Source organism: Mycobacterium sp. (assembly GCF_025965855.1).
In the GTDB taxonomy this organism is placed as follows: domain Bacteria; phylum Actinomycetota; class Actinomycetes; order Mycobacteriales; family Mycobacteriaceae; genus Mycobacterium.
The window spans coordinates 1-45,572 of record NZ_JAOPWB010000113.1 but is presented as its reverse complement, the minus strand read 5'-3'; the positions used below and the strand labels follow the sequence as shown (position 1 = coordinate 45,572).

40 protein-coding genes and 3 pseudogenes are annotated in these 45,572 nt (G+C 69.2%); 32 read left to right on the top strand and 11 right to left on the bottom strand.

All coding sequences use genetic code 11. The features are described 5' to 3' along the window. The 4 genes and pseudogenes from JWP83_RS08750 to truA all read left to right on the top strand — a co-directional run. A pseudogene (locus tag JWP83_RS08750) lies at positions 1-216 on the top strand (30S ribosomal protein S4); the annotation flags it as partial. A gap of 133 nt (positions 217-349) precedes the next feature. After that, positions 350-1,393 (top strand): annotated as a pseudogene (locus tag JWP83_RS08745) (DNA-directed RNA polymerase subunit alpha). 32 nt (positions 1,394-1,425) lie between these two features. Continuing rightward, a complete protein-coding gene (rplQ, locus tag JWP83_RS08740; protein WP_297728724.1) occupies positions 1,426-2,082 on the top strand; it encodes a 50S ribosomal protein L17 in 657 nt (218 codons plus the stop codon). Next, a complete protein-coding gene (gene truA, locus JWP83_RS08735; RefSeq protein WP_297728741.1) occupies positions 2,069-2,923 on the top strand; it encodes a tRNA pseudouridine(38-40) synthase TruA in 855 nt (284 codons plus the stop codon). Before rplQ ends, truA begins: the two co-directional genes overlap by 14 nt. On the opposite strand, the gene JWP83_RS08730 is transcribed toward truA, so the two are convergent. Together JWP83_RS08730 and JWP83_RS08725 are read right to left on the bottom strand one after the other, a co-directional pair. Beyond that, positions 2,920-3,555, bottom strand: coding sequence for a cutinase family protein (locus tag JWP83_RS08730; protein WP_297728721.1), 636 nt, complete (start codon positions 3,553-3,555; stop codon positions 2,920-2,922). The genes truA and JWP83_RS08730 overlap by 4 nt on opposite strands. A 42-nt stretch (positions 3,556-3,597) precedes the next feature. Next, positions 3,598-4,434 carry a cutinase family protein gene (locus tag JWP83_RS08725; protein WP_297728718.1) on the bottom strand — a complete coding sequence of 279 codons (837 nt, stop codon included), beginning with the start codon at positions 4,432-4,434 and terminating at the stop codon, positions 3,598-3,600. A gap of 127 nt (positions 4,435-4,561) precedes the next feature. Here JWP83_RS08725 and eccB point away from each other — a divergent pair, with 127 nt between their 5' ends. Further along, on the top strand, positions 4,562-5,953 hold the full coding sequence (gene eccB / locus JWP83_RS08720; protein WP_297728738.1) for a type VII secretion protein EccB: 1,392 nt from the start codon (positions 4,562-4,564) through the stop codon (positions 5,951-5,953). Here the strand turns inward: eccB and mycP are convergent. After that, complete coding sequence (gene mycP, locus JWP83_RS08715) at positions 5,918-7,219, bottom strand: type VII secretion-associated serine protease mycosin (protein ID WP_297728715.1); 1,302 nt, start codon at positions 7,217-7,219, stop codon at positions 5,918-5,920. The genes eccB and mycP overlap by 36 nt on opposite strands. Further along, on the bottom strand, positions 7,216-8,574 hold the full coding sequence (gene eccD, locus JWP83_RS08710) for a type VII secretion integral membrane protein EccD (RefSeq protein WP_297728711.1): 1,359 nt from the start codon (positions 8,572-8,574) through the stop codon (positions 7,216-7,218). The genes mycP and eccD overlap by 4 nt, the downstream gene beginning before the upstream one ends. A 130-nt stretch (positions 8,575-8,704) precedes the next feature. Here eccD and eccCb point away from each other — a divergent pair, with 130 nt between their 5' ends. The 9 genes from eccCb to JWP83_RS08665 all read left to right on the top strand — a co-directional run bounded on the left by eccCb (position 8,705) and on the right by JWP83_RS08665 (position 18,538). After that, the gene (eccCb, locus tag JWP83_RS08705) at positions 8,705-12,310 is read left to right on the top strand and encodes a type VII secretion protein EccCb (RefSeq protein ID WP_297728708.1); all 3,606 of its coding nucleotides are present in this window, start codon (positions 8,705-8,707) and stop codon (positions 12,308-12,310) included. Beyond that, the gene (locus JWP83_RS08700) at positions 12,307-13,584 is read left to right on the top strand and encodes a type VII secretion-associated protein (RefSeq protein ID WP_297728706.1); all 1,278 of its coding nucleotides are present in this window, start codon (positions 12,307-12,309) and stop codon (positions 13,582-13,584) included. Before eccCb ends, JWP83_RS08700 begins: the two co-directional genes overlap by 4 nt. Before the next feature lie 50 nt (positions 13,585-13,634). Then, positions 13,635-13,946, top strand: a complete 312-nt coding sequence (locus JWP83_RS08695; protein WP_297728703.1) for a WXG100 family type VII secretion target — start codon at positions 13,635-13,637, stop codon at positions 13,944-13,946. A gap of 8 nt (positions 13,947-13,954) precedes the next feature. Then, the gene (locus JWP83_RS08690) at positions 13,955-14,257 is read left to right on the top strand and encodes a WXG100 family type VII secretion target (RefSeq protein WP_297728700.1); all 303 of its coding nucleotides are present in this window, start codon (positions 13,955-13,957) and stop codon (positions 14,255-14,257) included. Between the two features lie 219 nt (positions 14,258-14,476). After that, positions 14,477-14,920: a 50S ribosomal protein L13 gene (gene rplM / locus JWP83_RS08685; RefSeq protein WP_297728697.1), complete on the top strand. Its 444-nt coding sequence runs from the start codon at positions 14,477-14,479 to the stop codon at positions 14,918-14,920. 11 nt (positions 14,921-14,931) lie between these two features. Beyond that, positions 14,932-15,411, top strand: coding sequence for a 30S ribosomal protein S9 (gene rpsI, locus JWP83_RS08680; RefSeq protein ID WP_297728735.1), 480 nt, complete (start codon positions 14,932-14,934; stop codon positions 15,409-15,411). Between the two features lie 138 nt (positions 15,412-15,549). Beyond that, positions 15,550-16,887, top strand: a complete 1,338-nt coding sequence (gene glmM, locus JWP83_RS08675; RefSeq protein ID WP_297728694.1) for a phosphoglucosamine mutase — start codon at positions 15,550-15,552, stop codon at positions 16,885-16,887. A 47-nt stretch (positions 16,888-16,934) separates the two neighbouring features. Further along, entirely contained in the window at positions 16,935-17,222 is a 288-nt protein-coding gene (locus JWP83_RS08670) for a hypothetical protein (RefSeq protein ID WP_297728690.1), read from the top strand. 2 nt (positions 17,223-17,224) lie between these two features. Further along, positions 17,225-18,538 carry a hypothetical protein gene (locus tag JWP83_RS08665; protein ID WP_297728687.1) on the top strand — a complete coding sequence of 438 codons (1,314 nt, stop codon included), beginning with the start codon at positions 17,225-17,227 and terminating at the stop codon, positions 18,536-18,538. Positions 18,539-18,542: 4 nt separating this feature from the next. Here the strand turns inward: JWP83_RS08665 and JWP83_RS08660 are convergent, their stop codons facing one another. Together JWP83_RS08660 and JWP83_RS08655 are read right to left on the bottom strand one after the other, a co-directional pair. Next, positions 18,543-19,586, bottom strand: coding sequence for an LLM class F420-dependent oxidoreductase (locus tag JWP83_RS08660; RefSeq protein WP_297728685.1), 1,044 nt, complete (start codon positions 19,584-19,586; stop codon positions 18,543-18,545). Between the two features lie 52 nt (positions 19,587-19,638). Next, the gene (locus JWP83_RS08655; protein ID WP_297728744.1) at positions 19,639-19,926 is read right to left on the bottom strand and encodes a hypothetical protein; all 288 of its coding nucleotides are present in this window, start codon (positions 19,924-19,926) and stop codon (positions 19,639-19,641) included. Here JWP83_RS08655 and JWP83_RS08650 point away from each other — a divergent pair. Continuing rightward, on the top strand, positions 19,820-20,200 hold the full coding sequence (locus JWP83_RS08650) for a DUF4189 domain-containing protein (protein ID WP_367185604.1): 381 nt from the start codon (positions 19,820-19,822) through the stop codon (positions 20,198-20,200). The genes JWP83_RS08655 and JWP83_RS08650 overlap by 107 nt on opposite strands. A 33-nt stretch (positions 20,201-20,233) precedes the next feature. On the opposite strand, the gene JWP83_RS08645 is transcribed toward JWP83_RS08650, so the two are convergent. Together JWP83_RS08645 and JWP83_RS08640 are read right to left on the bottom strand one after the other, a co-directional pair. Continuing rightward, positions 20,234-21,073 (bottom strand): hypothetical protein, encoded by an 840-nt coding sequence (locus JWP83_RS08645; protein ID WP_297728682.1) that lies wholly within the window; start codon positions 21,071-21,073, stop codon positions 20,234-20,236. Between the two features lie 21 nt (positions 21,074-21,094). Further along, the gene (locus JWP83_RS08640) at positions 21,095-21,301 is read right to left on the bottom strand and encodes an Rv1535 family protein (RefSeq protein WP_297728679.1); all 207 of its coding nucleotides are present in this window, start codon (positions 21,299-21,301) and stop codon (positions 21,095-21,097) included. A 587-nt stretch (positions 21,302-21,888) separates the two neighbouring features. On the opposite strand from JWP83_RS08640, the gene glmS reads away from it, so the two are divergent. From glmS to JWP83_RS08615, 5 genes are all read left to right on the top strand, one after another. Beyond that, positions 21,889-23,766 (top strand): glutamine--fructose-6-phosphate transaminase (isomerizing), encoded by a 1,878-nt coding sequence (glmS, locus tag JWP83_RS08635; protein WP_297728676.1) that lies wholly within the window; start codon positions 21,889-21,891, stop codon positions 23,764-23,766. A 13-nt stretch (positions 23,767-23,779) separates the two neighbouring features. Beyond that, on the top strand, positions 23,780-24,493 hold the full coding sequence (locus JWP83_RS08630; RefSeq protein WP_297728673.1) for a rhomboid-like protein: 714 nt from the start codon (positions 23,780-23,782) through the stop codon (positions 24,491-24,493). Positions 24,494-24,556: 63 nt separating this feature from the next. Then, positions 24,557-27,145, top strand: coding sequence for a carboxylate--amine ligase/circularly permuted type 2 ATP-grasp protein (locus JWP83_RS08625; protein WP_297728670.1), 2,589 nt, complete (start codon positions 24,557-24,559; stop codon positions 27,143-27,145). Between the two features lies 1 nt (position 27,146). Next, complete coding sequence (locus JWP83_RS08620; protein ID WP_297728667.1) at positions 27,147-28,928, top strand: N-acetylglutaminylglutamine amidotransferase; 1,782 nt, start codon at positions 27,147-27,149, stop codon at positions 28,926-28,928. 4 nt (positions 28,929-28,932) lie between these two features. Next, positions 28,933-30,804, top strand: coding sequence for an alpha/beta fold hydrolase (locus JWP83_RS08615; RefSeq protein WP_297728664.1), 1,872 nt, complete (start codon positions 28,933-28,935; stop codon positions 30,802-30,804). 6 nt (positions 30,805-30,810) lie between these two features. On the opposite strand, the gene JWP83_RS08610 is transcribed toward JWP83_RS08615, so the two are convergent. Next, positions 30,811-31,731 (bottom strand): class I SAM-dependent methyltransferase, encoded by a 921-nt coding sequence (locus JWP83_RS08610; RefSeq protein ID WP_297728662.1) that lies wholly within the window; start codon positions 31,729-31,731, stop codon positions 30,811-30,813. A gap of 73 nt (positions 31,732-31,804) precedes the next feature. Here JWP83_RS08610 and JWP83_RS08605 point away from each other — a divergent pair, with 73 nt between their 5' ends. The 11 genes from JWP83_RS08605 to JWP83_RS08555 all read left to right on the top strand — a co-directional run bounded on the left by JWP83_RS08605 (position 31,805) and on the right by JWP83_RS08555 (position 42,884). After that, a complete protein-coding gene (locus JWP83_RS08605; protein ID WP_297728727.1) occupies positions 31,805-33,220 on the top strand; it encodes an NAD(P)H-hydrate dehydratase in 1,416 nt (471 codons plus the stop codon). A 22-nt stretch (positions 33,221-33,242) separates the two neighbouring features. After that, on the top strand, positions 33,243-34,628 hold the full coding sequence (locus JWP83_RS08600) for a glutamate decarboxylase (protein WP_297728659.1): 1,386 nt from the start codon (positions 33,243-33,245) through the stop codon (positions 34,626-34,628). A 102-nt stretch (positions 34,629-34,730) separates the two neighbouring features. Then, complete coding sequence (gene alr / locus JWP83_RS08595) at positions 34,731-35,897, top strand: alanine racemase (RefSeq protein WP_297728610.1); 1,167 nt, start codon at positions 34,731-34,733, stop codon at positions 35,895-35,897. A gap of 52 nt (positions 35,898-35,949) precedes the next feature. Beyond that, positions 35,950-37,002 (top strand): alpha/beta hydrolase, encoded by a 1,053-nt coding sequence (locus JWP83_RS08590; protein WP_297728607.1) that lies wholly within the window; start codon positions 35,950-35,952, stop codon positions 37,000-37,002. Further along, on the top strand, positions 36,995-37,456 hold the full coding sequence (gene tsaE / locus JWP83_RS08585) for a tRNA (adenosine(37)-N6)-threonylcarbamoyltransferase complex ATPase subunit type 1 TsaE (RefSeq protein ID WP_297728605.1): 462 nt from the start codon (positions 36,995-36,997) through the stop codon (positions 37,454-37,456). Before JWP83_RS08590 ends, tsaE begins: the two co-directional genes overlap by 8 nt. Before the next feature lie 71 nt (positions 37,457-37,527). Beyond that, complete coding sequence (tsaB, locus tag JWP83_RS08580) at positions 37,528-38,157, top strand: tRNA (adenosine(37)-N6)-threonylcarbamoyltransferase complex dimerization subunit type 1 TsaB (protein WP_297728602.1); 630 nt, start codon at positions 37,528-37,530, stop codon at positions 38,155-38,157. After that, the gene (gene rimI / locus JWP83_RS08575; protein WP_297728599.1) at positions 38,154-38,621 is read left to right on the top strand and encodes a ribosomal protein S18-alanine N-acetyltransferase; all 468 of its coding nucleotides are present in this window, start codon (positions 38,154-38,156) and stop codon (positions 38,619-38,621) included. Before tsaB ends, rimI begins: the two co-directional genes overlap by 4 nt. Before the next feature lie 6 nt (positions 38,622-38,627). Beyond that, positions 38,628-39,653 carry a tRNA (adenosine(37)-N6)-threonylcarbamoyltransferase complex transferase subunit TsaD gene (gene tsaD / locus JWP83_RS08570; protein ID WP_297728596.1) on the top strand — a complete coding sequence of 342 codons (1,026 nt, stop codon included), beginning with the start codon at positions 38,628-38,630 and terminating at the stop codon, positions 39,651-39,653. A 252-nt stretch (positions 39,654-39,905) separates the two neighbouring features. Beyond that, on the top strand, positions 39,906-40,208 hold the full coding sequence (gene groES, locus JWP83_RS08565; RefSeq protein WP_297728593.1) for a co-chaperone GroES: 303 nt from the start codon (positions 39,906-39,908) through the stop codon (positions 40,206-40,208). 89 nt (positions 40,209-40,297) lie between these two features. Next, a complete protein-coding gene (gene groL / locus JWP83_RS08560; protein WP_297728591.1) occupies positions 40,298-41,920 on the top strand; it encodes a chaperonin GroEL in 1,623 nt (540 codons plus the stop codon). 394 nt (positions 41,921-42,314) lie between these two features. Further along, positions 42,315-42,884 carry a thioredoxin domain-containing protein gene (locus tag JWP83_RS08555; protein WP_297728589.1) on the top strand — a complete coding sequence of 190 codons (570 nt, stop codon included), beginning with the start codon at positions 42,315-42,317 and terminating at the stop codon, positions 42,882-42,884. A gap of 349 nt (positions 42,885-43,233) precedes the next feature. Here the strand turns inward: JWP83_RS08555 and JWP83_RS08550 are convergent, their stop codons facing one another. Together JWP83_RS08550 and JWP83_RS08545 are read right to left on the bottom strand one after the other, a co-directional pair. Then, the gene (locus JWP83_RS08550) at positions 43,234-43,965 is read right to left on the bottom strand and encodes a superoxide dismutase family protein (protein ID WP_297728586.1); all 732 of its coding nucleotides are present in this window, start codon (positions 43,963-43,965) and stop codon (positions 43,234-43,236) included. Between the two features lie 622 nt (positions 43,966-44,587). Beyond that, positions 44,588-44,896 carry a WhiB family transcriptional regulator gene (locus tag JWP83_RS08545; RefSeq protein WP_046184677.1) on the bottom strand — a complete coding sequence of 103 codons (309 nt, stop codon included), beginning with the start codon at positions 44,894-44,896 and terminating at the stop codon, positions 44,588-44,590. 355 nt (positions 44,897-45,251) lie between these two features. On the opposite strand from JWP83_RS08545, the pseudogene JWP83_RS08540 reads away from it, so the two are divergent. After that, positions 45,252-45,572: pseudogene (locus tag JWP83_RS08540) on the top strand (hypothetical protein); the annotation flags it as partial.

Genomic DNA, 45,572 nt, shown 5'->3' with positions numbered 1-45,572 from the left:
CGGGTGTCGCGGTACGACATCATCGTTGTGCGGGACAAGTCGCTGAACACGGTGCCGTTCCAGATCGCGCGGGAGACCGCGGGTGATCGCCCGATCCCGAGCTGGCTGCAGGTCGTGGGGGAGCGCCAGCGCATCCTCATCCACCAGCTGCCCGAGCGCACGCAGATCGACGTGCCGCTCGCCGAGCAGCTGATCGTCGAGTACTACTCGAAGTAGAAGACCCCCTGCACTGAACCCGGTGCAGGACAGCGGTGATCGCAAGCGCGGCGAAAGCCGGGCGCGGCGGGTCGCCGCGGGAGAACGAAGCGGCATCAAATAGCGGGTGCCGAGAAGGAGAAGAAGAAACACCATGCTGATCTCACAGCGACCCACACTGTCCGAGGAAATCGTCACCGACACCCGGTCCCAGTTCGTCATCGAGCCGTTGGAGCCGGGATTCGGTTACACCCTGGGCAATTCACTGCGCCGCACGCTGCTGTCGTCGATTCCCGGCGCGGCCGTCACCAGCATTCGCATCGACGGCGTGCTGCACGAGTTCACGACCGTGCCCGGCGTCAAGGAAGACGTCACCGACATCATCCTGAACCTCAAGGGCCTGGTCGTGTCCTCGGAGGAGGACGAGCCGGTCACCATGTACCTGCGCAAGCAGGGCCCGGGCGCGGTCACCGCGGGCGACATCGTGCCGCCCGCCGGCGTGACGGTGCACAACCCCGACATGCACATCGCGACGCTGAACGACAAGGGCAAGCTGGAGGTCGAGCTCGTCGTCGAGCGTGGCCGCGGCTACGTCCCGGCGGTGCAGAACCGGGCGTCGGGCGCCGAAATCGGCCGGATCCCGGTCGATTCCATCTACTCGCCGGTCCTCAAGGTCACCTACAAGGTGGACGCCACCCGTGTCGAGCAGCGCACCGACTTCGACAAGCTGATCCTGGACGTGGAGACCAAGAGTTCGATCACCCCCCGCGACGCGCTGGCGTCGGCGGGTAAGACGCTGGTCGAATTGTTCGGTCTGGCACGCGAACTCAACGTCGAGGCCGAGGGCATCGAGATCGGGCCGTCGCCGGCCGAGGCCGACCACATCGCGTCGTTCGCGCTGCCGATCGACGACCTGGATCTGACCGTGCGCACGTACAACTGACTCAAGCGTGAGGGCGTGCACACTGTCGGAGAACTGGTGTCGCGCACCGAGTCCGACCTGCTCGACATCCGCAACTTCGGTCAGAAGTCCATCGACGAGGTGAAGGTCAAGCTGCACCAGCTGGGCCTGTCGCTCAAGGACAGCCCGCCCACCTTCGACCCGTCGGAGGTTGCGGGCTACGACGTCGCTACCGGCACCTGGTCCACCGAGGCTGCCTACGATGACCAGGACTACGCGGAAACCGAACAGCTCTAAAGCCTTTGAGAATCTAGACAGGAGCGACAGCAATGCCCAAGCCCACCAAGGGCCCTCGCCTCGGCGGCTCGTCTTCGCACCAGAAGGCCCTGCTGGCCAACCTGGCCACGTCGCTGTTCGAGCACGGCCGGATCAAGACAACCGAGCCCAAGGCTCGTGCGCTGCGACCGTACGCGGAGAAGCTGATCACGCACGCCAAGAAGGGCACGCTGCACAACCGTCGGGAGGTTCTCAAGAAGATCCGCGACAAGGACGTGGTGCACGCCTTGTTCGAGGAGATCGGGCCGTTCTTCGCCGACCGCAACGGCGGTTACACCCGCATCATCAAGGTCGAGGCGCGCAAGGGCGACAACGCCCCGATGGCCGTGATCGAGCTGGTCCGGGAGAAGACGGTGACGTCGGAGGCCGACCGGGCGCGCCGGGTGAAGGCTTCCAAGAAGTCTGACGCGCCGGTGGCGGCAGCGGCGGCGCCTCAGGCGGCGGTCGAGCCTGAGGAAGCCGTCGGCCCGACGGCCGACGAGGTCGTTGAGCCTGTCGAGGCGGAGGCGGAGGCGGAGGCGGAGGCGGCCGAGGCCAGCGAGGCCACGGAGGCCGAAGCCCAAGCCGCGGAGAAGGCCGATACGGCCGTGGCCGCGAAGGCCGAAGCCGAGCAGGGCGCCGAGGCGAACGACGAGTCTGACGAGAGTTAGCGACGACGTCCGGCTGCGGCTTGACATCGCTTACGACGGCACGGAATTCGCCGGCTGGGCGGCCCAGGCCGGGCAGCGGACCGTCGCCGGCGTTCTCGACGACGCGCTGACGACGGTTTTCCGCACTCCGGTGCGGTCGCGCGCTGCCGGACGCACCGACACGGGAGTCCATGCCACCGGACAGGTCGCCCACCTCGACGTGCCCGTCGATGCGCTGCCGAACGCGTACCCGCGTTCCCCGCACGCCGGTGAGGCGGAATTCCTACCGCTGCTGCGCCGGCTCGGTCGCTTCCTGCCCACCGACGTCCGGGTGCTCGATATCGCCCGCGCCCCGGCGGGTTTCGACGCCCGGTTCTCGGCGCTGCGGCGTCACTACCTATACCGGCTGTCGACGGCGCCCTACGGTGTGGAACCGCAGCTGGCGCGCTACGTCACGGCCTGGCCGCGTGCGCTGGACCTCGATGCGATGGCCGTGGCTTCGCGAGACCTGTTGGGGCTGCACGACTTTGCGGCGTTCTGCCGGCAGCGTGAAAACGCCACCACCATCCGCGACCTGCAGCGGCTGGACTGGTCACGCGACGGTGATTCGATCAGCGCGCACGTCACCGCCGACGCCTTCTGCTGGTCGATGGTGCGCTCGCTGATCGGCGCGCTGCTGGCCGTCGGCGAGCACCGGCGCCCCACGTCCTGGAGCCGCCAATTGCTTTCCGCCACAGACCGGTCCAGTGACTTCGCCGCCGCCCCGGCGCACGGGTTGACGCTGATCGGCGTCGATTACCCGCCCGACGACGAACTGGCCGCGCGGATCTTGATCACCCGGGATCTCCGCACACCCGGTTAGACCCGGCCGGCGACGAAACTTGCGGCCTGATTGGTCAATCCGGGCACGTAGGCCAGGTGCGCCTTCCACTGATTGCCGTTGGAGCAGATCGGGTCGCCGGTGTTGCACAGGTCGATGGTCTTGCCGTCGAAATCCGGGGTGATCGCGCTCATCAGCCCGCCCGCCCGGGCGGACGGGTTCCCGAAGAGCGCCACGGCGGCGACGTGATCGGCAGCCTGGGTGGGCAACGGGTCATGGAAGCCGAGGCCGGGAAGCGGTGCGGCGGTGACGATGTCGATGACCGCGGCGCCCTGGGAGTACCCGCCGAGCACCAACTTGGTGTTGGGGCAGTTGTTGGCCATCTGCTGGATGTGGTTGCTCGCATCGTTCGCGCCTTGGGCGGCGGCCAGGAAGTCCTTGTTGGCCGGGTAGTTAACCCCGTATGAGCCAACGCTTTTGCGGGTGTCCTGGCGCAGCGAGCCGACGAAGGCCTGGCCCACCCGACCGACGCCCGGCGGCTCGTCGGTCCCCCGGGCGAACACCACCTCGACGTCGGGGCACGACGCCGAGGCGAGGGGCAACAGCTTCGGTAGGACGAAAAACGCGGCCGCCGCAAGGATTGCGGCGGCCAGCCCCAGGCGGATAAGCCTCACACAACGATGTTAAGGGCTTATTGATCAAGCGCCGGTAACGATTTAGACAAGCGGGGCTTGAGGATTCGGTGTGTCCGGCGTGTTGGGCGTGATGGGCGTGTTCGGCGCCGGGACGTTTCCGGGGACCGACGGGCCGGAGCCCGGGGTCTGCGGCCCGTAACCCGGTGTCTGCGGGCCGTAGCCGGGCGTCTGCGGCCCGTACTGGTTGGCCCCGGCCATCAGCTTGGACGCGACGAAGGCCGCCGCCTGCGTGGTGTACGCGGGAACGTAGCCCTCGGTGTGGCCGCTCCACTCGTTGCCCTGACCCGCGTGGCAGATCGGGTCTTGCGGATTGCAAAGGTCGATCGCCTTGGACCCGAGCAGCGCGCTCTGGGTCGGCAGCGTTCCGCCGGCGCGGTCGGCCACGTCACCGAAGGTGGCGACGGCCGCGATGTTGTTGGCGTATTGCGGCGGCAGCGAGCTGCCCCAGTTGATGCCGCCGATGGGGACGCCGGCCACGATGTCCATCACCGACGCGCCCTGCGAGTAGCCGCCCAGCACGATCTTGGTGTTCGGGCACTTTTCCACGCTCTTCTTGACGCGGTCGATGGTGTCGTTGGCGCCGTCACCGCCGTGCAGCTGCAGCTTGCTGGCGGCGTAATTGACCCCGTAGGGCAGGATGTTCAAGCCGGTCTGCTGGCGCAGCGAGTCGACGAAGGCGTCACCGACGCGGCCGAGGCCGGGTGGCTCGTTGGTGCCGCGGGCGAAGATGACCTCGGCGTCCGGGCAGTCATCGGCGGAGGCGACCGGCGTCGCGGTTGTGGAAAGGAGCAGGCCGGCGGTGGTGAGCACTGCAGAAACCCCCGGGCCCACCCAGCGACCTATGCGGTGGGAAGACACGCCGAAATGTTACCCGCAACCAGCGCGGACCGAAATTCGCCGGCCTGTGGATGGACCGTCGCAGCGCCGCTGACATGCGGCTTAACGTGAAGCGGGAGACGGATCCCACAAATTTTCCGGGGTGATTTTGGAACGATCACGGCTGCGCCAACCCACAATCCGGCTACAGGTCAGCGGTTACCGATTTCTGCTGCGCCGCCTCGAGTGCGCATTGCTGGGCCGCGACATCCATACGGCGGACGAACCGCTGCGCGCGCAGACCACGTCGCTCGCGGTCGGCTGCGTGCTGGCGGCCATCGCCCTGCTGGGCTATGCATTGCTGGGTTTGCTGCGGCCGCACGTGGATCTCGGTCAGGCGCGGATCGTGATGGGACAGCAATCCGGTGCGCTGTACGTGCGGGTGGGCGATACCTGGCACCCGGTGCTGAACCTCGCGTCAGCACGGTTGATCGTGGCCACGGCCGCGAACCCCCAGCCGGTCCGCGAGTCCGATTTGGGACGCACCAAACGTGGCCCGCTGCTTGGCATTCCGGGGGCGCCGCCGCTCCTGGGCGAACCGCTGTCGGCGGACGAGTCGGCCTGGACGATCTGCGATACGGAAGGCACCGGCGCAACGACGGTAATCGCCGGGCCCACCGACGGATCGTCGGTCCGCCGTCTGGGCACCGACGATGCCCTGCTGGTCGCGCCCGCATCGGGTTCGCCATCCTACCTGCTTTACAACGGGCAGCGAGCCGTGGTGGACCTCGCCGACACAGCGGTCGTGCGTGCGCTCAGGCTGGAGGGCCACGCGCCCCGGCTCGTGTCGCAGTCGTTGCTGAACGCGGTGCCCGAGGCGCCGCCGATCAGCTCTCCACGGCTTCGTGCGGCGGGAGACGCGTCGGCCGGGATGCCCGGTTTTCCCGTCGGTAGTGTGCTGCGCATCACACGCGGCGACGGCGACGAGTATTACGTCGTCTTGCCCGGCGGCGTCCAGCGCATCGGCCGGGTGGCCGCCGACCTCCTGCGTTTCAGCGATTCGCGGGGCACCGCCAACGCCATCCCGGTCGCCCCCGACGCGATCCGCGCCGCGGGAATCGTGAACATGCTGCCGCTCGCCGGCTTCCCCGACCGGGCGCCGGCGTTAGCCGGCGGTAGCACCTTGTGCGTCACGTCGAAGCTCGCGCCATCCGTGAGCCACGACATCGCGTTCCTCGCCGGGAGCGGGCTACCGGTGCCGGCCGGTCAGGCGCCGGTGACCTTGTCCCAAGCCGACGGTCGCGGTCCCGCGCTGGACGGGGCCTATCTGCCGCCCGGCCGGAGCGCCTACGTCCGGGGCGATAACCGATTCGGCACGCGATATCTCGTCACCGACACCGGCGTTCGGTTTGCGATCCACGATGACGACGCGGCCCATGATCTTGGTCTTCCGGCACCGATTCCGGCGCCGTGGCCGATGTTGGCGGTCCTGCCGTCCGGACCTGAACTGAGCAGGCAGAACGCGTCAGTTGCCCGCGACACGGTTGCGGGAACCCCGTAACCGGGCGGCCGCCAGGGTTCCCGTCAGCGCGACAAGGCAGATGGCAGCTCCGCGCAACGCGGTAACCCGGGCGTGCGAATCCGGCGGCTTCGGTGGCGGCGGCGGTGTGGCGGTCGGCACGGGAGGCGGCGGTTTGACGGTGGTCGCGGGCGGACTGAAGTCGGTGCTGACCGCGGCCAGCGCGTCGATGGCGCCGTTGCCGACGAGCGGGTCCCATCCGGCGGGCGGGTGATGCGCGGTCGACTCGATGCGCCCCATTACCTGCCGCGCGGTCAACGCGGGGAACCGGGCCCGGATCAGCGCTGCCAACCCGCTGACCAAAGGCGCGGCGTAACTGGTTCCCGAAACCGGTTCCGAACCGAGCGCCGTCACTTCCTCGCCGGTGGCCGCGACGTCCACCCAGGGTCCGGCGAGCGTGAACGCCGACGGCGTCCCGTCGGCCTTGACCGAACCGACGGTCAGCACATAGTCGTCGTACCAGGCCGGACTGGCGATGACCGTGGCCGTCTGCCAGGTCGCATCGGATCGCTGAGGCGGACGTGCGCCCGCGCCTCCCGTGTTTCCTGCCGCGGCCACGACGACGGCATTCTTGACGTCGACCGCGTACGCCAGAGCCGCGCCCAGCGATCGGTCGTCGAGTGATGAGGCGACCGGAACGCATGCGACGGACGAAATGTTGATCACCGACGCGCCGAGATCGGCGGCCGTCCGGATGGCTTTCGCCATGGTGTCGACGTCGCCTACCCCGCCGCGGGAACGGTCGCCGGCGGGAACGAACTTCGCGCTGGACTGGCGGATGCCGATCAGCGTGGCCTCGGGCGCCACCCCGCTGAACCCGTCGGCCTTCGAATCGGGCGCGGCGGCGATGATTCCGGCTACCAGGGTGCCGTGCGAGTCGCAATCCTGGGTGCCGTCACCGGTGAACACGTAATCCCCTCCGGGCACCACGCCGGGCAGGCGGGGATGCCGCGAGACGCCGGTGTCGATGACCGCGACCCGTTGTCCCGCACCGCGCGTGAGCTGCCAGACCCGGGGCAGGTCGACGAGATCCGGGAGCGGCTCGCGGCGCGGTGTCGCGCCCACCATCATCGTCGCGCAAACTTCGCGCTGCACCGTCGGCGACGGCGGCGCCGGTAGCGCCGGCTTGGGCAACCACTTGTCGTCGATCTCCGGCGGCGAAACGGCTTGTGCCGAAGGCGTTCCGAGCTGGTACAGCGAGGCAAGCGCCGACACCGCCAGCAGGCGTGCGACGCGTGAGCCGCTCACGTGATGTTCAATCCGCGAACGGCGTTGTACAGGCCGCACACCCATGAGGTCATGGGCACCATCGCGACCAGCGCCAGACACTCCAGCACCTCGACGCCGCGGTGTATCAGGGGTGAAAGCGATATCGCCGGAGCGACGAAGCCCAGGTAAATCGCGGCGGCGGCCAGCGTGGCCGTCATCGCGGCCATCCATGCTCCATTCCTCGGCATACTCAGGGCTACGACACCGAAAGTCGTCGCCGTGAGGGTGATTCCGCAAGCGAGGAACACGAGTGTCCTTCTCGGGTCATCCGTACCCGCACGCAGCAACAGCAACGCCGCGGTGAGGGCACCAAAAGCGATGCAGCACAGCCGTGGCGCGCCGGCGAGCACGGTGACGATGGCGCCGGCGGCGGCTACGGACAACAACGCGGCGAGCAGGCTGGTCAACCAGTTGTCTGCACGGATCGCCTTGGTGTCCAGGTCTTTCGAGGGCGACTGCTGTGATAGGCCCGCCAGCATGAGCGACACCCGCGGCACCACTCCGAGGAGGCCGAGCGATACCAGCGCGGATATCGAGCCAACGGCGCGCAGCGGTGCGGCGGTGATCACCCCCGCCAACGCGGCGAGGGCGATGATCGTCGCGACGCACGAGATCGCGGTCAATGTGACGGCACCGCAGCCCGATACGCGCATCGCCAGCACCGAGGCGGCGACCGTTGCCGCGGCGGCCAGCACTACGTTTGGGAGACTGGGGGCTCCGGGCACCGCCAGAAAGCCGGTCACTGCCGCGAATGCGGTGGCGATCACGCTGAGCGCGACCCCGGCGATCGCGTCCCCGTATGCGCGGTGTGCAACCGCCGCGAAGAGCAGGGCCAGGAAGCCGGCTGATGCCGTCACGCCGACGGTTGTGCCGGTGACGTCGGTGCTGAATGCGTTCCGGACGAGCGTCAGCGCACCGATGCCGGTCAGACAGCCCGCCGCGACGGCGCCCGCGACCCGCGTCGCTTGCCTGCGCCCCAAGGGGGTCGACGTGCGACCCGCGGCCTGCAGCGTCGCCGACACGGCCTCTGCCACGTCGTCGTAACGCGGAGGGGGCGGCGGGGTGGAGGATCGCGTCAAGACCAGTACGGCACCGTCTCGGATGCCGTTCTGTGCCAACGTCGCCGACGTGCTCAAGGGCGCCGCGCCGGGACCCGACAGCTGGTAGCGCTGCGCCACCAGCTCGCCGGAAGCGTCGACGCCGTGGCCGTCCAGGATGTCGACGATCGAGGGAATCAGGACGGCGACGGGAACGCCCGCGGGCAGGGCCAGGTCGGTGACGGCGGTGCCGGCATGAATTGACACGCGGCGCAGCCCCGGATCGGACACAGGCAACGGTGACCCCTTCGGTCGGATTACCGGAACCGTAGCCAGTTTCTCGATCCCCTGATATCCGGCTATCCACAGGTGACTTGCCGCGGATTTCGGCGCTGCTTACCGTCGCCAAACGGTGGGAGGGACCGAGATGACACAGTGTTTCGTGCCCGCGGTTCGCCAGCTGCCGCCGGCGGTCGCGACCGCGGACATCGCCGTTGAGGCGCCGCCCGGCCTACCGCCGGCGAGGTCGCCCAGGTTGCTGCCGGTCATGCTGTCGCTCGCGACCCTCGGGGTCATGGCCGCGGCATTCCTCTCGGGCTCGGCCGGCGCGCGCAATCCCATGTTCGTGGCATTCCCGATGATGACGCTGCTCTCGCTGGCGGTGACGGCGGCTGCCGGGCGCGGCCAACGGCGGGGCCGCGGCCTGGACGCCGACCGGCTCGACTACCTCGCATACCTGACCCAGCTGCGCGCGGACGTCACCGAAACCGCGGCGGCGCAGCGGTTTTCCCTCAGCTGGAGCCATCCCGACCCCGATACGCTGTGGACGTTGATCGGCGGCCCGCGGATGTGGGAGCGGCGAGCGTCCGACCCCGACTTTTGCCTGGCCCGTGTCGGCGTCGGGACTCAACCGCTTGCGACGCGGCTGGTGGCGCCAGAGCCGCCCGCAGCCCATGAACCACCCGACCCGGTCACGGAGACGGCCTTGCGTCGCTTCCTGAGCGCGCATTCGCTCATCGCGGCCGCGCCCATCACGATCGGCTTGGGTGCCGTCGGGACGGTGACGATCGACGGCGATTTGGCCTCCGTGCGCGGGCTGCTGCGCGCGATGATCTGCCAGCTGGCCGTGCTGCACCCGCCCGATCAGTTGCTGCTCGTGGCCGTGATCAGCGAGGCGAACCGAGCCCACTGGGATTGGCTGAAGTGGTTGCCGCACAACCGACATCCGAGCGCCGCCGATGCGGTGGGCCCCGCCCGCCTGGTGTACGCAAGCATGGCGGAGGCTCGGCACGCGCTCGCCGGTGCGGGACCGCCGCACGCGATCGTGGTCGCCGAGGCTGAGGAGGGTGCGACGGCCGGTGCGATCACGGGCGCCACCATCCTCGAGGTCGGTGCCTGCGCCGACGGCGAGCCGGTGATGATCAGGTGGCCCGACGCGCCTCAACCGTTGCCGTGTCACGACCGGATGGAATTGGTGGACGCGCTGACGTGTGCGCGCCGGCTGTCCATGTACCGCGCCGGGCCGGTGGGTGTCGACCCGATCACGCTGTGGCGCGGGCAAGGCCATCGCGATCGACTATGCGTGCACATCGGAACCACCGCCGACGGCGCACCGCTCCATCTGGATATCAAAGAGGCCGCGGAAAACGGCATGGGCCCGCACGGGCTCTGCGTGGGCGCCACCGGGTCGGGTAAGTCGGAGTTGCTGCGCACCATCGCGCTGGGGTTGGTGGCGCAAAACGCTCCGGAGGTGCTCAATCTGCTGCTCATCGACTTCAAAGGGGGCGCAACGTTTCTCGATTTGGCGCGGGCGCCCCACGTGGCCGCCGTCGTCACCAACCTCGCCGACGAGGCGCCGCTGGTGGCGCGCATGCGCGACGCACTGGCCGGTGAGATGCACCGTCGGCAACGGCTGCTGCGAAGGGCGCGCTGCGCCAGCCTCACGGCCTACGAACGCGCGCGCCGGGCCGGCGGCCAATGGATCGCCCTACCGACATTGGTGATCATCGTCGACGAGTTCTCCGAAATGCTCAGCCAGCATCCTGAGTTCGCTGACATGTTCGTCGCCATCGGCCGGCTCGGGCGGTCGCTGGGCATCCACCTGTTGCTGGCCAGTCAGCGGCTCGACGAGGGCCGGCTGCGGGGCCTGGAAGCCCACCTGTCGTACCGGATCTGTCTGAAAACCCTGTCCGCCGCCGAATCGCGCGCGGCTTTGGGAACGCTCGACGCATACCACTTGCCCAACACGCCCGGCGCGGGTTACCTCCGCGCCGGCAGTGGCGAGGCGATCCGTTTTCAGGCGGCATTCGTTTCGGGACCGCTGCAGCCGGAGGCGCCGGCTTGTGCCTCGATGGTGGGCGCGGCGGCCGTGCGGGTCTTCAGCACACGGGCGGAAGGCCCGGTCACCCGCGCCGACACGGACGCCTTGCCCACCCGGACCGTCCTGCAAGCGGTCCTCGACCGGCTCGCCGGGCACGGACCGCCCGCGCACCAGGTCTGGCTGCCCCCGCTCGAAGCGGCACCCGCGCTGGACATCTTGCTCCGCGATGCGGTATTGGCGCCGGACCGCCTTACCGTACCCATCGGCATCATCGACCGCCCGTTCGAGCAATGCCGCACGCCGCTGACGGTCGAGTTGTCCGGAGCCGCAGGCAATGTGGCGATCGTCGGCGCACCCCAATCGGGCAAGTCGACCGCGCTGCGCACGCTCATCACGGCTTTGGCGGCCACTTACGATCCGGGGCGGGTGCAGTTCTACTGCCTGGATTTCGGCGGCGGAGCGCTCGGGGCGCTGCGCGCGTTGCCGCACGTGGGTGCCGTCGCCGGCCGGGCCGAGCCGGATCTGGTGCGGCGCATGGTCGCCGAGATGGAATCCACCGTCCGGTCTCGGGAGGCGTATCGAGCCGATGCGGCGCGGGATCACGATCCATTCGCTGACGTGTTCCTCGTCGTCGACGGCTGGGCAAACCTGCGCCATGAGTTCGAGGAACTCGAGGCATCGATCACTGCCCTGGCGGCTCAGGGACTTTCGTTCGGTGTGCACGTGATGTTGTCGGCGTCGCGGTGGGCTGAGATAAGGCCGGCGCTCAAGGATCAGATCGGCACCCGCATCGAGTTGCGGCTGGGCGACCCCGCGGACTCCGAGGTCGACCGCAAGCGTGCGCAACACGTACCTCACGACCGACCGGGTCGCGGCCTTTCCCACGAGGGGCTGCACATGATCATCGCGCTGCCCACCGACCGGTTCTGTCGTGGTGAATCGGCCGCGCCGCCGATACCGCTGCTTCCCACGCACGTGGACCATGACGCCGTCGTGAACCGGGCGAAAGCGCGACTCGGCGCGCGGGTCTTGCTCGGTCTGGAGGAGCGCCGACTGCAGCCGGTCCCAATCGATTTCGGGCAGCACCCGCACCTGCTGATCCTCGGGGACAACGAGTGCGGCAAGACCGCCACGCTACGGACTCTGTGCCGCGAAATCGTTCGGACGAATACCGCCGCCGAGGCACAGTTGCTGATCGTAGACTTTCGCCGCTCCCTGTTGGGCGTCGTCGAATCGAAACACCTTGGCGGCTACGCCATGTCGTCGTCCGCGCTGGGCGGCTTGCTGCCGGGTCTGCTTGATGTCTTGGCGCGGCGGATGCCTTCGTTGGACGTGAGCCAGGCGCAGCTGCGAGCCAAGTCGTGGTGGTCCGGGCCGGACATCTATGTTCTGGTCGACGACTACGACCTGGTCGCCACCCCGGCAGGTAGTGCGCTCGCGGCCGTCGTCGAATATCTGCCTTACGCAAGGGACTTGGGGCTGCATCTGATCGTGGCCCGGCGCAGCGGTGGCGCCGAGCGCGCCCTGTTCGAGCCGCTGCTGGCGGGCCTGCGTGACCTCGGGTGCATGACACTGATGATGAGTAAGCGCCCGGATGAGGGCGCACCGTGGGGTTCCGGCCGCTCCGTGCGGTTGCCGCCCGGCCGTGGCGTCCTGATCACCCGTCCCGGTGACGAACAGCTCGTTCAGGTGGCCTGGAGCCCGCCCCCGTGAGCACGACCGCGAACCGGCACCGCGCGCTGATCGAGGCCGGGCCCGGCACGATCCGCCGATTATGTTGTGCCACAGGCGGAGCCGCTGACGACGACACGTCCGAGATCATCAGGGAGGCGCTGGCCGCCATAGACGATCGGGTGGCGCTGGTCGGCGGCCGCCCGGTCACCGTCGATTCGCTGTGGCGCGCGGCGCTGCGGTCGGTGAAATGTGTGAACTGCAACGGGCTGGTCCTCGTGCACCCGTCCTGGTGGCCGTCGGCGCGGGTCGGCGTGGTGACGGCGACCGCCAAGTCACTGGCCGATGACGTGCTGGCGCGTCGCCGGTCGTGGCTGCTGGCAGAGGCATCCACTGACCAGCGCGCCGAGGGCGACGCGCCGGTGGTGGTGGAGATCGCCGAGCGGCTGGTGGTGATCACCGGTGCCGAGGTTGTCGCGATACCCCGTGGGGCGGGACCGCATCCGGCTGTCGAGGAGGCAGCACGGAGCATCACAGCCATGACCGGAACTGCGTCGGCGGTCGTCCTGATCGACGCCCCGAGCACGGTGACCGGCGCGCCGGCCCTCGGGGCGTTGATCGCCGGGGCAGTGCGCCGCAGCGGCCTGGCGGCGGTGGAAATCGATGACGCTCGGCTTCCCGGGCTGGCCCGGTCGGCGCTGCCGGTCCCGGAGGACCCGTCCGAGCCGCGCGTCACCGCCGGTGCCGATCGCCCCCGATCCCGCGCGCGGATAATAAGCGGTCTTGCCGGGGCCGCTGTCGTGCTGACCGCGTTTCCACTGGCGATCTCGGCCGTGGCCCCCGCGGCCCGTCGTGGCGTGTCGCCCCCGGTCGCGGTGCAGACGGCGCCGACAACATTCTTGGTCGAAGGCCGCGTGGCGCTGACGGTGCCCGCGAACTGGTCCGCGCAGCGGGTGGTCACCGGGCCCGGGTCAGCGCGGGTGCAGGTCACATCGCCCTCGGATCCGGAAGTGGCGTTGCACGTCACGCAGTCGCCGGTGGCGGGCGAGACGCTGAGTGGTACCGCCGAGCGGTTGAAACACGCGATCGACGCGGAGCCCGCCGGGCTGTTCGTCGACTTCAATCCCTCCGGGGTGAGCGTGGGCCGGCCCGCGGTGACCTACCGCGAAGTGCGCGCCACCCACCACGTGCGGTGGACGGTGCTGCTGGACGGGCCCGTACGGATCAGCCTGGGCTGCCAGAGCCGTCCCGGTGATGAGGAGGCCGTCCGCGACGCCTGCGAGCAGGCGGTGCGATCCGCCCACGCGATCGGATGAATCGACAGATCGCGCGGAACCAAACGGAGATCGACGCGGTCCAATCTGATATGGCGAACACACTGAGCACCGACTTTGATCTCATGCGCGCGGCCGCGGCCACGACGGACGCCCGCAACGAGGAGATCCGGGCGATGCTGCAGGCCTTCATCGGCCGGATGGGCAGCGTGCCGCCCTCGGTGTGGGGCGGGCTCGCGGCCGTGCGATTCAAAGATGTGCTGGATCGCTGGAACGCCGAGTCGATGCGGCTGTACCGCGTCCTGCACACCATCGCCGAGACCATTCGACACAACGAGGCCGCGCTGCGGGAGGCCGGCGAGAACCACGCCCACCACGTCGCCGCCGCCGGCGGAAACCTCTGAGCGGGGCATTGCCCGTGGACCCGGTCCTCTCCTACAACTTCGGCGAAATCGAATACTCGGTGCGCCAAGAGATCCACACCACGGCGGCCCGTTTCAACGCGGCGCTCGACGAGCTCAGATCGCAGATCGCTCCGCTACAGGAACTGTGGACCCGCGAGGCGGCGGCCGCCTACCAGGTCGAGCAGCTGAAGTGGCACCAGGCGGCCACCGCGCTCAACGAAATGCTGGTCGACCTGGGAAACGCGGTGCGTGACGGCGCGGAGGAGGTGGCCGACGCCGACCGCCGGGCGGCCGGCGTCTGGGCACGGTAGCTGAATGGCCCCTGTGTGGTCCCGGCGGAGGAGAGCCGCCGGGACCACACAGTCATTTTGACCTGCGGGGATGACGGTCGGTAAGCTGCTCGGTTGGCGTGCGGTACGCCGGGGCCTCGGGTCAATGTCGGTCGCCGAGACCAAGCCCCAACCGCGGACGCCTGACCGGCACCCGGCTCGACCCGGGATCCACCTCGAGAAGAGAAGAAGGTAAGCGCTGTGCCCACCTATGCGCCCAAGGCGGGTGACACCACGCGCTCGTGGTACGTCATCGACGCCACGGACGTGGTGCTTGGCCGCCTTGCCGTAGCGGCAGCCAACCTGCTGCGCGGCAAGCACAAGCCGACGTTCGCGCCCAATGTCGATGGCGGTGACTTCGTCATCGTCGTCAACGCCGACAAGATCGCCCTGTCCGGCGACAAGCTGCAAAACAAGCTGGCCTACCGCCACTCGGGGTATCCCGGCGGGCTGCATTCCCGCACGATCGGCGAGTTGCTGGAAAAGCACCCGACCCGTGTCGTGGAGAAGGCGATCGTCGGCATGCTGCCCAAGAACAAGCTCAGCCGTCAGATCCAGCGCAAGCTTCGCGTCTATGCAGGCCCGGAGCATCCCCACACCGCTCAGCAGCCGGTTCCGTACGAGATCAAGCAGGTGGCCCAGTGACCGAGACCAGCCTGGAAAACAATCCAGTCGTAGAGACCACGGAAACCCCGGCGACCCCGGAGGCCGAGGCCCCGTCCGCCCGGGCCGCCGAGGCGTTCGTCTTCGAGCGGCCCATCCAGACTGTCGGCCGCCGCAAGGAGGCCGTGGTGCGGGTGCGCATCGTGCCCGGCACCGGCAAGTTCGACCTCAACGGCCGCAGCCTCGAGGCCTACTTCCCCAACAAGGTGCACCAGCAGCTCATCAAGGCCCCGCTGGTCACCGTCGACCGGGTGGAACGCTTCGACATCTTCGCCCTGCTGCACGGCGGGGGCCCGTCGGGTCAGGCCGGCGCGCTGCGCCTGGGCATCGCCCGGGCGTTGATCCTGGTCTCGCCGGAGGACCGGCCCGCCCTGAAGAAGGCCGGCTTCCTCACCCGTGACCCGCGTGCCACCGAGCGCAAGAAGTACGGGCTGAAGAAGGCGCGCAAGGCGCCGCAGTACTCCAAGCGCTGATCAGCATCACTTTCTGGCCGCAGCAGTGCAACGTTATGCACCGTCTTCGGCGTGTCTGCGCGCGTTCGCGGGGGGTTTGGGTCAGAAAAGAACGGGCACGTTAGGTGCACAAGCGTCAACTGTGAGAGGTTTGTCCGCATGGGTCGACTGTTCGGCACCGACGGTGTTCGCGGGGTTGCCAATCGGGAGTTGACCGCCGAGCTGGCGTTGGCCCTGGGCGCCGCGGCGGCCCGGCGCCTGGCGAGTTCGGGCGGACCGGGCCGGCGGGTGGCCGTGATCGGCCGCGATCCGCGGGCCAGCGGCGAAATGCTGGAGGCCGCGGTGATCGCCGGGCTGACCAGCCAGGGCGTCGACGCGCTGCGGGTCGGGGTGCTCCCCACCCCCGCGGTGGCATACGTGACCGGCGCCTATGATGCCGACTTCGGTGTGATGATCTCCGCGTCGCACAACCCGATGCCCGACAACGGCATCAAGATCTTCGGCCCCGGCGGCCACAAGCTGGACGACGGCACCGAGGATCAGATCGAGGAACTGGTCGCGGCCGGACCGGGGTTGCGCCCGGTCGGCGCCGGGATCGGCCGGGTCGTCGACGCCGAGGATGCCGCCGACCGCTACCTGCGCCACCTCAGCAAGGCCAGCACGCTGCGGCTGGACGGCCTGACCATGGTGGTCGACTGCGCCCACGGCGCGGCGTCGTCGGTGGCCCCGCGCGCCTACCGCGCGGCCGGTGCCCGGGTGATCGCCATCAATGCCGACCCCAACGGGCTCAACATCAACGACGGCTGCGGCTCGACGCACCTGGACTCGGTGAAGGCGGCGGTCGTCGACCACCGCGCCGACCTGGGCCTGGCGCACGATGGGGACGCCGACCGCTGCCTGGCCATCGACGCCAACGGGGAGCTCGTCGACGGCGACGCGATCATGGTCGTGCTCGCCCTGGCGATGCGAGAGGCGGGCGAGCTGGCCTCCGACACGCTGGTGACCACCGTGATGAGCAACCTCGGGCTGCACCTGGCCATGCGCTCGGCCGGTATCGCCGTGCGCACGACGGGCGTCGGTGACCGCTACGTCCTCGAGGAGCTGCGGGCCGGCGACTACAGCCTCGGCGGCGAGCAGTCCGGACACATCGTGATGCCCGCGGCGGGCTCCACCGGCGACGGCATCGTCACGGGGCTGCGATTGATGAACCGCATGGCGCAGACCGGCGCCTCGCTGGCCGACCTCGCCTCGGCGATGCGGTCGCTGCCGCAGGTGTTGATCAACGTCAAGGTCGCCGACAAGGCCACCGCCGCCGCGGCGCCCTCGGTGCAGACCGCGCTCGAGAAGGCCGAGGCCGAACTTGGTGACACCGGCCGAATCCTGTTGCGCCCCTCCGGAACCGAGCCGATGATCCGGGTCATGGTAGAGGCGCCCGACGAGGGCGTCGCTCAGCGGGTAGCCGCCCGTGTCGCCGAAGCGGTGAGCGACGCGCGCTGATCCGCCTATGCGGGAACCCGGACGCGGCGTCCGGCGTCGGATTAGGCATGAGATTCGATAGCCCGGCGGTGCACACGGTCGCCGACCAGCTGGGCGCGGCCACCGAACTCCTCGACCGCGCCGTGGGAGATCACTTGGCGCGGTTGGCTTTCGGCGGGGCCGACGCCGGCCGGGCGCACAGCGCACGCGGCGACGCCCTGCGCGTCCAGCTGGAGCGACTGACGGCCGAGGTGACGCAGTGGTCGCGCGCGGCCGCCGAGGTGGCCGCGGCCCTGCGCGCCGGCGCCGACCGCTACAACGACGCCGAACTGTACGCCGCGGCACGGATCGCCTGACCGTGGCCGATCGGTTGGACGTCGCCGAGCGCCTTGCGGAGGGCCGGGGCGCCGTCGAGAACACGCAGACCTACGTGTCGGCCTGCCACGCGCTCGGCTACCAACATCCCGGCATGACGGCGCACCCCTCCCAGATCCGCGACTGGTACGACAGCGAAGAAGGCCTCGACCTTCGTGCGCTCGACCGCGACTGCGCGGAACTTCGGGCCGCGGGCGCGGCGGTCATGGAGGCGCTGCGGGTGCAGCACGCCCAGCTCGCCGAGCTGGCCGCGGCTTGGATCGGGCCGGGCGGGGACTCGGCGGTCCGGTTCCTGGAGCGTCATTGCGACGCCGCGAGCGCGGTGGCCACCGAGGTCCGCGCGGCGGCCCAGCGGTGCGAGTCGCTGCGCGACAACCTGTGGTACCTGGTCGATTCGAAGGTCGCGACGGCCATCGCCATCGACGAGGGCAGTCGGGCGCAGCGGCCGTCGTGGTTGGCCGCGGCCGCCGCGGTCACGACGGGCGTGGGGGATCGGGCGAGCGCCGAGGAGGTGGTCCGTCAACAGATAACGCCATACGTGGACAACGAGATTCGCGACGACTGGTTGAGGACGATGCGTTCGACAGTCGAAGGGGTGGACACGTCGTACGCCATGGTGATCGACCGGATGGCCGCCGCGCCGGCGGCGCGCTTCGAGGTGCCAGGCGATCTCGGGCCCGGTTATCAGAAGCTTCCGCCCAGCGCGACGACGCCGGCCACTCCGGTAGTGGCCGCCGCGGTTCCCGGCCCGCCACCGGATCCTGCGCCGGCGCTCACAACCGCTGCGCCGGCGGCGCCCGCCGCGATCCCGGCGCCGCCGCTACCGGACCTGGGGACCGCTTCGACCATGCCCGCGGGCGATCTGGGTGGCCTCGGCGGGTCGGGTGGAGGCGGGCTGGGTGGGCTGGCCAGCCGGATTGTCGATGCCATGGGTTCGCTGCTCGGTTCGGCGACCGACCACGAGGGCACCGACGGCGCCTTCGACGCCGAAGAGGATCCGTTCCACGCCGACGACGCCGGGGACAAGCCCGATGAACCTGGAGAGGCGAAAGACGTTGACGAAAAGCGGGATTCGGAGGCGGCCACGCCGGCGGATGAGGCTCGGCCGGCGGATGAGGCTCGGCCGGTGGACGCGCCGCCGCCGGTGGACGCGCCGCTCTTAGACGGGCCGCCTGCACCGGTCGACGCGCCCGCGCCGGTTGCCGCGCCGCCACCGACCGGACCGGCGCCCCCGCCGAGCGAGGGATCGACGCCGTGCGAAATCGCGGCTGATCAGCTTCCGCAGGCCGGGCAGTGATAGCTCAGGCCGGCCGCAGCGAAAGGACGTCCTCGACGAAGCGCACGGCTTCGCCGGGTTCGGCGGCCATGGGGTTCACCAACAGCGTGGTCACGCCGGCCTCGGCGAACGCGGCCAAGCGTTCGGCGACGTATCCGCGCGGGCCGACGAGCGACATCCCGCGCACCAATTCGTCGGGCACTAGGGCGGTGGCCTCACGTTTGCGGCCGGACAGGTACAACTCCTGGATGCGGTCGGCGACCTCGCCGAAGCCGTAGCGCGTGGCAAGGTTGTGGTAGAAGTTGCGGCCCTTGGCGCCCATCCCGCCGAGGTAGAGGGCCAGCTGCGGCTTGCCCCAGGCCAGCCGATCTTCGACGTTATCGCCGATCGCCAGCGACGCGTGCACCATGACGTCGAGCGGCCCCAGCGCCGGATCGCGTTTGGCTGCGCCGGCGGCCAGCGCGTCGCCCCACACCAGGTGGGCCTTCTCAGGAAGATAGAAGACGGGCTGCCAGCCCTCGGCGATCTCGGCGGTGAGCTCGACGTTTTTCGGGCCCAGCGCCGCGATGGAGATTGGAATGCGTTCGCGCACTGGGTGATTGATGAGTTGGAGGGCCTTGCCGAGCCCAGTTCCGCGGTCCGCGGGCAACGGGATTTGGTAATGCTTGCCGGCGTATTGCACGCGCTCGCGCCGCCACACCTGCAGGCAGATCTCCACGATCTCGCGGGTGCGGCCCAGCGGGGCGTCGAACTCGACGCCGTGGAACCCCTCCATCACCTGGGGCCCGGACGTGCCGATGCCGAGGCGAAATCGTCCGTCGGACACGAAATCCAGGCCCGCGGCCGTCATTGCCAGCAACGACGGCGTGCGGATGTAGATGGGAAGCACGCCCGACGCCAGCTCGACGGTGTTGGTCTTGGCGGCCAGATACCCGAGCTGGCTGACGGCGTCGAAGGAATAGGCCTCGGCCACCACCGCGACCTCGATGCCGGCCTTTTCGAGTTCGACGACGCGGTCGACGGCCTCGTGGAAGCCGCCCGAGTAATCCAGAGCGATCCCGATTCGCACCAACGACAGATACCACGACGACCACGGCGCGCGCCGGGGCGGGCGGTCCGCGTCAGATCAGCATCGGATGGAAATCCTCGATACAGGACTTAGCCCCCCGGCAAATCGCGCCGCGCCAGCAAACAACTGCCGCGGAGATGGGTCGAGAATTGTTCCCGTCGCGGGAGGTAGTGCCGTGTAATAGTGTTGCTTGCGCAGCAGCATGCGGTGAAAGAAATGGGGTGGGAATGCCGATGAAGATGCTGGCAGTGGCGGCGACCGCGATTGGCGTGGCATTCGCAGCAACGCCGACCGCGCATGCCGACGATAATTGGATCGCGATGGCGATATCGGATTCCACTGGGCATATCTCGGGGATCTATGCGGGGCAACCCAGCCGATCTGGCGCCGAGAAGATAGTGATGGATGCGTGTCGCAAGCGAGTCAGCGACTGTCGTGTTCTGGCCAGTGGGCCGGGTGGGTGCGTCGCGCTTGCGGTGAACGCTTCGCACAGCAAGTACTTCGGAGGCTGGGGTCCGACGAGCGATGAAGCGGAGGCAGCGGCGCTGACTCTCGCCCCAGGCGGGACGATCGTAAAAGACCAGGGCCACTGCCTAGGAGATGCTGCGAGCTAAGCGTTTAGTTGCACCTTCTCGTGTGGGCCGCAATCACTTGAGCAGCGCGACGACCTTCTCCTCGAGGGCGACCGGCTCGGCCCTGGGATCCAACTGATCCGTCCGCGGCAGCTTCACGTCCGGATCGGCGAAGTCGCGATACTTCTTGTCACCGCCCAGCGCATAGAGCAGGTAGCCGGTCAGCAGCGCCCGCACCGATCGCTGGGTGCGCCGGTGCGGGCCGGCCAGCCCGACCACCTTTGTCGGTCGCCGGCCCTCGACCAGCCCGCCGGGTTGGGCCTTGCTGACGATGCGCAGCGTGGCCGCGTCCCACACGGCGGCCAGCGCCAGCGCGTTAGAGTTCAGCGATTTCGCGTCTCCCGGCGCGGCCAGGATCAGGCCCGGGACTTTCAGCGCCGCGGCGGGCTGCTCGGCCGGGGGACTGGTGACCGACGGGAAAAGCGCCGCCACCGCTGCGGGCTTGTCTGCCATGCCGGCCGCCGCGAAAACCGCGGCCGAGCCGCCGAACCCGTGGCCCACCACGCCGAGCTTGGCGGGATGCACGCTGATGTTGCCGGGCCCGAGGCGCACCCCCGCCACGATGTCGAGTGCGGTACCGAGATCGAAGGCGAAGTTCAGCACGGAGGGCGCCAGGCCACGCTCGGTGTCGGGGGCGCCGGCCACGATGCCCCAGGACGCCAGGTGCTCCAGCAGGCCCGAATAGCGAGCCGCACCGGCGAGCCAGTCATGGCCGAACGCCACGCCCGGCAGGCTAAGGCCCGCTTCGGGGGTGTACACCACCCCTGGCAAACCGGCGAAGGCCAGGTCGCCACGCAAAACCCGGTGCGGTCCACGGCGGCTGAGGGCTGCGACGAGCTTGCGGATGCGGGCCACCCGTCGACGTTAGCGCATGGCTTAGGCCAGGACCTCGATCAGGCCCACCCGCCACAGCACCGCGTACAGCTGGCGCAGCGGGATGCTCAGCAAACGGGTCGCGGCATCCACCATCGGGTCAGCCCCGGTGCCGATCGGCGACTGGCGGGCCCGCTTCGGCGCTGGCCTTACCGTCAGCCGGGGCGCCGGCGGGGACGTCACCACGTCGTCGTACAGAACAGCGGTCATGATTCCCTCCTGGAAGATGCTGCGCTGGCGAAAGATTCAAGATTTGTCTTTTTATGAATGCGGCGCGACGCCGGATTCTCGATTTGCGTTTGTGTTTGCGGGTTCCGGAAAATCACACGTCCATGTGTTAGCTGGACAGTCGACGTTGATATCCGCTGAAAGACTGATGGCACGAGGACAGTCGCAAGGTGGTGCAGCGATCGCGCGTGGCGGTTGCCGCAAGGCCCTGCACTGTCGTGGTCATGCGAGCGTCAGCACCGTCCCTTTCCGCTGGCCCCCGGTGCCGTCGATCTCGCAGTTCGCATTACTCCCCGGTGGTTGCCAGCACTAGCCGTTGCCGCGAAGCTTAAATGCACAGTTTGGTGTGGCAATGACGCGACCGAAAACGTCGGAAATACATCAGGTGAAAAGAGCTTCGGGTTTATGAATAAGGCATGAATTCAAATGAACCCGAGGTGGCGCCCGCCGGCCGGGTTTCGTCGGCGGTTCCGGCCCGCGCCGCCTGCCTCGTGGCGGCTTGCCCGGGTCAGGCCCAGGTCAGCCGTGTAAAAGCGGCGCGCGGGGATAGCTGCCGTACCCTAGTCAGAATGTGCGGGATCGTCGGCTACGTCGGGCAGCGCCCGGCCTGCGAGGTCGTCATGGACGCGCTGCGCCGGATGGAGTACCGCGGCTACGACTCGTCGGGAATCGCGCTGGTCGATGGACACGGCAAACTCACCGTGCGGCGCCGCGCCGGCAGGCTGGCCAACCTGGAAGAGGCCATCAAAGAAACAGCCGAGATGGCGCCCGCATCGCTGGCCGGCACCACCGGCCTAGGCCACACGCGATGGGCCACCCACGGGCGCCCCACCGACCGCAACGCGCACCCGCACCGCGACGCCGCCGGAAAGATCGCCGTCGTCCACAACGGCATCATCGAGAACTTCCCGGCCCTGCGCCACGAGCTGGAGGCCGCCGGCGTCGAGTTCGCCAGCGACACCGACACCGAGGTGGCGGTGCACCTGGTGGCACAGGCGTACCGCCACGGCGAGACGGCGGGCGACTTCGCCGCCTCGGTGCTGGCGGTGCTGCGCCGGCTCGAGGGCCACTTCACCCTGGTGTTCGCCAGCGCCGACGAGCCGGGCACCATCGTGGCCGCCCGCCGGTCGACGCCGCTGGTGCTCGGGATCGGTGACGGCGAGATGTTCGTCGGCTCCGACGTGGCGGCGTTCATCGAACACACCCGCAACGCCGTGGAACTCGGGCAGGACCAGGCCGTCGTCATCACCGCCGACGGCTACCGCGTCACCGGCTTCGACGGCAACGAGGACGCCGCGAGTGCCCGAGTTTTTCATATTGACTGGGACCTGGCCGCGGCCGAAAAGGGCGGCTACCCGTACTTCATGCTCAAGGAGATCGCCGAGCAGCCCACCGCGGTCGCCGACACCCTGCTCGGGCACTTCGTCAACGGCCGGATCGTCCTCGACGAGCAGCGCCTGTCGGATCAGGAGCTGCGCGAGATCGACAAGGTTTTCGTGGTGGCCTGCGGCACGGCGTATCACTCCGGGCTGCTCGCCAAGTACGCGATCGAGCACTGGACCCGGCTGCCGGTCGAGGTCGAGCTGGCCAGCGAATTCCGCTACCGCGACCCGGTGCTGGACCGCAGCACCCTGGTCGTCGCCATCTCGCAGTCCGGCGAAACCGCGGACACCCTGGAGGCGGTCCGGCACGCCAAGGACCAGAAGGCCAAGGTGCTGGCGATCTGCAACACCAACGGCTCGCAGATCCCGCGCGAGTGCGACGCGGTGCTGTACACCCGCGCCGGCCCGGAGATCGGCGTGGCGTCGACGAAGACGTTCCTGGCGCAGATAGCCGCCAACTACCTGGTCGGCCTGGCGCTGGCGCAGGCCCGCGGCACCAAGTACCCCGACGAGGTCGCGCGCGAGTACCGCGAGCTGGAGGCGATGCCCGACCTGGTGGCCCAGGTGCTCGGGACGGTCGAACCGGTGGTCGCCTTGGCGCATCGCTTCGCCCAATCGCCGACCGTGCTGTTCCTGGGTCGCCACGTCGGCTACCCGGTGGCGCTGGAGGGCGCCCTGAAACTCAAGGAACTGGCCTACATGCACGCCGAGGGGTTCGCCGCCGGCGAGCTCAAGCACGGCCCGATCGCTCTGATCGAGGACGGCCTGCCGGTCATCGTCGTCATGCCCTCGCCGAAGGGCCAGGCCACGCTGCACGCCAAGCTGCTGTCCAACATCCGCGAGATCCAGACGCGCGGCGCGGTGACCATCGTGATCGCCGAGGAGGGCGATGACACCGTGCGCCCCTACGCCGATCACCTGATCGAAATCCCCTCGGTGTCAACCCTTTTACAGCCGCTGCTCTCGACCATCCCGCTTCAGGTCTTCGCCGCGTCGGTCGCGCAGGCCCGCGGCTACGACGTCGACAAGCCGCGCAACCTGGCCAAGTCCGTCACCGTCGAATAACCGGGGTCAAGCCGTGGCGAACACATCCGTGCGGGCTGGCCTGCGCAGCATGGGGCTCGCGGTGTGGCACTTCGTCAGCGGTGCGCCGCTGACCTACGGCTGGCTGTTCGTGCTGTTGATCACGACGATCATCCAGCACGAGCTTCCCAGGCGGCAGCTGCACGCGGCGCTGCTGCACCGTTCCACCAACATCCATGCGTTGGCGACGGATCCGCTCAATGTGCTGTTTTCCAGCCTGCTGTGGATCGACGGCAGGAGTCTTGAGCCATACCTGCTGCTGTTCACGCTGTTCCTGGCGCCCGCCGAACACTGGCTCGGGCAGGTGCGATGGCTAACCGTGGGATTGAGCTCACACATCCTCGCCACCTACATCAGCGAGGGCCTGCTCTATTTCGCGATCGAGGAACACGATGCCTCGGAGCGGCTGATCCACGCCCGCGATATCGGGGTTAGCTATTTCCTGGTCGGCGTGATCGCGGTGCTGGCCTATCGCATCGCGCGGCCCTGGCGGTGGGGTTATCTCGGGGTGCTGTTCATCATCTTCGGGTTCCCGCTGATCACGATGGACCGCGTCGAGCTGAACTTCACCGCGATCGGGCACTTCACCTGCGTCCTCATCGGGCTCTGCTTCTACCCGATGGCCCGCGCCAGGGGCGGCAGGCAGCTGAATCCGGCGGAGATCGGGCCCGCCATCCGGCGACGCCGCTCTTCCGGTCCGTCGGACTAACGGCCCTTCTGTAGCATGAAGCGGTTAACGCGGCGGTAAAGACGTGCCCATAGCGTGGGTGACATGCGACAACAGTCGCCTCGAACGCTGGGCGCCGAAGAGGAGTTCCACCTTGTCGACCTGAAGACAAGGCGGCTGACCGCGCGGGCCCCCGAACTGCTGGCCGGGCTGACCGGGGACTACGTCGCCGAGCTGCAGAGCTGCGTCATCGAGACCAACAGCCGGGTCATCGATTCGCTTGACGACCTGCGCGTCGAACTCGTCACCCACCGCCGCGTCCTGACCGAGGCGGCGGACCGCCTGGGCATGGGGGTGGTGGCCGCGGGGTCGGTCCCGCTGGCGGTGCCGGCCGAGATGCGGGTCACCAGCACACCGCGGTACCGCCAGATGCTTGCCGACTACCAGCTGCTGGCGCGCGAGCAGCTGATCTGCGGCACCCAGGTGCACGTCGGCATCGACGACCGCGACGAAGCGGTCGCGGTGGGCCACCGGCTGTCGGCGTACCTGCCCACGCTGCTGGCGTTGTCGGCCAGCTCGCCGTTCGCGTCGGACGGCTCCGACACCGGCTACTCGAGCATGCGCACGCTGATCTGGCAGCGCTGGCCGACGACCGGGCCGGCGGCCCCGGTGCAGTCGGCCGAGGAGTACGACCGGTTGGTCAACGACCTGGTGGCCAGCGGAGTCATCACCGACGCCGGGATGGTGTATTTCGACGTCCGCCCGGCGACCCGCGCGCCGACGCTCGAGCTTCGGGTGTGCGACGGCTGTCCGTCCGTGGACACCGTCGTGCTGATCGCCGGGCTGTTCCGGGCGCTGGTGGAACGGGAGGTCAGGGCGCTGCGCGCCGGCCGTCCCGCGACGCTGCTGTCCCCGGCACTGGCCCGGGCCGCCCTGTGGCGCGCCGCGCGATCGGGGCTGGAGGGCGACCTCGTCGACGTCAACGGCCCGGCCGGCCGGGCCGCGGCGGAGGTGGTCAACGAGTTGGTCGACTCGCTGCGGCCGCAACTGGAGGACAGCGGTGACTGGGAAATCGTCAGCGAATCAGCGAGCCGGGCACTGGTCACCGGCACGTCGTCGGCACGGCAACGCCGGGCGCTGCGCCGGCGCGGGCGCCTCACCGACGTCGTCGATCAGCTGATCGCCGAGACCGCCGGCCACTGGCCGGCCAGCGCTAAAGCCGCGGGCGAGCCGACGCTGTTCCATGCCTACCGGGGTACCGTCGACGCCGGCTATGACGAGGCCGTCGACGCCGAGGGCCGCCCGCGGCAGGAGTATCGGTCGATCCTCGACACCCTCGCCCGCCTCGGCGCGGCGCAGCTGCGGTCCCGCGAGGCGGGTATCGAGCAGGAGCAGCGCGCCGACAACATCACTTTCCGGGTCAGCGGTCAGAGCCGGGCGCAGCTGTTCCCGGTCGATCTGGTGCCGCGCATCGTGGCCGCCGACGAGTGGGCGCAGTTGTGTGAAGGCCTGGCTCAGCGGGCCCGGGCGCTGGACGCGTTCCTGCGCGACATCTACTCCGAGCACACGATCGTCGCCGACGGCGTCATCGGCATGCAGGCTCTGGACCGGGCACCGGGGTTCCGCTCGACGGGCCGGCTGGCCGGCGACACGGTGCGCGCGCACATCAGCGGCACCGACATCGTCTGCGACGGGCCCGGCCGATGGATGGTTCTCGAGGACAATCTCCGGGTGCCGTCGGGCGCCGCCTACGCGATCGTCAACCAGCGATTGCTGGGCAAGCACGTCCCCGAGCTGCAACCGCCCGCCGCGATCGAGGACGGCGACCAGGCGCCGCAGCTACTGTTGGATACGTTGCGGGCGGCGGCACCGGCGCACGTCGGCGACGAGCCGGCCGTAGTGCTGCTGTCCGCCGGATGGGAAGACTCGGCGTGGTTCGAACACACCTTCCTGGCCGAGGAGATGGGCGTCGCGTTGGTGCAGCCGTCCGACCTGGCGGTGCGCGACGGAAAGTTGGTGCGGCACATCGGTTCCAGCGTACGGCCCATCGACGTCGTCTACGCGCGGATGGACGAGGACATGCTGCTGTCTTCCGCCGGATACGACGGCGCGCCGCTGCGGCCGGGGTTGCTCGCCGCGATCGCCGACGGCAACCTCACGATCGCCAATGCGCTGGCGAACGGAGTGGCCGACGACAAGGCGATCTACGCCCACGTGCCCGCCATCATCGAGTACTACCTCGGCGAAAAACCACTGCTCGCCCAGGTTCCTACCTGGATCTGCGCCGAGCGCGAGCAGCGCGACTTCGTGCTGGCCAACCTCGGCGACCTGGTCGTGAAGCCCATCGACGGCCTGGGCGGAACTGGCGTGCTGATCGGGCCGGAGGCCTCCGAGGCGGCGCTGGAGGCGCGCCGGCGCGAGCTGGTCACCCAACCGGAGCGGTTCATCGCCCAGGAGACGGTCGCCTTGTCCACTCATCCGACCTTCGACGGTGACGGCGTATACCCGCATCACGTAGACCTCCGCGCGTTCGTTCACCTGCGGGCCACCACCGGCGGCTCGGTGTCGGCGCACGTGCTGCCCGTGGCGTTGACCCGAGTCGCGAGCCGGGGCTCGCGAATCGTCAACTCGTCGTCCGGCGGGGGCAGCAAGGTCACCTGGCTTCGCACCGGCTCAACCGCGGGCGGCCGTTAACGTGTGCGGCGTCTGCGGTGAGATCCGCTGGGACGGGGGGGCTGCCGACGTCGGCGCGGTCACCAGGATGACCGGCGCGATGGCCTCGCGCGGGCCCGACGACGAGGGCGTCGTGGCGCATGGCCCGGTCGCCCTGGGCCATCGGCGGTTGTCGATAATTGACCTCTCCACCCGGGGCGCGCAGCCGATGGTCGACAGCGAACTCGCGCTGACCCTGGTGTTCAACGGCTGCATCTACAACTACCCGGAGCTGCGCGAAGAGCTGCAGGGCGCCGGGTACCGGTTCTTCTCGACCGCCGACAGCGAGGTCGTGATCAAAGCGTTCCATCACTGGGGTGCCCGCTGCGTCGACCGATTCAAGGGGATGTTCGCGTTCGCCGTCGTCGATCACGACTCTGGGGTCGTGACGCTGGCGCGCGACCGGCTGGGCATCAAGCCGCTGTATCTGGCCGCCGCGCCCGGCCGGCTGCGATTCGCGTCCACTGTGCGGGCGCTGCTGGACGCGGGCGGCGTGGACACCGAACTGGACCGCCACGCGCTGCACCACTACCTGACCTTCCACTCGGTGGTCCCGCCGCCGCGGACGATCTACCGCGGGGTGCGCAAGCTTCCGCCCGCAACGGTACGGGTCATCCAGCCCGACGGCGCCTACGCCGACACCGTGTACTGGACAGCGGGATTCGGGCGCGATCCGGACAAGGCCTCGTGGTCGAAGGGCGACTGGCAGACCGCGCTGATGGATGCGCTGCGCACCGCCGTGCGACGGCGGATGATCGCCGACGTGCCCGTCGGGGTGCTGCTGTCGGGCGGCATCGACTCCTCGATCGTGGTGGCGCTGCTCGCCGAGCAGGGCCAGCGCGGGCTGGCCACGTTCAGCATCGGATTCGACTCGGCCGACGGCGAATCCGGCGATGAGTACCTCTACTCCGACCTGATCGCCAAGACCTTCGACACTGACCACCACAAGATCCACATCGACGGCTCCCGGCTGGTCCCGGCGGTGCCCAAAACCATTGCCGCGATGAGCGAACCGATGGTCAGCCACGATTGCGTGGCCTTCTACCTGTTGTCGGCCGAAGTCAGCAAGTCGGTCAAGGTGGTGCAGTCCGGCCAGGGCGCCGACGAGATTCTCGCCGGCTACGATTGGTACCCGCCGCTGGCCACCGTCGCGCGCGAACAGACCACCGAGGCTTACGCGAAAGTGTTCTTCGACCGCAGCCACGACGACGTGCTGTCGATCCTCGCCCCGGAGTACGGAATCGACGACGACGTGAGCTGCCGGTTCGCGGCCGAGCATCAGGCCGCGCCCGGCGCCGAGTCCGCCGTCGACGCGGCACTGCGGCTGGACACTCAGGTCATGCTCGTCGACGACCCGGTGAAACGCGTCGACACCATGACCATGGCGTGGGGTTTGGAGGCGCGGGTGCCATTCCTCGACCACGACTTCGTCGAGCTGGCCGCTGCCTGCCCGCCCGGGCTGAAGCTGGCCTCCGGCGGAAAGGGCGTGCTCAAGGAGGCCTCGCGGGCATTGCTACCGTCTGAGGTGATCGACCGGACCAAGGGCCACTTTTTGGTGCCGGGCATCCGCCATCTGCACGGCGAGGTGCTAGAGATGGTGCGCGATGCGTTGACCAACGATGCCGCGAGGCGCCGCGGGCTGTATCGTGCCGACGTCGTAGCCAACCTCCTGGCCGCGCCGAACGAGACCCGGACCACGCTCGGCTCAAACGCCTTGTGGCAGTTGGCGGTGCTCGAGATGTGGCTGCAGAGCATGGAAGGGTGAGGCAATGGGAGAGCAGGTACGCGCGCTGTATGGCGCGTCCCTGTCCCCGGACGCCACCGCGTTCGCCCACCTCATCGACGACGGCGGCTATCCCCGTGCGGTACAACGCTTCCTGCGTGGCTGGCGGGCCAGCTCGTCCCGGGATGTCGAGCTCCCTGTCGAGGGCCCGGTTTCTCGTGTCATCCACTCGGCGAACGGCCATTGGCTGGCCTGTGAGGTGGCACCCGAGGGGAGCACCCGAACCCAGATCTGGGTCGTTACCACCGATCCCGATGACCGGATGGCCCGGCGCATCGACGGCGAGGAGGCCGGGACTGCCGAGCTGATCGGGTGGGATGGCACCCGGGTCGCCGCGATCCTGACCGGTGAGGACGGAGTTGGGCAGTCCTCCCTGATCGATCCGACGGATGGCCGTTGCACCGTGCTGGACCGCCGATCCGGCGGGAAACTCGTCGACGCGTGGGCCAGCGCGTCGCTCATTCGGGTCGGTCCGCGCGGCTACCGCGAGATGATCATGCTGCACGGGCAGACCGAGATCGCCCTGTTGCCATCCGATCCCGGGTCTTGCACCGAAATCGGCGTCATCCTCGACGACCACCATCCGCGCCGCGTCCGCTACGGCCCGACGGGGGAGCTGACCAAGCTGTACTACCCGGACCTGGGGGGCCGCGGTTACGTACGGGCGCTGGTCCGCAGCGACAATGGCTGCGAGCACGCCCGGCTCCTCGAGGTGACGGTTACCCCGGACGGCGTCACCTACTTCGTGGTGGCCGAGCGTCCAGACTGCGACCTCGACGAGTTCGCCGTAAGTGACGACCTGTCCACCGTCGCCCTGCTGTGGAACCTGCAGGGCCGCAGCGAGTTACAGATCCTCGAGTACACCGACTACACGCTTACCGAGCCGATCCCGCTGCCCGGCCCGGTAGCCACCGAGCTGTCCATCAGCGCGGGTGGCTCGATGGTGGCGATGACTGTCGAAGGGCCGTCGCTGCCGCGGACCGTCGAGTTGGTCGACCCCCGTTCCCGGCAATGGGAGTCCGTCGACCGCGAACCCTCCCGCGGTCCGGTGATCCCCGGGTTCTCCGCCGCGGCGGCGTGCGAGACGATCACCGCACGCGACGGACTGAACCTGAATGCGTGGTTGTACCGTCCTGCGGGCGGATTCCAGGCAGGCGCGGTCGTGTACCTGCACGGCGGTCCCGAAGGCCAGGCCCGCCCCCGCTACAGCGAGATCTTCTCCCGGCTGGTCAGCGACGGGATCACCGTGCTGGCGGCCAATGTCCGCGGCTCCGGTGGTTTCGGTCGGACTTTCGTGCACGCCGACGACAAGGAGAAGCGATTCGGGGCCATCGACGACGTCGCCGACTGCGCGCGCTTCCTCGTCGACAACGACCTCGCCGACCCGGCGCGCATCGCCTGCGCGGGCTGGTCGTACGGCGGCTTTCTCACCGTGGCCGCCTTGACGTTTCACCCGGACCTGTTCGCTGCGGGCATCACGATCTGCGGAATGAGCGACCTGACCACGTTCTACCGCAACACCGAACCGTGGCTCGCCGACGCCGCATATGCGAAGTACGGCCACCCGGTCAACGACCGCGAGTTGCTCGAGCGACTGTCTCCGCTGCGCCGGGTCGACGCGCTGACCGCGCCGTTGTTGGTCGTGCACGGGTCCAACGACACCAACGTGCCGGTCAGCGAATCCGACCAGGTCGTCGAGGCGCTGCGCCGCGCCGGTCGCGACGTGCGCTACCTGCTGTTCACCGACGACGGGCACGGGATCGTCAAGCGGGAGAACCGTGCGGCGCTGGCGGCGGCCATGAGCGAATGGCTGACCCGGGCGTTCAACGCCGCCCAAGGCCTCGGTCGCGGCGCCTGACCGCGCCTAGGCCCGGATCGCGGTGACGTAGCCGAGCGAGGCGAACGTCGCCTCCCCATCCACGCCGGGCGTCGATATACCCTGCGCTGCAAGCAGATCGATCGCCCTCGTGGTGGTGGCTGCCCAGCCGTGGGCGTTCAGGTACTCGACGACGTCGTTGCGGTCACCGCCGTACCAGAGGTCAGTCATCTCCACGTCGAAGCCGTGTTCACGCCAGCGATCGGTGGCCTCCCGCATCCGGTCAGCCATCATCGGCACCGAACGGCTGGCGTCGGGCAGGTTCTCTGTCGCCAACCGACTGCCCGGCGCGCTGAGCAGGGTGACGTTGTCCAGCAGCGCATCCTGGGCTTCCGGTGGCAGGAACGGCAGCAGGCCCTCGGCGCTCCACGCGGTGGGTTTGGCGGGGTCCAGTCCCGCTTCGCGCAGCGCCGCGGGCCAGTCGTGGCGCAGATCGATGGCCACCGAACGCCGGTCAGCCGTGGGTTCGGCGCCCAGCTCGTTCAGCGTCGCGGTCTTGAACTCGATGACCTGCGGCTGGTCGACCTCGAACACCGTGGTCCCGGCCGGCCACGCCAGCCGGTAGGCCCGGGCATCCAGACCCGACGCCAGGATCACCGCCTGCGGGATTCCCGCGGTCGTCGCCTCGATGAAGAAGTCGTCAAAGAAACGGGTGCGCACGGCCATCATGTCCCGCATCCGCGCCATGCCGAACTCGGCGTTGTCGTCGACCTCGGCGGGATCCACTTCGCCGCTGGCCAACCGGGTGAAGAAGTCGACGCCGACCGCGCGCACCAGCGGCTCGGCGAACGGGTCACTGATCAGTGGGTTCTCGCCGCGACTGGCCAGCGCGCGCCCCACCGCGACGCCGGTGGCGGTGGCGCCCACGCTGCTCGCCAGGTCCCAGGTGTCGTTGTCGGTCCGTGCCATCTGCGCTCCCCTTGTCCGCCGTTTGATCCGAGCCGTGCGCGAGGATACGCCCGGACATGGAATGCTTGCGTTGATGCGGCACTACTACTCCGTGGAGGCCATCCGCGACGCCGAAGCGCCGCTGCTGGCCAGCCTCCCCGACAGTGCCCTGATGCGCCGCGCGGCCTTCGGGCTGGCCACCGAGATCATCGCCGAGCTGACCGCGCGCACGGGCGGGGTCGCCGGCCGGCGGGTGTGCGCGGTCGTCGGCTCGGGCGACAACGGCGGTGACGCGCTGTGGGCGGCGACCTTCCTGCGCCGCCGCGGCGCGGCCGCCGACGCGGTGCTGCTCAACCCGGACCGCACCCACCGCAAGGGGCTGGCGGCGTTCCGCAAGGCCGGCGGTCGCATCGTCGAAAGTATCTCGACGGCAACGGATCTCGTCATCGACGGCGTGGTGGGCATCTCAGGCTCGGGCCCGTTGCGGCCGGCGGCGGCCGAGGTGTTCGCGGGTGCCGGGGAGATCCCGGTGGTCGCCGTAGACGTCCCCAGCGGCATCGAGGTGGCGACCGGCGCGATCACCGGGCCCGCGGTGCACGCGACGCTGACCGTCACCTTCGGTGGGCTCAAACCCGTGCACGCGCTCGCCGACTGCGGGCGCGTCGAGCTGATCGACATCGGGCTCGACCTTCCGGATACCGACATGGTGGGTTTCGAGGCCGCCGATGTCGCGGCGCGCTGGCCCGTGCCCGGCCCCCACGACGACAAGTACACCCAGGGCGTCACGGGCGTGATGGCCGGCTCGTGCACCTATCCGGGCGCCGCCGTCCTGTGCACCGGCGCCGCCGTCGCCGCCACCTCCGGCATGGTCCGCTACGCGGGCAGCGCACACACGCAGGTTCTCGCGCAGTGGCCCGAGGTGATCGCGTCGCCCACCCCGGCGGCGGCCGGGCGGGTGCAGGCGTGGGTCGTCGGGCCAGGGCTGGGCACCGACGAAGCCGGGGCCGCGGCGCTGTGGTTCGCGCTGGAAAGCGACCTTCCGGTGATCGTCGACGCCGACGGGCTGACCATCCTGGCGGCCCACCCCCAGCTCGTCGTCAGCCGGGACGCGCCGACGGTGCTGACCCCACATGCCGGCGAATTCGCCCGGCTGGCCGGGAATCCGCCCGGCGACGACAGGGTCGGCGCGTGCCGGAAGCTGGCCGACACGTTCGGCGCCACGGTGCTGCTCAAGGGGAACGTCACAGTCATCGCCGACCCGGGCGGCCGCGTTTATCTCAATCCCGCCGGGCAGTCCTGGGCGGCCACCGCCGGGTCCGGCGACGTGTTGTCCGGGATGATCGGCGCGCTGCTGGCGTCCGGGTTGGCGGCCGCCGAGGCGGCCGCGGCCGCGGCGTTCGTGCACGCGCACGCGGCCGCGCTCTCGGCCGCGGACCCCGGCCCAGGTGAGGCGCCGACGTCGGCATCGCGAATCGTCCCGCACATCCGGGCCGCCCTGGCCGCCCTCTAGCTCCCGAGAGAAAGGATCCGCCGTGCCCCTCCGCCATCCGTCCGTGCCGGCGCACTCGATCGCCCCCGCCTACACCACCCGCATGTTCACCACGCCGATCCCCGCGCTGCGGCTGCCCGAGGAGTCGATGGATCCCGACGCCGCCTACCGATTCATCCACGACGAGCTGATGCTCGACGGCAGCTCGCGGCTGAACCTGGCCACTTTCGTCACCACCTGGATGGATCCCGAGGCCGGGCAGCTGATGGCCGAGACGTTCGACAAGAACATGATCGACAAGGACGAATACCCGGCCACCGCGGCCATCGAACAGCGCTGCGTCTGCATGGTGGCCGACCTGTTCCACGCCGAGGACCTGCGCGACGACGACCCGTCGAGCGCCGTCGGCGTGTCGACCATCGGCTCCAGCGAGGCGGTGATGCTGGGCGGGCTGGCCCTGAAGTGGCGCTGGCGCCAAAAGCTCGGCAAACGCTGGGAGAAGCGCACCCCCAACCTGGTGATGGGCTCCAACGTCCAGGTGGTCTGGGAGAAGTTCTGTCGCTACTTCGACGTCGAACCGCGCTACCTGCCGATGGAGGAGGGGCGCTACGTCATCACCCCCGAGCAGGTGATCGACGCTGTCGACGAGGACACCATCGGCGTGGTGGCGATCCTGGGCACCACCTACACCGGTGAGCTGGAACCCGTCGCCGAGATCTGCGCGGCGCTGGACAAACTGGCATCCGGCGGCGGCGTGGACGTCCCGGTGCACGTGGACGCCGCCAGCGGGGGATTCGTGGTGCCGTTTCTGCACCCGGAGCTGAAGTGGGACTTCCGGTTACCCCGGGTGGTCTCGATCAACGTCAGCGGCCACAAGTACGGGCTCACCTACCCCGGCATCGGGTTCGTCGTGTGGCGCAGCGCCGAGCATCTGCCCGACGAGCTCGTCTTCCGGGTCAACTACCTGGGCGGCGACATGCCGACCTTCACGCTGAACTTCTCCCGCCCCGGCAACCAGGTCGTCGGCCAGTACTACAACTTCTTGCGGCTGGGCCGCGCGGGCTACACCAAGGTGATGCAGAGCCTGTCGTGGACCGCGCGCTGGCTGGGTGAGCAGCTGCGCGAAGCCGACCACTGCGAGCTGATCTCCGACGGTTCGGCGATCCCGGTGATCAGCTTCCGGCTTGCCCGCGGTCTCGGCTACACGGAGTTCGACGTCTCCCACGAGCTGCGCGGGTACGGCTGGCAGGTGCCCGCCTACACCATGCCCGACAACGCCACCCACATCTCGGTCCTGCGCATCGTGGTGCGGGAAGGGCTTTCCGCCGACCTGGCCCGCGCGCTGCACGACGACACCCGCGCGGCGCTGGCATCGCTGGACGAGCTCAAGCCCGGCGGGCACTACAAAGCTCGGCACTTCGCGCACTGATTCTCGGCGTCCAACGTCGACGTGTTGGGCCGATCAGGCCCAATTCTGGGCATCGAGTCGACGCTCGACGACGCTTGGTGCGGTTCTGGGACAATGGCGGCCGTGGCTGCTACCCCGATATCCCTGACGCCGGGCGTCCTCGCCGAGGCGGTGGTGGACCTGGGCGCCATCGCGCACAACGTGCGGGTGCTGCGCGAGCACGCCGGTGGCGCGCAGGTGATGGCCGTCGTCAAGGCCGACGGCTACGGGCATGGCGCGACCCGGGTCGCCCGCGCGGCGCTGGCCGCCGGGGCGACCGAGGTGGGTGTCGCCACCGTCGACGAGGCGCTGGCGCTGCGCGCCGACGGAATCACCGCGCCGGCGCTGGCGTGGCTGCATCCGCCCGGCAGCGACTTCGGGCCGGCGCTGCTGGCCGATGTGGAGATCGCCGTGTCCTCGGTGCGCCAGCTCGACGAGGTGCTGGACGCGGTGCGCCGGACCGGGCGGACGGCGACGGTGACCGTCAAGGTCGACACGGGACTGAACCGCAACGGCGTGGCCCCGGCGGACTACCCGGCGATGCTGACCGCGCTGCGCCAGGCCGTCGCCGAGGACGCCATCCGGCTGCGGGGGCTGATGTCGCACATGGTGTTCGCCGACCAGCCCGAGAACCCCATCAACGACGTTCAGGCCCAACGATTTTCCGACATGCTGACGCGGGCGCGCACCGAAAACGTGCGGTTCGAGGTCGCGCACCTGGCGAATTCGTCGGCCACGATGTCGCGCCCCGACCTGGCCTTCGACCTGGTGCGCCCCGGTATCGCGGTGTACGGTCTGAGCCCCGTGCCCCAGCTCGGCGACATGGGACTGATCCCGGCGATGACGGTGAAATGCGCCGTCGCGCTGATCAAGTCGATTCGCGCCGGCGAGAGCGTGTCGTATGGACACACCTGGACGGCGCAACGCGACACCAATCTGGCGCTGATGCCGATCGGCTACGCGGACGGCGTGTTCCGCTCGCTGGGCGGGCGCGTGGAGGTGCTGATCAACGGCAGGCGGCGGCCCGGCGTCGGCCGCATCTGCATGGACCAGTTCGTCGTCGACCTGGGGCCGGGGCCGGTCGATGTGGCCGAGGGCGACGAGGCGATCCTGTTCGGGCCCGGCACCAGTGGCGAACCCACCGCACAAGACTGGGCCGACCTGCTCGGCACCATCCACTACGAAGTGGTCACCAGCCCCCGGGGGCGGATCACCAGAACCTATCGCGAGGCCGAAACCGTTGAGCCCTGACAAGACCCGCAGGCGCCACAGGGGCAGGGCTTGGCTTGCGGGGGGCGCCGGGGTGACCGCCGTCGCCACCATCGTCGGAGCCTCTGCCCGCCGGACGATGACCCAGCGCGCCCCCCTGCTCGAAGACCCCTACGCCGATGAGGATTTCGAGACGCTGGACCGTGACCGCAGTTATGTGGTGACCGCCGACGACGGTGTGCCGCTCGCGGTCCGCGAAGCGGGACCGGCGGACGCGCAGGTGACCATGGTCTTCGTTCACGGATTCTGTCTGCGGATGGGCGCCTTCCATTTTCAGCGGACCCGGCTCCCCGATCGATTGGGTCCACGCGTCCGGATGGTGTTCTACGACCAGCGCGGCCATGGGCGCTCAGGTGAAGGCGCGCCCGAGACCTACACGCTGACCCAACTGGGCCACGACCTGGAATGCGTGCTGAAGGCCGTCGCACCCCGCGGGGTGATCGTGCTGGTCGGCCATTCGATGGGCGGCATGACAGTGTTGGCGCACGCCCGGCAGTACCCCGACCGGTACGGCAGCCGGATCGTCGGCGCCGCAATCATTTCATCGGCCGTCGAAGGGGTTTCCCGATCGCCCCTGGGCGAGATCCTGAAAAACCCCGCGCTGGAAGCGATCCGGTTCACCGCCCGCTCGGCGCCCAAGCTGATCCACCGCGGCCGCAACGTGTCTCGCTCGCTGATCGGCCCGATTCTGCGGGCCGCGTCCTACAGCGACATGCAGGTGAGCCGGAGCCTGGATGCGTTCTCCCAGCGGATGATGAACGGCACCCCCATCCCCACTATGGTGGGCTTCCTGGAAGCCCTGGAAAAACACGACGAAACCGCCGGGCTGTGGACGTTGCTCAAGGTCCCCACCCTGATCGCATCCGGTGACCATGACCTGATCACCCCGGACGAATACTCGCGGAAGATGGCGGCCTCGCTGCCGCGGTCCGAGCTGGTCATCGTCACCGGGGCCAGCCACCTGGCGCTGCTGGACAAGCCCGAGGCCATCAACGACGGGCTGGTCCGGCTCGTCCACCGGGCCGTCCCGGGCAAAGCGGCCCTGCGGTACCGGCGACTCCGGGAAAGGTTGCGGCGCCGTGGCTGACGGGCAGGGCACCGCCACGTGCGAACGCGTCGAGGACACCGTCGCGCTGGGCTCGCGGCTGGGCAGGCAGTTGCGGGCGGGCGACGTGGTGGTGCTGTCCGGTCCGCTCGGTGCCGGAAAAACGGTGCTGGCCAAGGGCATTGCCGCGGCGATGGACGTCGAGCGCCCGGTCACGTCGCCGTCGTACGTGCTGGCGCGGGTGCATCCGCCGCGGCGACTCGGCGCGCCGGCGATGATTCACGTCGACATGTACCGACTGCTGGATCACGGCGGCGCCGACCTGCTGGGAGAGCTCGACTCACTCGACCTCGACACCGATCTCGACGACGCGGTCGTCGTGGTCGAGTGGGGCGAGGGCCTCGCCGAACGCCTCTCGGAGCGGCACCTCGACATCCGGCTGGAGCGGATTAGCCACTCCGACACCAGGATCGCGACCTGGCGGTGGGGCGCATGAGTCGCACCGGCGACGATGCAGAGCGGGGGGTGGGGGCAGCTCCCAGCCGCGAAGCGGCGAGGGGCAGAGCGGTGCGCATAAGCAATGTTCTCGCCCTCGACACCGCCACCCCGGCCGTCACGGCGGGCATCGTGCGGCTCTCCGATCAGGCGGTGCTGGCCGAGCGGGTCACCCTCGACGCCCGCGCGCACGCCGAGCGGCTGACCCCGAACGTGCTGGCCGCCCTCGCCGACGCGGGGCTGAGCATGGCCGATCTCGGCGCCGTCGTGGTGGGCTGCGGACCCGGCCCGTTCACCGGCCTGCGGGCCGGGATGGCGACCGCCGCCGCGTACGGGCACGCGCTGGACATCCCCGTGCACGGCGTGGGCAGCCTGGACGCCATCGGGGTGCGGACCACCGGCGACGTTCTCGTGGTCACCGACGCCCGCCGACGCGAGGTCTACTGGGCCCGCTACCGCGACGGAATTCGGACCGGCGGACCCGGAGTTAATGCCCCGGCCGACGTCGATCCCGGTCCCGCCGTGGCGGTCGCCGGCTCGCCCGAGCATGCCGCGCTGTTCGGCCTGCCGCTGAGCGTGCCCACCCACCCGACGCCGGCCGGCCTGGCGGCCGCGGTGCCCGACTGGTCGGCTGACCCCGCGCCGCTGGTCGCGCTGTACCTGAGGCGGCCCGACGCCAAGCCCCTGGCGGCCCCCCGATGACCGCCTGCAGCGAGCCCGTGACCATCGGCGAGTTGACGCCCGCCGACGCGCAGCGGTGCGCCGAGCTGGAGGCGTTGCTGTTCGACGGCGACGACCCCTGGCCCGCGGTGGCGTTCAACCGCGAGCTGGCCAGCAAGCACAACCACTACGTGGGCGCCCGCGTCGCCGGCACGCTCGTCGGCTATGCCGGCATCTCGCGGTTGGGCCGCATCCCGCCGTTCGAATACGAGGTGCACACCATCGGGGTGGATCCGGCCTATCAGAGCCGGGGCATCGGCCGCCGGCTGCTCGACGAGCTGCTCGATTTCGCCGGCGGCGGCGTCGTCTATCTGGAGGTCCGCACCGACAACGAGGCGGCCATCGCGTTGTACCGCAGCGCGGGATTCGCGCAGATCGGCGTGCGCCGGCGCTATTACCGGGTCAGCGGCGCCGACGCGTACACCATGCGTAGGGAGGCTCGATAAGTTCCTGTGATGAACATTCTGGCCATCGAAACCTCCTGCGACGAAACGGGAGTCGGCATCGCGCGCCTGGACGAGGACGGCACCGTGACGCTGCTGGCCGACGAGGTGGCGTCCAGCGTCGACGAACACGTCCGCTTCGGCGGCGTCGTCCCCGAGATCGCCTCACGCGCGCACCTGGAGGCCCTGGGGCCCACCATGCGCCGCGCGCTGGCGACGGCGGGCCTGACGAAGCCGGACGTCGTCGCGGCCACGATCGGGCCCGGCCTCGCCGGCGCCTTGCTGGTGGGAGTGGCTGCGGCCAAGGCGTATTCGGCCGCCTGGGACGTGCCGTTCTACGCCGTGAACCACCTGGGCGGACACCTGGCCGCCGACGTCTACGAACACGGGCCGCTGCCCGAGTGCGTGGCGCTGCTGGTGTCCGGCGGACACACCCACCTGTTGCACGTGCGGTCCCTCGGCGAACCGATCATCGAGCTGGGCAGCACCGTCGACGACGCCGCCGGGGAGGCCTACGACAAGGTGGCGCGGCTGCTCGGGCTGGGCTATCCGGGCGGCAAGGTGCTCGACGACCTGGCCCGCACCGGGACTTCCGCCGCCATCGCGTTCCCGCGCGGCATGACGGGCCCGGCCGACGACCCGAACGCGTTCAGCTTCTCCGGGCTGAAGACCGCGGTGGCGCGGTACGTGGAAAGCCACCCCGACGCCGCGACCGCCGATGTCGCCGCCGGCTTCCAGGAGGCCGTCGCCGACGTGCTCACCCTCAAGGCGGTGCGCGCGGCGACCGCGCTCGGCGTCTCGACCCTGCTGATCGCCGGGGGAGTGGCCGCGAACTCGCGATTGCGGGAGCTGGCCACGCAGCGCTGCGCGGCGGCCGGCCTGACGCTGCGCATCCCCAGGCCGCGGCTGTGCACCGACAACGGAGCGATGATCGCCTCCTTCGCCGCGCACCTGGTGGCGGCCGGGGCGGCGCCGTCGCCGCTGGACGTGCCCAGCGACCCGGGCCTGCCGGTGGTAAACGCGCAGGTGAGCTGACATTCGCTCAGCGTGCAAACACCAACACGCGAGAAGCACCGGGGCGGCCTTGAGTGCTAGCACTCGCATGTATAGAGTGCTAGGTGGCAATCGGCCAAGCCCTGTGTCGGCACCCGCGACGACGGCGCGAGGGTACGGAAGGATGCCGAATCACCTGATAATTCGGACGGTTCGGGGGCAAGCCCCGGACCGACCGCCAACTCCGGTCCGGGCACGCCCCGGACCCGACCCAAATAGTGGAGGGCTCCAATCGTGGCGAAGGTGAACATCAAGCCACTCGAGGACAAGATTCTCGTGCAGGCCAACGAGGCCGAGACCACGACCGCGTCCGGTCTGGTCATTCCTGACACCGCTAAGGAGAAGCCGCAGGAAGGCACCGTCGTCGCAGTCGGCCCGGGCCGGTGGGACGAGGACGGCGAGAAGCGGATCCCGGTCGACGTATCAGAGGGTGACACCGTCATCTACAGCAAGTACGGCGGCACCGAGATCAAGTACAACGGCGAGGAATACCTGATCCTGTCGGCACGCGACGTGCTGGCCGTCGTATCCAAGTAAAGAACCGTGTTCCGCCCCGGCGATCCCCGTGCGCAAGCCGGGCGATTTCCGGGGCGGCATGCGTTACAAAGCGGGGCTGAAGGAGCCGGATGAGCAAGCTTATTGAGTACGACGAAACCGCGCGTCGCGCCATGGAGGCCGGCGTGAACAAGCTCGCCGACGCCGTACGGGTGACGCTGGGGCCGCGCGGCCGGCATGTGGTGCTGGCCAAGGCATTCGGCGGACCGGCGGTGACCAACGACGGCGTGACCGTTGCGCGCGAGATCGACCTCGAGGACCCCTTCGAGAACCTGGGCGCGCAGCTGGTGAAGTCGGTGGCCACCAAGACCAACGACGTCGCGGGCGACGGCACCACCACCGCGACCGTGCTGGCGCAGGCGCTGGTCAAGGACGGCCTGCGCATGGTCGCGGCCGGCGTCAATCCCATCGCGCTGGGCGTCGGGATCGGCAAGGCCGGCGACGCGGTGTCCGAGGCGCTGCTGGCGGCGGCCATCCCGGTGTCGGGCAAGGAGGGCATTGCGCAGGTGGCCACCGTCTCCTCGCGCGACCAGCAGATCGGTGAGCTCGTCGGCGAGGCGATGACCAAGGTCGGCGTCGACGGCGTGGTCAGCGTCGAGGAATCCTCGACCCTGAGCACCGAGCTGGAGTTCACCGAGGGCGTCGGCTTCGACAAGGGCTTCCTGTCGGCGTATTTCGTGACCGACTTCGACTCCCAGGAGGCGGTGCTCGACGAGCCGCTGATCCTGTTGCACCAGGAGAAGATCAGCTCGCTGCCCGACCTGCTGCCCATGCTGGAGAAGGTCGCCGAATCGGGCAAGCCGCTGTTGATCATCGCCGAGGACGTCGAGGGGGAGGCCCTGGCGACGCTGGTCGTCAACTCCATCCGCAAGACGCTGAAAGCGGTCGCGGTCAAGGCGCCGTTCTTCGGTGACCGCCGCAAGGCGTTCCTCGAGGACCTCGCGGTCGTCACCGGAGGCCAGGTCATCAACCCCGACGCCGGCCTGCTGCTGCGCGAGGTCGGCACCGACGTGCTGGGCTCGGCCCGCCGCGTGGTGGTCAGCAAGGACGAGACCATCGTCGTCGAGGGCGGCGGCTCCAAGGACGCGGTCGCCAACCGCATCAAGCAGCTGCGCGCCGAGATCGAGAACAGCGACTCGGACTGGGACCGCGAGAAGCTGCAGGAGCGGCTGGCCAAGCTGGCCGGCGGCGTGGCCGTCATCAAGGTGGGGGCCGCCACCGAGACCGCGCTCAAGGAGCGCAAGGAAAGCGTCGAGGACGCCGTCGCGGCGGCCAAGGCGGCCGTCGAGGAGGGCATCGTCGCGGGCGGCGGAACGGCGCTCATTCACGCCCGCAAGGCGCTGAAGGAGCTGCGCGCGACGCTGAGCGGCGACGAGGCACTCGGGGTCGACGTGTTCTCCGGAGCGCTGTCGGCGCCGCTGTACTGGATCGCCACCAACGCCGGGCTGGACGGCGCGGTCGCGGTCAACAAGGTCAGTGAGCTGCCCGTCGGGCAGGGCCTGAACGCGGAGACGCTCGCCTATGGCGACCTGGTCGGCGCCGGCGTCATCGACCCCGTCAAGGTGACCCGGTCGGCGGTCGTCAACGCCGCGTCGGTGGCTCGGATGGTGCTCACCACCGAGACGGCGATTGTCGAGAAGCCGGCCGACGCGGAAGACCACGGTCACGGCCATCACCACGGCCACGCGCACTAGAACTAGTAGTTCGGAGCACCCCCGGTATTAACAGCCGGGGGTGTTTCGCGTGCGGCCGCTTTCGAGGCCGGGCAGCGGGGTGATCCACGCCGATGAAATCGACTTCCTGCACATCCGTGCAGGCGACGCAGGCGTCAATCACAGGCCTGCATCTAAGCGGTCAGGACCCCGCGGGATCAACAGCCCAACTCCTGCCTACCACCGTTGAGCACAATTTCGGCCTGGCAAGGGAGCGGACCGTTTGGGAGTACCGCGTGCACTGTCCGTCGGAGGTACCGCCAGGCTCGTGCGGAGGCAAATGGTGCTTCCCCGTCCCGCGAGGCGGAATCGACATCGGACGGCTTGCGCCGATGGGTCGAGGCTACGCCCGTGGACGGCGGGCAGCATGGTGGCTATGAATCCGAACCAGACCCTCGAAATCCCGGTCCCGCGCGGCGCCACCGACGACAAGACCGGCATTGCTGTCGGTACCGGCCCGGTGGACGTGGACGCCTACATTGACTTCCAATGTCCCTTCTGCAAACAGTTCGAGCTGGCTTCCGGCGACACTATTAACCTGCTGCTGGACCGGCAGGTGATTCGGTTCATCCGTCATCCGATGAACTTCCTGGACGCCGCATCGACGAACCACTATTCGACCCGCGCAGCTGCGGCGTCGGCAGCGGCGTCGGACGCCGGTCGATTCCACGAGTACGCCGACGCCCTGTTCGAAAACCAGCCTCCCGAGGGCGGTCCCGGCCTGACAGATGACCAGCTAATCGCTCTTGGCCAGGACGTCGGCATCACCGATCCCACGTTCGCCAAGGAGATCCAGCAGGGCAGATACCTTCCCTGGCCCAGCTTTGTGACTGAGCGCGCGACGGCGCGCGGCATCGGCGGCACGCCCAGCGTGTTTGTCCGGGGCATACCGGTTCCGGCCCGGCCGGATCTGATTGTGGCCGCGGTCACGCGCTTTCTGGGCTGACCTCAGCCGTCTGGCAGTGAAGGCGGTCCGGGTCGAGGCGGCACGGCGCACACCTACTGGAACGCCGGGCCGACCGACGCGAAACTTCTCGTGATCGTCTCGCTCGCCAACCGGATGGGATGGCTTTTATCGAGCACCACCGAGACGGCGGTGGTCGAGAAGCCGGCCGACGCGGACGATGACCACGGCCACGGCCATCACCACCACTAGGTAAAGCGGTTACGAATCACCCCGGTCTGCGCGGCCGGGGTGTTTTCGTTCATCGAGCGTGGGGCTCATGTACGAAAACGCCGCGGTTTCCATGCATGGGCCCCACGCTCGGCATCGTTGCGTCGCTTTAGGGTTCGCGTCAGCCGGGAGGAAGACTATTAGTCGTCAGGGTCTTCGTCGGCGTGGATGTGACGGTCGGCACGCTGGTGACGGTGACGGTACTGGTGCTGGTGCTCGTCGACGGCGGGGGCACGGCGGTCGTGGTGATGATCGTGGTGACCGTAGTGGTCGCGGTGGTGGACGAGGTCGTCGTCGAGGCCGCCGCGGCAATCACGCCGCAGGCCACCCGCTTGCCCGACTCACCAGTGGGGGTGTTGCCGAGATTATCCACGTCCTGGTGGATGACCAGTGCGGTACCCGAGGTGTTTCTCAGGTCCGCCGCGGTGAACGAGTTACTGGTAGTGACGAGTTTTGCCGCGCCGTCGGAGCGAACTTGCAACGCGGTCAGGTCGCCGCTGGCGGGATAGGCAGTATGACCCGGCGCCTGGTAGACGCCTCCCGCGGAGTTGAAGTCCCCACCCTCGCATTTGCCCACTGCGTGGATTTGGAGTCCGTGGAAACCGGGGGTCAGGACCTGGTTGGGGCCGGCTTCCACGGTCACCGTCGCGTAGCCGTTCGCGAAATCGAAGGTGGCGTTGGCGACCGAGGTCCCGTCGGCGCTCTTCAATTGCGTGGTCATCCGCTCCGCGCCGGACGCTGCGCTCGAGGACGGTGACGTGGTGGGTTGGCTGCCGGGCTGATTCGCGCAAGCGCCCAAGGGTGCAATGGTCGAGGTGAGCGCCGCGACCGCAAAGGCCACTTCCCTATTCATGGGCTGGGCCTACCCCGATTGGCCAATCTCAAACGGGGCCATCGGTCACGGCAAAATATGAAAGGCATGTGAACCGAGCCGAGCGGATCCTCTCCGCGCCGTCCTTGTGCGAGCGTGTGCGTTTGTGGTCTCCGAACCGCGGTTGGCAGAGGCGCTCAGGCAGGCGTCGAGCTACCTGTGGATAGCCGACGCGGCGGGCAAGGGGAATCTGCCCATGATGCAGTCTCTTTACAGCTTTGCGGCCCGGCAGATGGTTGCGTACACGGAAGATGGCGACGAGTGGCACCTCCGAGCTGCTACCGCCGCCGCGCACGACGCCACCAGAATGCACGACCTGCTCACCGGCCGCGTGCCGCGGGCACAGGCACGCCAGGCGCGCCGACGAACCTCTGAAGCGCGAACGCGACCCAGACCACACCATCACATCGCGGTGAGCAGCGCTCGACCATTCGGTTTGCCAACGCGTCGAGCATGTCCTCGCCCAAATCGATTGGTACAACCAGCCTCGGGGACTGGCGACCGGCGGCGCCGTCCTAGGCTGCGCGGGGATAGCCTCGTGGCTCGTGGTGATGATCGTCGCCGGCCGCCTGTTGGGCGCCGGGGTGCGCTAAGCCGGGGCTGATCAGGCCGAGCGGCGGATCCCGCGGGTGCGGCCGATGTCGCCCTTCAGCAGCAGGTCGCGCTCGGATTCCGAGAGGCCACCCCAAACGCCGTACGGCTCACCAACTTCCAGCGCGTGGGAACGGCATTCCTGGATCACCGGGCACTGCCTGCACATCTCCTTGGCGCGTTGCTCGCGCTGCATGCGGGCGCGGCCACGCTCGCCGTCGGGGTGGAAAAACATTGACGAGTCAACGCCGCGGCACAGGCCTTGCAGTTGCCAGTTCCAGATGTCGGCGTTGGGGCCAGGTAGCTGCTCCGGTTGTGGCATTGGATCGTTCCCTCTCTACACGGCACGCCCAGAAGATCAGGTTCGCGAAGCGATTGTGCAACCGATTTTGGAGTGGGGTCACCGATGACTACCCGTCAAAGGTAGAACTTAGGGGCGCCGATGAATTTCCGTCAATAGCCACTTAGCTCGCCAAAATATGTAAGCGTTGCAGCAGAATTAACTCGCCGTTCATCTGCCACCCATTTGTCGACCAAGGCCCGTGCTACCAGGCACTTGACCGGACCGAGATTTCCCAGCTCAGCGCGCCGGACAGTGGGGGGAGCAATTAGTACGCAACCGATGGTGATTAACAGTTCGGTAACACGGAGAGCACGAAGTGTTTACTACTATCACCGTGATTGAAACTGGTCACACTTCGGTGATTGAGCGCACACTGGCCGCCGCCGCGTTCGGGGAGCTACCCGGCACTTGGCCGCTGCCGGCGGCGAGCACGCCGGAGCAACTGTGGTGGCGGGCCGTCGCGGCGGGCGGGCAGGGCCGCTATGGCAGCGCCTATCGCGACCTGGCGGTGCTGCGACGCGGCGTTCCGGCGGACCGGTTGGTGTCGCTGGCCCACGGCACGCAGGGATCGTTCCTGCGCCAGCTCGGCTGGCACCGGCTGGCGCGGGGCTGGGACGGCCGCGCGCTCGCGCTGGCCGGCGCTGATCCCGAGGCC

Bases quoted from the DNA above. Each gene is read 5' to 3' on its own strand.
- rplQ (WP_297728724.1), top strand. From the start codon at position 1,426: ATGCCCAAGCCCACCAAGGGCCCTCGCCTCGGCGGCTCGTCTTCGCAC.
- eccCb (WP_297728708.1), top strand. From the start codon at position 8,705: ATGACACAGTGTTTCGTGCCCGCGGTTCGCCAGCTGCCGCCGGCGGTC.
- JWP83_RS08695 (WP_297728703.1), top strand. From the start codon at position 13,635: ATGGCGAACACACTGAGCACCGACTTTGATCTCATGCGCGCGGCCGCG.
- glmM (WP_297728694.1), top strand. From the start codon at position 15,550: ATGGGTCGACTGTTCGGCACCGACGGTGTTCGCGGGGTTGCCAATCGG.
- JWP83_RS08670 (WP_297728690.1), top strand. From the start codon at position 16,935: ATGAGATTCGATAGCCCGGCGGTGCACACGGTCGCCGACCAGCTGGGC.
- JWP83_RS08650 (WP_367185604.1), top strand. From the start codon at position 19,820: ATGAAGATGCTGGCAGTGGCGGCGACCGCGATTGGCGTGGCATTCGCA.
- JWP83_RS08640 (WP_297728679.1), bottom strand. From the start codon at position 21,301: ATGACCGCTGTTCTGTACGACGACGTGGTGACGTCCCCGCCGGCGCCC.
- glmS (WP_297728676.1), top strand. From the start codon at position 21,889: ATGTGCGGGATCGTCGGCTACGTCGGGCAGCGCCCGGCCTGCGAGGTC.
- JWP83_RS08625 (WP_297728670.1), top strand. From the start codon at position 24,557: ATGCGACAACAGTCGCCTCGAACGCTGGGCGCCGAAGAGGAGTTCCAC.
- JWP83_RS08615 (WP_297728664.1), top strand. From the start codon at position 28,933: ATGGGAGAGCAGGTACGCGCGCTGTATGGCGCGTCCCTGTCCCCGGAC.
- JWP83_RS08610 (WP_297728662.1), bottom strand. From the start codon at position 31,731: ATGGCACGGACCGACAACGACACCTGGGACCTGGCGAGCAGCGTGGGC.
- JWP83_RS08605 (WP_297728727.1), top strand. From the start codon at position 31,805: ATGCGGCACTACTACTCCGTGGAGGCCATCCGCGACGCCGAAGCGCCG.
- rimI (WP_297728599.1), top strand. From the start codon at position 38,154: ATGACCGCCTGCAGCGAGCCCGTGACCATCGGCGAGTTGACGCCCGCC.
- groL (WP_297728591.1), top strand. From the start codon at position 40,298: ATGAGCAAGCTTATTGAGTACGACGAAACCGCGCGTCGCGCCATGGAG.
- JWP83_RS08555 (WP_297728589.1), top strand. From the start codon at position 42,315: ATGAATCCGAACCAGACCCTCGAAATCCCGGTCCCGCGCGGCGCCACC.
- JWP83_RS08550 (WP_297728586.1), bottom strand. From the start codon at position 43,965: ATGAATAGGGAAGTGGCCTTTGCGGTCGCGGCGCTCACCTCGACCATT.
- JWP83_RS08545 (WP_046184677.1), bottom strand. From the start codon at position 44,896: ATGCCACAACCGGAGCAGCTACCTGGCCCCAACGCCGACATCTGGAAC.